At 43.9% G+C, this 52,175-nt stretch carries 37 protein-coding genes and 4 pseudogenes; 20 read left to right on the forward strand and 21 right to left on the reverse strand.

From position 1 onward, the window contains the following. Position 1 precedes the first annotated feature (1 nt). The 14 genes from lpxK to RWY97_RS08440 all read left to right on the forward strand — a co-directional run bounded on the left by lpxK (position 2) and on the right by RWY97_RS08440 (position 22,527). Positions 2-1,132 carry a tetraacyldisaccharide 4'-kinase gene (gene lpxK / locus RWY97_RS08375; protein WP_315566621.1) on the forward strand — a complete coding sequence of 377 codons (1,131 nt, stop codon included), beginning with the start codon at positions 2-4 and terminating at the stop codon, positions 1,130-1,132. After that, on the forward strand, positions 1,017-1,826 hold the full coding sequence (locus RWY97_RS08380; protein ID WP_314077855.1) for a purine-nucleoside phosphorylase: 810 nt from the start codon (positions 1,017-1,019) through the stop codon (positions 1,824-1,826). Before lpxK ends, RWY97_RS08380 begins: the two co-directional genes overlap by 116 nt. Positions 1,827-1,971: 145 nt before the next feature. Next, a complete protein-coding gene (gene thiL / locus RWY97_RS08385; protein WP_315566623.1) occupies positions 1,972-3,039 on the forward strand; it encodes a thiamine-phosphate kinase in 1,068 nt (355 codons plus the stop codon). A gap of 926 nt (positions 3,040-3,965) precedes the next feature. Then, on the forward strand, positions 3,966-6,716 hold the full coding sequence (locus tag RWY97_RS08390) for a S9 family peptidase (protein ID WP_315566625.1): 2,751 nt from the start codon (positions 3,966-3,968) through the stop codon (positions 6,714-6,716). Positions 6,717-7,475: 759 nt separating this feature from the next. Continuing rightward, positions 7,476-9,731 (forward strand): TonB-dependent receptor family protein, encoded by a 2,256-nt coding sequence (locus RWY97_RS08395; protein ID WP_315566626.1) that lies wholly within the window; start codon positions 7,476-7,478, stop codon positions 9,729-9,731. 55 nt (positions 9,732-9,786) lie between these two features. Beyond that, positions 9,787-13,161 carry a SusC/RagA family TonB-linked outer membrane protein gene (locus RWY97_RS08400; protein WP_315566628.1) on the forward strand — a complete coding sequence of 1,125 codons (3,375 nt, stop codon included), beginning with the start codon at positions 9,787-9,789 and terminating at the stop codon, positions 13,159-13,161. An 11-nt stretch (positions 13,162-13,172) separates the two neighbouring features. Next, entirely contained in the window at positions 13,173-14,702 is a 1,530-nt protein-coding gene (locus RWY97_RS08405) for a RagB/SusD family nutrient uptake outer membrane protein (protein WP_315566630.1), read from the forward strand. A gap of 33 nt (positions 14,703-14,735) precedes the next feature. Further along, positions 14,736-15,707: a putative zinc-binding metallopeptidase gene (locus RWY97_RS08410; protein ID WP_021583382.1), complete on the forward strand. Its 972-nt coding sequence runs from the start codon at positions 14,736-14,738 to the stop codon at positions 15,705-15,707. Between the two features lie 5 nt (positions 15,708-15,712). Further along, a complete protein-coding gene (locus RWY97_RS08415) occupies positions 15,713-16,744 on the forward strand; it encodes a DUF4302 domain-containing protein (RefSeq protein WP_021583340.1) in 1,032 nt (343 codons plus the stop codon). Between the two features lie 198 nt (positions 16,745-16,942). Further along, positions 16,943-17,569 (forward strand): hypothetical protein, encoded by a 627-nt coding sequence (locus RWY97_RS08420; protein WP_273176100.1) that lies wholly within the window; start codon positions 16,943-16,945, stop codon positions 17,567-17,569. 14 nt (positions 17,570-17,583) lie between these two features. Beyond that, positions 17,584-18,777: a DUF4856 domain-containing protein gene (locus RWY97_RS08425; protein ID WP_315566634.1), complete on the forward strand. Its 1,194-nt coding sequence runs from the start codon at positions 17,584-17,586 to the stop codon at positions 18,775-18,777. A gap of 15 nt (positions 18,778-18,792) precedes the next feature. Beyond that, the gene (locus RWY97_RS08430) at positions 18,793-19,947 is read left to right on the forward strand and encodes a fibronectin type III domain-containing protein (RefSeq protein WP_315566635.1); all 1,155 of its coding nucleotides are present in this window, start codon (positions 18,793-18,795) and stop codon (positions 19,945-19,947) included. Positions 19,948-19,954: 7 nt separating this feature from the next. After that, positions 19,955-20,869 (forward strand): hypothetical protein, encoded by a 915-nt coding sequence (locus RWY97_RS08435; RefSeq protein ID WP_314739378.1) that lies wholly within the window; start codon positions 19,955-19,957, stop codon positions 20,867-20,869. 68 nt (positions 20,870-20,937) lie between these two features. Then, complete coding sequence (locus RWY97_RS08440) at positions 20,938-22,527, forward strand: leucine-rich repeat domain-containing protein (protein WP_315566637.1); 1,590 nt, start codon at positions 20,938-20,940, stop codon at positions 22,525-22,527. A 1,065-nt stretch (positions 22,528-23,592) separates the two neighbouring features. On the opposite strand, the gene RWY97_RS08445 is transcribed toward RWY97_RS08440, so the two are convergent. Then, complete coding sequence (locus RWY97_RS08445) at positions 23,593-25,257, reverse strand: hypothetical protein (protein WP_315566638.1); 1,665 nt, start codon at positions 25,255-25,257, stop codon at positions 23,593-23,595. Between the two features lie 208 nt (positions 25,258-25,465). Then, positions 25,466-25,714, reverse strand: a complete 249-nt coding sequence (locus RWY97_RS08450; protein ID WP_315566640.1) for a hypothetical protein — start codon at positions 25,712-25,714, stop codon at positions 25,466-25,468. Positions 25,715-26,236: 522 nt separating this feature from the next. Here RWY97_RS08450 and RWY97_RS08455 point away from each other — a divergent pair. From RWY97_RS08455 to rplT, 4 genes and pseudogenes are all read left to right on the forward strand, one after another. Next, positions 26,237-26,655 (forward strand): annotated as a pseudogene (locus RWY97_RS08455) (DUF4138 domain-containing protein); the annotation flags it as partial. A 254-nt stretch (positions 26,656-26,909) separates the two neighbouring features. Next, positions 26,910-27,623: a translation initiation factor IF-3 gene (gene infC / locus RWY97_RS08460; RefSeq protein ID WP_315566642.1), complete on the forward strand. Its 714-nt coding sequence runs from the start codon at positions 26,910-26,912 to the stop codon at positions 27,621-27,623. Between the two features lie 77 nt (positions 27,624-27,700). Next, positions 27,701-27,898, forward strand: coding sequence for a 50S ribosomal protein L35 (rpmI, locus tag RWY97_RS08465; RefSeq protein WP_021583308.1), 198 nt, complete (start codon positions 27,701-27,703; stop codon positions 27,896-27,898). Between the two features lie 35 nt (positions 27,899-27,933). Further along, positions 27,934-28,278 (forward strand): 50S ribosomal protein L20, encoded by a 345-nt coding sequence (gene rplT / locus RWY97_RS08470; RefSeq protein ID WP_021583248.1) that lies wholly within the window; start codon positions 27,934-27,936, stop codon positions 28,276-28,278. Positions 28,279-28,410: 132 nt separating this feature from the next. Here rplT and RWY97_RS08475 read toward each other — a convergent pair whose 3' ends face one another. Both RWY97_RS08475 and RWY97_RS08480 read right to left on the reverse strand, forming a co-directional pair. Beyond that, on the reverse strand, positions 28,411-29,772 hold the full coding sequence (locus RWY97_RS08475; protein ID WP_315566645.1) for a DNA recombination protein RmuC: 1,362 nt from the start codon (positions 29,770-29,772) through the stop codon (positions 28,411-28,413). A 58-nt stretch (positions 29,773-29,830) separates the two neighbouring features. After that, positions 29,831-31,165, reverse strand: coding sequence for an MATE family efflux transporter (locus RWY97_RS08480; RefSeq protein ID WP_315566647.1), 1,335 nt, complete (start codon positions 31,163-31,165; stop codon positions 29,831-29,833). A 431-nt stretch (positions 31,166-31,596) separates the two neighbouring features. On the opposite strand from RWY97_RS08480, the gene RWY97_RS08485 reads away from it, so the two are divergent. Then, positions 31,597-32,016: a hypothetical protein gene (locus RWY97_RS08485; RefSeq protein ID WP_315566649.1), complete on the forward strand. Its 420-nt coding sequence runs from the start codon at positions 31,597-31,599 to the stop codon at positions 32,014-32,016. A gap of 131 nt (positions 32,017-32,147) precedes the next feature. Here the strand turns inward: RWY97_RS08485 and RWY97_RS08490 are convergent, their stop codons facing one another. From RWY97_RS08490 to RWY97_RS08550, 13 genes and pseudogenes are all read right to left on the reverse strand, one after another. Further along, positions 32,148-32,798 (reverse strand): DKNYY domain-containing protein, encoded by a 651-nt coding sequence (locus RWY97_RS08490; protein WP_315566650.1) that lies wholly within the window; start codon positions 32,796-32,798, stop codon positions 32,148-32,150. A 151-nt stretch (positions 32,799-32,949) separates the two neighbouring features. Beyond that, complete coding sequence (locus tag RWY97_RS08495; RefSeq protein WP_315566665.1) at positions 32,950-33,708, reverse strand: ankyrin repeat domain-containing protein; 759 nt, start codon at positions 33,706-33,708, stop codon at positions 32,950-32,952. A 173-nt stretch (positions 33,709-33,881) separates the two neighbouring features. Next, positions 33,882-34,592 (reverse strand): annotated as a pseudogene (locus tag RWY97_RS08500) (ankyrin repeat domain-containing protein). Positions 34,593-34,777: 185 nt separating this feature from the next. After that, positions 34,778-35,554 carry an ankyrin repeat domain-containing protein gene (locus RWY97_RS08505; protein WP_315566651.1) on the reverse strand — a complete coding sequence of 259 codons (777 nt, stop codon included), beginning with the start codon at positions 35,552-35,554 and terminating at the stop codon, positions 34,778-34,780. A 134-nt stretch (positions 35,555-35,688) separates the two neighbouring features. After that, the gene (locus RWY97_RS08510) at positions 35,689-36,447 is read right to left on the reverse strand and encodes an ankyrin repeat domain-containing protein (protein WP_315566652.1); all 759 of its coding nucleotides are present in this window, start codon (positions 36,445-36,447) and stop codon (positions 35,689-35,691) included. 12 nt (positions 36,448-36,459) lie between these two features. Continuing rightward, on the reverse strand, positions 36,460-37,821 hold the full coding sequence (locus RWY97_RS08515) for a Tle-like phospholipase domain-containing protein (protein ID WP_315566654.1): 1,362 nt from the start codon (positions 37,819-37,821) through the stop codon (positions 36,460-36,462). Beyond that, positions 37,818-38,600, reverse strand: coding sequence for a hypothetical protein (locus tag RWY97_RS08520; protein ID WP_315566656.1), 783 nt, complete (start codon positions 38,598-38,600; stop codon positions 37,818-37,820). Before RWY97_RS08520 ends, RWY97_RS08515 begins: the two co-directional genes overlap by 4 nt. 116 nt (positions 38,601-38,716) lie before the next feature. After that, on the reverse strand, positions 38,717-39,532 hold the full coding sequence (locus tag RWY97_RS08525) for a zinc ribbon domain-containing protein (RefSeq protein WP_315566657.1): 816 nt from the start codon (positions 39,530-39,532) through the stop codon (positions 38,717-38,719). A gap of 27 nt (positions 39,533-39,559) precedes the next feature. After that, positions 39,560-40,129 carry a hypothetical protein gene (locus RWY97_RS08530; protein WP_315566659.1) on the reverse strand — a complete coding sequence of 190 codons (570 nt, stop codon included), beginning with the start codon at positions 40,127-40,129 and terminating at the stop codon, positions 39,560-39,562. Next, positions 40,130-43,609 carry a hypothetical protein gene (locus tag RWY97_RS08535; protein WP_315566660.1) on the reverse strand — a complete coding sequence of 1,160 codons (3,480 nt, stop codon included), beginning with the start codon at positions 43,607-43,609 and terminating at the stop codon, positions 40,130-40,132. 10 nt (positions 43,610-43,619) lie between these two features. After that, on the reverse strand, positions 43,620-45,104 hold the full coding sequence (locus RWY97_RS08540; protein WP_273176183.1) for a hypothetical protein: 1,485 nt from the start codon (positions 45,102-45,104) through the stop codon (positions 43,620-43,622). 207 nt (positions 45,105-45,311) lie between these two features. After that, positions 45,312-45,755, reverse strand: coding sequence for a hypothetical protein (locus tag RWY97_RS08545; protein ID WP_314077793.1), 444 nt, complete (start codon positions 45,753-45,755; stop codon positions 45,312-45,314). Between the two features lie 30 nt (positions 45,756-45,785). Continuing rightward, positions 45,786-47,288: a hypothetical protein gene (locus RWY97_RS08550; RefSeq protein ID WP_315566661.1), complete on the reverse strand. Its 1,503-nt coding sequence runs from the start codon at positions 47,286-47,288 to the stop codon at positions 45,786-45,788. A gap of 639 nt (positions 47,289-47,927) precedes the next feature. On the opposite strand from RWY97_RS08550, the gene RWY97_RS08555 reads away from it, so the two are divergent. Then, on the forward strand, positions 47,928-48,443 hold the full coding sequence (locus RWY97_RS08555; protein ID WP_315566667.1) for a hypothetical protein: 516 nt from the start codon (positions 47,928-47,930) through the stop codon (positions 48,441-48,443). Positions 48,444-48,523: 80 nt separating this feature from the next. On the opposite strand, the pseudogene RWY97_RS08560 reads toward RWY97_RS08555, so the two are convergent. From RWY97_RS08560 to RWY97_RS08575, 4 genes and pseudogenes are all read right to left on the reverse strand, one after another. Further along, positions 48,524-49,016: pseudogene (locus RWY97_RS08560) on the reverse strand (CPBP family intramembrane glutamate endopeptidase); the annotation flags it as partial. 200 nt (positions 49,017-49,216) lie between these two features. Next, positions 49,217-50,749 carry a tetratricopeptide repeat protein gene (locus tag RWY97_RS08565; RefSeq protein WP_315566662.1) on the reverse strand — a complete coding sequence of 511 codons (1,533 nt, stop codon included), beginning with the start codon at positions 50,747-50,749 and terminating at the stop codon, positions 49,217-49,219. Then, positions 50,733-51,869 carry a protein kinase domain-containing protein gene (locus tag RWY97_RS08570; protein ID WP_315566663.1) on the reverse strand — a complete coding sequence of 379 codons (1,137 nt, stop codon included), beginning with the start codon at positions 51,867-51,869 and terminating at the stop codon, positions 50,733-50,735. The genes RWY97_RS08565 and RWY97_RS08570 overlap by 17 nt, the downstream gene beginning before the upstream one ends. Positions 51,870-51,921: 52 nt before the next feature. Beyond that, a pseudogene (locus RWY97_RS08575) lies at positions 51,922-52,175 on the reverse strand (cell filamentation protein Fic); the annotation flags it as partial.

Raw genomic sequence — 52,175 nt, forward strand, 5'->3', positions numbered from 1 at the left:
GTTGAGTTGGCTTTACGGACTCGGAGTACGAGTTCGCAACCGACTCTTCGACTGGGGCCTGCTTAAGTCGCAAGCGTTTAATCTCCCCGTGATATCTGTCGGCAACATTACGGTCGGTGGTTCGGGGAAAACTCCTCACGTAGAATATCTCGTGCGATTGCTGAAAGATCTCACCAAGATTGCAGTCTTATCGCGGGGCTACAAGCGGCAGACGCGGGGCTATCTGTTGGCCGATACTGACACGACAATGCGTCAAATCGGTGACGAGCCCTACCAGATGAAGAAAAATTTTCCCGATATTTATATTGCCGTTGACAAGAAACGTACCCACGGAATACAACGACTTACAACCGATTCTGCCACCAATGACGTGGATGTTATTCTGCTTGACGACGCCTTTCAACATCGATATGTCAAACCGGGAATCAATATTCTGCTCGTGGATTACCATCGGCTGATCATCTACGATAAACTTTTACCAGCCGGAAGACTACGAGAGCCGAAAGACGGAAAGTCAAGAGCAGACTTAGTCATTATCACCAAGTGTCCCAAAGACCTCAAACCGATGGAATATCGGGTACTTGTCAAAGCGATGGATTTGTTTCCTTATCAAGAATTATTCTTTACAACGCTTGATTACGAGCCGTTGACACCGGTCTTCGGAGGCACCAAACGCACGCTCGACAGCATTATACCACAAGAGAATGTGCTGTTACTCACCGGCATTGCATCGCCCAAGCAAATGATGCTCGACCTCAAACCGCATTGCAGCAACATCATCCCGATGACTTTCAAAGACCACCATCTTTTTACCGATAAAGATGTTCAGCGTATTAACAGCACATTTGCTGCAATGCCGCTACCCAAACTTATCATTACGACTGAAAAAGATGCAGCCCGCTTAGAAACGTTGGAAGGACTGAGCGAAGAGGTTCGCAAGAGTCTCTTTGCACTTCCTATACGCATCAAATTTATGTTAGAGCAAGAGGAAAACTTCAACAACAAGATTATAAGTTATGTACGAAAGAATTCAAGAAACAGCATCCTGGTTAAAAGAAAGGATGACGACAAGCCCCGAAACAGCCATCATTCTGGGAACAGGTTTAGGACAATTAGCTTCAGAGATAACTGACTCATACGCATTCCCATATCAAGATATACCCAATTTCCCTGTTTCCACTGTCGAGGGGCACGCCGGAAAGTTGATCTTCGGCAAATTAGGCGATAAGGATATAATGGCAATGGAAGGGCGATTCCACTATTACGAGGGATACGATATGAAGCAAGTCACATTTCCCGAGCGTGTAATGTATGAGCTTGGAATCAAAACGCTTTTTGTGTCTAACGCTTCAGGCGGTATGAATCCGAACTTTAAGATCGGCGATCTGATGATCATCGACGACCACATCAACTTCTTCCCTGAACACCCTTTACGCGGAAAGAACTTCCCGACAGGACCTCGCTTCCCTGATATGCACGAAACCTACGACAAGGCTCTCATTGCGCTGGCCGATCGAATTGCCGAAGAAAAAGGAATCAGAGTTATGCACGGCATCTATATGGGTGTACAAGGGCCGACATTTGAAACGCCTGCCGAGTACAAGATGTATCACCGAATGGGGGCCGACGCTGTTGGAATGAGCACCGTTCCCGAGGTCATTGTAGCTCATCATTGCGGTATCAAGACATTCGGGATCAGTATTATCACCGATTTAGGATTAGAAGATACGCCCGTAGAAGTAAGCCACGAAGAGGTGCAAGAAGCTGCAAACCGAGCCCAGCCACTGATGACTGAGATTATGAGAGAAATGATTCGGCGCAGTTAGAAAGTGAGTTTGTGAGTTAATAAGTTTTTAAGTTTCTTTAAGTTGTTCTCTCAATCACAAAGACTTGCAAACTTATAAACTTAAAAAGAACTCATAAACTTACGAACTAAAAGACTTACCAACGCATAAACTTATAAATTCATTAATGACAGATATATCCAAACTCGGCGAATTTGGCCTCATCCATCACCTCACCGATGACATCAAAATCAAAAATAACGCAACGCGATATGGTATCGGCGACGACTGTGCCGTGCTTCATTATCCCGATAAAGAGGTGCTCGTCACAAGCGATATGCTGATGGAAGGCGTGCATTTCGATCTCACTTACATTGATCTCCGGCATTTAGGCTATAAGTCGGCAATGGTCAACATCAGCGACATCTTTGCGATGAACGGCACGCCGAGACAACTTATTGTGAATCTAGCACTTAGCAAACGTTTTACGGTTGAGGACATGGAGGCTTTTTATTCAGGACTTCGTGCAGCGTGCAACAAATGGAATATCGACATCGTGGGCGGCGATACAACCTCTTCCTACACCGGACTCGCTATCAGCATCACCTGCATCGGCGAAGCAGAAGCAGATAAAATCGTTTATCGAAATGGCGCAAAAGATACCGATCTGATTTGTGTCAGCGGCGATTTAGGCGCTGCTTATATGGGACTTCAACTATTGGAGCGAGAAAAATCGGTGTATTATCAACAGGTAAGTGAGGCCCAGAAGAAGAACGATCAGCGAGCGCTCACCGCGTTGAAAGACTTCCAGCCCGACTTCGCCGGTAAAGAATACCTCCTTCAAAGACAGTTGCAGCCCGAGGCCCGAGGCGATATCATCGAGCGATTACAAACTGCCCATATTCAGCCCACGGCTATGATGGATATTTCCGATGGCCTAAGCAGCGAACTGCTACACATCTGCAAGCAGAGTCATTGCGGTTGTCGGATATACGAAAAGAATCTCCCTATCGACTATCAGACTGCTGTAATGGCTGAAGAATTGAATTTAAACGTTACAACCTGTGCCCTAAACGGCGGCGAAGATTATGAATTACTCTTCACGGTTCCTATTGGCGACCACGAGAGAATTGCGTCGATGAAAGACGTGAAACTCATCGGTCACATCACCCAAGAAGCTTTCGGTGCACAGCTCATCACACGAGATAATAATGAGTTTGCCCTCACAGCCCAAGGGTGGAATCCCTTGCAATAACACAGTCCCTTATCCCCTATCCTTATCACATCGCCCGAATGTCGACTGTCGCGTCTCATTCGGGTGATATTTTTATTACTCAAAGATAAATATCAATTTCACAAGACCGATAGTTTGCATAAAAAAGTGTATAAAATCTGGTAGAAAAAAGTGGCATAAAAATATCAAGAGCAATAAGATTCCTCTTCATCCCTACTATTCCGTAACATTTTACACCTTATATGTAGCAAATAAGAGGTATAGGACCACTGCCCAAGAAGTATATTAGTAGTGGGACAGAATTATAGGATTTGTCAGCATTAAATATGAGAGTACTACAAAGAAAATCGCACATCACTGTACATAATCTCCCAATTATGAATAAAATCAAGAAAGGCCGTATACTGTAGACTGTTATAACATCCGCTCACATTAGTTATAAACTCCTGCCCAAAATATTCAACGTAAATAGAAGGTTTATGTAAACAGGAAACTATCTGAACACCATTTGCAATATTCCATCAGATAAACCTTCTTAGGTGTTTGTCTTATAGAATGACCACTCTTATTCGTCATCGAAAGAATTTTCACACCTATGCCTTGTGAATTCTCTGCATACAAAATAAGACCAGACAACCTGCATAGTTTCAAGGGCTATCACTAATCGGTATATTTAACGTGTACCACACATTCCATATTTGACCACGAAAGGTGCAGGCCACCTTTTGGCAACAATCATTAACAATAGCCGTATCGCCGTTTTCCATTTTCCAATCGAAAGACAGGATAAGCCCTTCATAGGTGAATTTCGTGTAAAATCAAATAGATAGTAATGATATACACAACCGTCTATAACCAATTACAAACTGTAAAATATAAACGAGGATTTGGTTAGTCGCATCTTTTTAACTATATTTGCAAGCATTAAAATAAAGGAAGATATTGCAATGAGAAACTTTCTATTATCCGTTAGTTGCCTGTTGGCCGCGTGCCAAGTACAGGCCCAAAAGAAACCTTTGGACCATTCGGTTTACGACAGTTGGCAGAGCATCACATCACCGCAGATTTCCGACCGCGGCAATGTGCTGACTTATCTCATCAGTCCGCAACAAGGCGACACAACACTCGTTATTCGTCAAAATCGAAATGGGCGTGAGATACGCATTCCACGCGGTTGCAAGGCCCGTATCTCGGCCGATGAGCGCTTTGTGATCTGTACTATCAAGCCCCTGTTTAGCGTCATCAGACAAGCCCGAATCAAGAAAACGAAAACTGAAAAAATGCCCAAAGATTCATTGGCTATCATCAATCTGACGAACGGGAAAATCAAGAAATTCAGAGACATTGAATCGTTCGGATTTGCCAAGAGAGGCGGATCAGCCGTAGCTTTCTTGTCGACCGACACGACACTGATACAAAAAAAGTTCCGTAACAATAAAGATGTAGGTAAACCCTTGCTCATTTATCATTTACAAACGGGTGTCATCGATACTGTTCGATATGTAAAGTCATACACATTCAATCGGTCAGGCGATTGGTTGACCTATACTCTTCAATCTAAGAAAAAGAAAACATTAGTGGGTGTTTATGATGTGCCTGCACGTCTACAAACAGTTGTCTCAGACACTTGCGTTTATCACTCACTCCCCAAATACAACTTCTCAGGCAACGAAATGCTGTTCCTTGCCTCACAAGATACGGCCTCCAGCGGATCGAAAAAATGTTACTTGTGGCGGCTTAAGCGTGGAGAACAGAAAGCCAAGTTGTTAATGGCCCCCACAGACGTGCGCAATATGCCTTCGGGTTGGGGACTCAGCGAGAACAGTTCGCCCTATTTCAGCCGAGATGGGAAGCGTATTTTCGCAGGCATCTCACAGTATATTGCTCCCAATGACACTAACATCGTATCTTTTGAAAGTCCTTCTATTGATATCTGGAATTATGATGCCGCCGAACTTCCGCCGATGCAAAAAGCCAACAGGAGTTCTATTGCCAGACGCACTTGTCTCGGCATTTACGACGAGATAGCACATCAGTTGGTTCCGCTGACTCATTCGCTGCTCGACAAAGTATATCTTGTACAAGAGGGAAATGCGCCGATCGCCTATTCCAAAGACATCACACGCACGATTGTTTCGACTCAATGGGACATCCAGGCGCCCGAAGATATCAGTCTCATCGATCTCCGTAACGGAGTGCGAAAGTTAGTTGCATCGCCGGCGTGCAGCCAACTTACAGCCTCACCAGGTGGCAAGTTTCTTGCATGGTTCGACCTCAAAGCCCGCAATTGGATGCTTTACAGCGTCGCGACAGGACAGACACGTAATATAACCGAAAAATTAAGAGTGAACTTTTGGGATGAACAGGCAGATACACCGAGCTTTCCCGAACCATACGGGATGGCCGGATGGACGCGCAATGACAAAGAGCTGTTGATCTATGACCGCTATGATATTTGGCGAATATCTACTAACGACGGATCTGCAATCAATCTCACAGGCGCTGAAGGTCGAAAGACTTTGCGAACATTCCGCTATCTCAACACAAAAGATTCAGATGATGACCAGAGCATAGCACCGAACGAACGCTTATTATTGAGCGTTTTCGATACCAAAACCAAAATGCACGGTTTCGCTTCAACCTCTGTTACAAGTCGTACAGCCCCTGCTGTTGCTGTACTCGATGGTTATTCCTATTCCTATCCCATCAAAGCAAGAACAGCCGAGACTTATGTTTACACTCGCGGTAACTTCCAAAAACCGATGGATGTGTATCTTACCGATAACCGATGGCATACGCAAAAACAACTGAGCCATATCAATCCCCAACAGAAGAACTACAATTGGGGTACCGTAGAGCAGATTCATTGGACAGCGTATGACGGTACGCCGCAAGAAGGGATGTTGTATAAGCCCGAAGATTTCGATGCAAAGAAAAAATACCCCGTATTGATTTACTTCTACGAACGCAATTCGGATAATCTTTATAATTATATAACGCCGCAACCGAGTTGGTCGATCATTAACATCACTTTCTATGTGAGCCGTGGCTATCTCGTATTCGTTCCCGATATCACCTACAAGACCGGAATCCCCGGCGAGTGTGCCTTCAACAGTATTTGCAGCGGAGCTGAGGCTTTGGCAGCCAATAGCTGGGTAGACAAGGATAATATGGCGATACAAGGACAGAGTTGGGGCGGCTATCAGGTAGCCTATCTGGTCACCCGCACTCGTATGTTCAAAGCAGCCGGGGCAGGTGCGCCCGTGGCTAATATGACCAGTGCTTACGGTGGTATCAGATGGCAAACAGGAATGAGCCGGCAATTCCAATACGAGCAGACACAGAGTCGCATCGGTCGAAATTTATGGGATTCTCCCGAGACTTATATTGCTAACTCGCCCCTTTTCAAACTTCCGAATGTTACAACACCCGTTCTTATTATGCACAACGATGCCGACGGAGCTGTGCCCTGGTATCAAGGCATCGAAATGTTTATGGGTCTCCGACGTTTGGGCAAGCCCGCGTGGCTGTTAGAATATAATGACGAGGCTCACAATCTGCGGCAACGCCGCAACCGAAAAGATTTAAGTATCCGTCTGCAACAGTTCTTCGATTACTATCTGAAAGGTGCTCCCGAGCCGTCGTGGATGAAGAATCAGCTTTCGATTCTGCGTAAAGGACAAGAATTCGGATATTAATTCTTTACGCGAATTTAGGATAAACTTGTATTCTGCAAGTGAGGAAGGAGGTATAAAAGACAGACTCAGACGGTACCAGAGAAAAAGTGTTATATATGCAATGTCGTAGGACAGAATTAAAAATATGACGTCATATTCAAACAAATATGACGTCATATTTGCTCGGATATGACGTCATATTTTTTTCGAACACATAAAGATTGAACCAGAAACCTTATAATGAGTTCTCCCTACAAACGGTACTTTTTACCTTAACTTATGGGGTAAGATGAACAATATGTTGCATAAGGAAATGCTTATCCCGAACTCGCATAATTCTTTGCTTATAGAATTCTAAACATCCAACTACTTAAGGGATTAGAAAACGGCGAAAACAACGTGTCTAAATAGTTGGAAACACAAAAATCAGTAAAACAACATTTCCGGAGTCTCGAATTGTTCGAAAATGATAAAAACAACATAAAATCTGGATAAAATTATATGGAGCGAATTATATACACTAATTTGCCGGTAAAATTTTAATTATACCGAAGAACACATCAGTAATTTTACTAAATTCGACGCAAAATAAACGGTTTACTATAAATACCAAGAAATAGGTATTGTAGGATTAAATAACTTCCACTAACTTTGCAAAAAATTTCACAACCAATTAAGAATCGACTTATCTGCTTGGCGGCGAACAATATTAAAATGCCATAGTTGAGTCTCAGGATTCTCAACAATAAAAAGAAGCACCATAAGTCTGACAATTTTGTTATGCATTATACAAGAAGAATGCTGCCCCTGCTTCTGTCACTAACACCATTAGGCATATATGCCCAGACGCAACAAGGCACACAAACAGAGACTAAAAATGCTATGACCGATTCGGTGCACAGGATAACGGAGGTGGTAGTGCGTTCCAATCAGATGCTGGGTAGCAAGTTTGAGGCCCGTAACCGTACGGGATCGGCTTATTATATCTCTCCTGAGGAAATTGGGAAGTTCGGTTATACCGACATCAACCGTATGCTCAAGAGCGTGCCGGGAGTGAATGTGTACGAAGAAGACGGCTTCGGATTGCGCCCGAATATCAGTCTGCGCGGTACGAAAGCCGAGCGAAGCGAACGTATCTCACTGATGGAAGACGGCGTGTTGGCCGCTCCGGCGCCTTATGCTGCTCCGGCAGCCTATTATTTCCCCAATGCCGGGCGTATGTATGCCATCGAGGTGTTGAAGGGAAGCAGTCAGGTGCAATATGGCCCATTTACCACCGGTGGTGCTATTAATATGGTATCAACGCCCATCCCCTCGAAATTCAGTGCCAAGCTGAACACCTCTTACGGCAGCTACAACACGCTCAAATCGTATGCAAGCATAGGCAATCGCTTTAAATATACAGGCTTCTTGGTGGAATATCTGCGTTATCAATCAAACGGTTTCCGCAAAGATGAGCCGAACGAGCGCACGGGATTCAAACGCAACGACCTAATAGCCAAGTTTGCGGCACAGACCAACAAGGATGAAGGACTCAATCATTTGTTTGAACTGAAGTTCGGGTTTGCCAACGAAACATCTGACGAAACCTATCTGGGACTGTCGGAAAGCGATTTCGCCACACGGCCTTACTTTCGCTATGCCGGTGCGCAGAAAGACAATCTCAAAACTCGTCATACACAATGGGTGGCGACCTATCTGATAAAATCGGGTAACAAATTAAAGATAACCACAAACTTATATTACAACTATTTCTTCCGCAATTGGTATAAACTGAACGAAGTGAAGGCCGGTATCACCAAGGCCGAGCGTCGCTCTATCGACGCAGTGCTTGCCGATCCGGAAACCAATCGAGACTATTTCGACATCGTCACGGGCAAGAAAGACTACATCGGCGAGGCACTGATGCTGCGCGCCAACCATCGTGTGTACCGCTCGCGAGGTATACAGTCGAAGGGCGAATACCGTACGATGTTGGGCGGCGGCTATTTCACTGCGGAGCTGGGCGTGCGCTATCACGCCGACAGTGAAGACCGCTTTCAGCAAGACGATGCCTATTCGATACAGGGCGGGCGTATGAGTCTTTTCCTGGCAGGATTGCCAGGCAGCAATGCTAACCGCATTACCACAGCTCATGCTTGGTCAGGCTATTGGCTGGGAAAATGGTCGAAAGGCATTTTCACAGTCACAGCCGGTATGCGCTATGAAGATGTAGAATTGCTGAAGCGCGACTATACTAAGGTCGATCCTCGTCGAACAGGCAAGGTGCGCATCGAAACGCCCAACCACGCACGTGCTCTGCTGCCGGGATTGGGATTCAACGTAAAGGTGCTACCTATTCTTTCGGTTTTCGGCGGTATTCACAAGGGTTTCGCACCGCCCAGCGCCACGCTCAACCAAAAGGCTGAAAGCAGTGTGAATGTGGAAGCCGGACTGCGCCTGACGACACAAAAGATGAAATTCGAAGCTATCGCCTTTAACAATGACTATTCTAATATGCTGGGGAGCGACCTGGCCGCACAGGGCGGACAAGGCACGCTCGATCAGTTCAACGTAGGCAAAGCCACGGTAAACGGCTTGGAACTGATGTTTCATTATCTACCATTACCCAAGCACTTTGCTCTCCAACTACCCATTCAACTTTCCTACACATACACCAATACTGAGATGAAGAACGATTTCGAAAGTTCAGCTTGGGGCCATGTGGTCTATGGAGACGAAATACCTTATATATATAAACACGCTTTCAATGCCCAGATAGGCATTGAGCACAAATGGGTGGAAGCAAACTTCGGAGCACGCTATAACGGTAATATGCGCACCGCGCCAGGACATGGAAAGATTGCCGAACGTGAAAAGATTCCTGCCCATCTGATTTTGGATGCTTCGCTAAAAGGACACATCAACAAAAATATCACTATCACCCTGAATGCCATCAATTTAACCAATAAAAAATATTTGGTATCACGCCATCCTTCCGGACTGAGAGCCGGCCATCCTTTTGGCATCTACGGTGGCATACAATTGCATCTGTAACGCAAAGGCAGACTATATTCGATAAAGCAAGTAGAATCATCTATTATAAAAAAGAATGTATAGACTTACAAACATAAAGAAGATACTGACAACCATTTTGTTGCTGTTCGCAGTTCTCGCAGTGGCGGCGCAAACAGCCGAAACCGTTACGGGAACAGTAAGAAACGAGCAGGGCGAAACGCTCATCGGAGCATACGTGCAGGTGTTGGAAACTAAGGAAAAGGCCGTGACCGACGTAAACGGACACTTCACCATCAAGGCTATGCTGGGCCAGACATTACAGGCAAGTTACATCGGTATGCTCACGCAACGGGTGAAAGTGGGTAGCCGGCCATTGAATATCGTGCTGAAAGACGATAGTCGGCAAGTAGACGAAGTCGTGGTGACAGGCTATCAGAATATCCGTAACCGGGTATATACCGGTGCTGCCACATCGGTGAAGATGGACGACATCAAACTCGAAGGCATCGCCGACGTATCGCGAATGCTCGAAGGCCGCGTACCCGGTCTGTCGATACAGAACATATCGGGCACGTTCGGCTCGGCTCCCCGCATTAATATCCGAGGTGGCGCCTCTATCATCGGCAATGTGCAACCATTGTGGGTCATCGATGGTGCGGTATATGAAGACCTTGTACACCTCAGTCTCGACCAACTGGCATCAGGTGATGCCGTGACACTCATCAGCTCGGCTGTATCGGGACTTAACCCGGCCGACATACAGGACATACAGGTATTGAAAGACGCTTCGGCCACATCGGTATACGGTGCCCGAGCCTTAAACGGCGTGATCGTGATCACCACCAAGTCGGGCAGGAGAGAATCCCCCTTGCGGGTAACTTACTCCACAGAGAATACCGTACGTCTGAAACCTCGCTATAGCGACTTCGACCTACTTAATTCACAGGAAACAATGTCGCTCTATCAAGAGATGTACGATAAGGGATATTTCGGTATCACCAACTCGTTGTACGGAAGACGCAGTGGAATATATTACCAATTATATAGAGGTGTGAGCACCATCAATCCAGCAACAGGCACCTATTATCTGCCCAATACTCCCGAAGCAAGGATGGATTTCCTGCGCAAACGCGAATATGCTAACACCGACTGGTTTGATCTTCTCTTTACGATGAAGCCCATTACCAATCACATGATAACGCTCTCTGGAGGTGGAAAAAACACAGCTACCTATGCATCGATAGGCTTTTACAATGATGCAGGATGGACTATCGCCGATAAAGTGCGTCGATTTACGGCTAATGTGAAGAATACTTTCTATATCAACGATAAGTTCACGACTACGCTCACGGCACAGGGTAACATCCGTTCGCAGAAAGCACCGGGCACGATGCCGCAGCGCAAAAATAATACGCTTGGAGTATTTGAGCGCGATTTCGACATCAATCCTTTCTCGTATGCCCTCGGAACAAGCCGTACCCTGCGCCCCTACAATGAAGACGGAAGCCTGGAATACTACCGCAACAACTGGGCGCCATTTAATATCTTCAACGAATATGCCAATAACAAGATGAGCATAGACGTGCTGGATTTCAAGATACAAGCTGAAGCCACTTACAGGTTGAACAATGATATCGCGATCAAAACCCTGCTGTCTACACGCCAGGCATATACTAGTACGACTCACGAAGTACACGAAGGTTCGAACATCGTGCAGGCTTTCAGGGCCAATGAAAATCCGTTCGTTGCCCAGCAGAACATTTATCTGGTGCACGACAAAGACAATCCGCAGCTTCAACCCAAGGTGGGACTGACCCACGGAGGCATACTCAACAAGACGGAAGCCTCGCTGAAAAGCGTCTTAGCCCGCATCGCTCTTGATTTTGATAAGCGTATGGGGCAGCACGATTTAAAGGCTTTTGCTTTTACCGAGATACGTTCGGCCGTGCGCACGGTTAATCCCTTCCAAGGCTATGGCATTCAATATGATAGAGGAAATCAAGTCTACACCAATCCGTTGATATTCAATAAACTGATCAACGAGGGCAGCAATTATTTCAATCTGCACAAAAGAAACGACCGAGGCGTTACCTTCTCGTTTAATGGAACCTACGGTTATGCAGGCAAATATGTCTTCAATATGGTGTTCAATTGTGAAGGATCCAATACTTCGGGAAAAGGAGCGCGTGCACTGTGGTTACCTACCTGGAATGTGGGAGCCAAATGGAACATTGACCGGGAAGCCTTTATGAAAGACAATAAAACGATTTCACGATTGGCTTTGCGTGCCAGTTACGGTCTTACTGCCAAAATGAACGAAGAGGCCATCAATGCCAATTCCATTTATAAAAGCGGCATTGTGAATCGTCGTAACTTCAACGATCGGGAGAACAAACTTAACATTCTGCATCTGGAAAACAGAGACCTGACGTGGGAAAAAATGTATGAACTGAATATCGGTGTAGAGTTGGGACTGTTCAACAACCACATCAGCACGACATTAGACGTGTATCAGCGTAACACCTTTGATCTGATAGACCTGGTTCGTACCTCTGGTGTGGGTGGTCAATACTATAAATATGCCAATTTCGGCGATATGCGTACGCGAGGCATAGAACTGGGTGTACACACCAAAAACATTGTAACGGATGGCTTCAGTTGGAGCACCAGTCTCACGTTGAGTGCAATGAACCAGAAGATTACGCGCCTATTGAATACCCCCAATGCCTTTGATATGGTAGCAGGAAGAGGTCGTGGAAACATCGTTGGCTATCCGAGAGGTTCGCTCTTCTCGTTTAATTTCCAGGGACTGAACAACAACGGACTACCTACATTCGACTTCGGACTTTATCCATCCAACCAAGGAGAATACTCGAACATTGCCGGAGCCGACTTCCTCGACACTCAGTATGCCAAGTCATATCTGCTGTATCACGGGCCGATAGAGCCGCAAGTGATAGGCGGTTTGTCCAATACACTTAAATATAAGAATTGGGAACTGTCGTTCTTCATAACAATGCAGGCAGGCAATAAGATTCGTCTGAACCCTACATTCGACCCCGAATTCGGCGACTTGAACGTATTCTCTAAGTCTTATTACAATCGTTGGCTCAATCCGGGCGATGAATTTAAGACCGATGTTCCCGTACTCCCATCTCAGGAATTGATTGCAAAAGTAGGTAAAGAGAATATCGAGCGGGCCTATAACACGTATAATTACTCGCAGAAGATGGTAGCAGATGGAAGTTTTGTGCGGATGAAAAATATCTCTTTGGGGTATAACGTGCCTGACAAATTCTTGAAAAAGGTGAAGCTGCACACAATGAACCTGCGCCTGAACGTGACCAATCCGTTCCTTATCTATTCAGACAAGAAGCTCAAAGGACAAGATCCTGAGTATTACAAGTCGGGTGGTGTTTCGCTTCCTACGCCTAAACAGTATACTGTAACATTGAACATCGGTTTCTAATAAGAAGAAATATGAAAAGAAATATATCATTGTTGCTATTCGCAACAGCAGCCTGGCTATTTATCGGCTGTAACGATTTCCTTGATAAAAGTCCCGATTCGGAACTGGATGTCGATATCAACTCCGAGGAAAAGATTGCAGAACTGCTTACAGGAGCTTATCCCGAGGCAAGCTATATCCCCTTTCTGGAGCCTCGTACCGACAATGTAGAAGAGCGTGTCAATGGTGTGCATTCGCGGCTGAACGAGTCTATGTTCTTTTGGGAAGACTACGATCAGGAAGATCTCGATACGCCTTTGAACTATTGGAATACTTGTTACAAGGGCATTGCGCAGGCCAATAAGGCTTTAGAACTGTTGAGCCGCTATCCCAAGAGTGAGCGTGTAAAGGCCTTGTATGGAGAAGCATTCCTGCTGAGAGCCTACCTGCATTTTATGTTAGTCAATATCTGGTCGGAACCTTACGGAGGTAAATCGACCAATCCGGGAATTCCCTATATTACGAAACCCGAGAAGAATGCTCTGGTGGACTATCAACGAGGTACGGTGAATGAGGTCTATGCCAAAATCGAAAAGGATCTGAAGCTGGGTATTTCCTTAGTTTCAGACACCTATTACAAGCATCCCAAGTTTCATTTCAATAAGAAAGCAGCCTATGCTTTTGCTTCTCGTTTCTACCTGATGAAGGGAGAATGGAAAGAAGTCATTGCATATGCGGACTATGTTCTCGGCGGCGATCCCAAAACACAGCTTCGCCCGTGGCGACAATATGCCAATGAATTGGAGTTCAATCACCAGAGTCTCTATCGCAAATACGCTGCTGCGGGCGAGCCTGCTAACCTGCTGCTGACTACCACGGAGTCACGTCTGGCACGTACAACACCCAGCGAAAAGTATGGTTCTACATTCAATACGGTAGACAAGATCTTTGCTCAAAAGGGCATAGAAGGCGGTGGCGATTATGCAAAGATGAATTTCATCGGCACCTATATCTTCACTTCGTCAGCTGCTCCTGTCACTACCGGCCGCTACTTAGCTAAATTCGACGAGTTGTCCAATTCAGAGAGCACCGGCACAAAGCCTCGAGGACTTTATGTAACAAACGTACTCTTCACCGTAGACGAAGTTCTCTTAAACCGTATGGAAGCCTATGCTATGCTGAAAAATTACAGCCACGCCATCGACGATTTTCTGCAATATATGCAAGGAAAGTTCGGTTTTATGCCCTCAGTAGACCGCGCTGTGTATACATCAACAAATAGTAACAACTACAATATCTATACCCCTTTCTACGGGCTGACACTGAAACAGTTAGCTATGGTGAAACTCTTCCTCGATTTTCGACAGAAAGAGTTCTATCAGGAAGGCCTGCGTTGGTTTGATATACGGCGTTTCCATTTGGCCGTAAAACGTTCGTCGAAGAGTTCCTACTACTTCCCGCTGGAAAAAGAAGACCTTAGAAAAGTGTTGCAAATACCAACTGAAGCCATCCAAAGAGGTCTTACTGCCAATCCGCGCGAACGTCAGGAACCGCTCCGATAAATTCATCAACACCCAAACAGATAAAGTAAGATAATGAAAATAAAGATAAGAAAGACAGCTCTTCTCCTCTTCGCGGTACTCTGTCTCACAGGATGCAGCGAAGAAAAGCTGAACGACAGAAGCGTAATCGATGACAGCAAGCAGCAGATAGAGACCACACAGCTGGATAATTGGATACTCGACAACATCACTAAACCCTACGGCATTGAGGTGGTTTATCGCTGGGAAAAGAATGCCGGCTCTACGGGCACATTCATCCATCCACCCAAATTAAAGAATATACGTGCGATACTCGAGGCCGTGAGAGAATTAGGCTTAGAGACCTATCGACTGAAAGAAGTGGGAGGTACAGACTTCTTGCTCGGCCGTCTGCCCATCAAGCTATATCTTTATGGCGGTGGAAATCCCGATGAAAACGGGGTAGAGCGGCTCCATAATCCACAGCTCACGGCAGCAGAGATGTGTTTATATAATGTGAACGGTTTCAACCCAGGCGATGCCGACAAGATGTTCGTGCTTATGCGTAGTGTACACCATCAACTGGCCAAACGCCTTATGCAGCTCATCGCTTACGACCGCGATAAATTTTTCACCATTAGCGGGCACCGCTACACAGGTTCTACCGAGTCAATAGCTGCCCCGTTGGGCAATGCTCATACCGGGAAAGAGAAGTTCGGGCTGGATGCTTATGCCAATAAACGGGGCTTCTATACGATGCTCTCATTCCTTTCAGCTGAAGATGACTTTGCTGAAATCATCAGTGCTACGCTCACCAGTACACCCAAAGAAGTATACGACGCAACTGTCACGGCAAAGACGCCCGACACGGATGTCGACCCAGAAGTCAATGCACGTTATGCTAAAGAGGCTGAACAGGCTTATAAGGAGTTTACGGAAAAACAAGCTTTCGTAAATGAATATGTACAGAAAAACTGGCATATCAATCTCAAACAAATGCAAGTGATCAGCGTTCGTAGAATCAATGCCTATGTAAAACAACACTAAGAAAAATGAATAACAGATATATGAAATACTGTCTTATACTGACAGCCTTATTATTGGCAGCCTGCTCTTCCAACGACGATGTATTCGACAAATCTCCTTCACAGCGCAGCAGCGAGAGTATTGCCACCTTGAAAGACGAACTTGTGAATGCGCCTTATGGCTGGCGGGTACTCTATTTCCCAAAGACCGACTCGCTGTTGTTTTCTAATCCGTCGGAACTTATCTCCCAACACGGATTCAGAGGACGTTACGGCTATGGCGGCGACTGTTTCACGATGAAGTTTGCGGCTGACAATACCGTAGAGATGCGGGCCGATTTCACTGACCGAACGGCAGCCGAAGCCGAAAAGAGTGAATATCTTATTGGCCGAAACAGCTTCACCCAACTGAGTTTTTCCACATATAACTATATACACAGACTCGTGAACGACCGGTTTGCTGGAGCTTCCGATTTCCTCTATATGGGCAAGAATGAAGACGGCGACTTAGTGTTTCGCACTGCTACTTACCTGCAGCCAGCACGTGAATACATTGTGTTCACCAAGCTGAAAAGCGCAGAAGAGACAACAGGTTTCGTGCAGAAAGCTTACGACAACCGTACGTTCTTTGAACAGATGATCAATCCGCAGCTCCGCATACATAGGGGCGGACGTACCTATTTCCGTAGCGACATCTACATCAAGCGCAATGTAGAAACCAATCAGGCCCTACTCAAGGAAATCAAGGAAAAGAAATACTATCTTTTTCTTTTCACTCAAAAGAAGAATCCTATCCCGGGCTACCCTGCCAAAGAGATGACCGGCTTAGGATCCGGATATGCCGGGACAGAACACGGCATAACGTTTAGGGCCGGTCTGCGCTACGACCGCAAGACTATGTTTTTCGACTTTCAACGCGAGGGCAATCGATTTGTGGCTGAACTCGTGTCAGTCTACGATCCGTTACTGCGCACTACTCGCTTAGTGAGCAAGCACCTACATCCTGAAGGAGAATTCACAGGACTAAAAGCAGAAATATGGGACGAACCCACAGAATGATAAATAAACATGGGTTCGGGATAAGAAAGATGTATAGATAAGTAGACGAGTGAATGAAAGGCTATATCTGCAAAATATATCATCAATCCTTCGGACGAGCAGAAAACTGGAAAAAATCCGGCAACTTTCTTCTACCAAACCCACGTTTAAATTAAGAACATAAAGAAAATACGTCATAGAAACAAGAAATAACAGACAATGAAGACAAATTTGACAAAATATGCTTTGATAGGCTTGACCCTGCTTATGCTAGGTTGTTCGAGAAGCAGTGAAGATTATGCCGACGAAAACTACGAGAAGCTGTTCCCGTTTCACGGTATCGAAAAGCCAAAAGTCTCCTATGAAGATCAAATCGTGCAATTGGGTGACCCCGATGCACCTATTTCAGACTATGTATATCCGGGAGTAGATATTACCGAGAATGTAAGGAAATACAAGGTGACGCTTACCTGCTCATTCAACGAAGTGAATATCCTGGGTAAACTTGTGGGTGAAGACGATATCTCTTCCCGCTACACGGTTCGCTATATCACTCCCGACAAACAGTTACGCATCGTATCGAGCAACAAACGCGACGAGACGGCACACGTGTTTCTGACCAACGGGAAAGAGCAAACCATCACATTTACAGCCAAATCGGGCTATCCGATGTATCTCTGTGTCAACGGAGTGGGACCGCGCGGTTCGTCTATAAAAGCCACTATCTCTGCCATATCCGAAGACGGGTTCACCATTGTGAAGCCGCTGAGTGTGAACGAACATCAGAACGAAGAGGGGCTTGACAAAATCAAAGCTCCATTCTGCGGCTATATTATTCTTCCCTAATATAAATTAGAAATATGAAAAAGAATATTGCAATTTACATAATGTTGCTCCTGATCCCATTGACATTCCTTTCGTGTGATCAATGGGAGGGCGAGACTGTGGAGTCTGCTTACCGTGAACCGCAGATTCCTGACCCGACCTACCAGTTCAAACGCAATGGCAGCAGCAGTGTAGACTATTTGGAATGCAGCCTCCTGCGCGATCCGCTCGACTATATTTACAGCAGTTATCTCAAAATCGCTTCGATTATGTATCAGGCTAATATGGAAAAGGTACAGGACTATTTCAGCAATGGAGAGTTTGGATTGAAGCCCAGGGAAGAGATGGCTGCATCTCCTCTGCACAAGGCCGATAGGACACGTATACTGAAAGATGTGGAAGACATCTTCACAACAACGGGTGTGTTGAGTGGACTGTCGCAGCCGAGTCCTGGAACTTATCGCAATCGCAAGGCAAAACCCGGTCAAGGTGGATATGTGGGCACGAATATCGGCGATGTCAACATTGCTTTTGCTAATGAGAAAGGCGTGATAGTGGCAGAATTATTCAACGGTATCGTCTGGGGAGGGATCTACTTGGACAAGATTCTCAACGTACACCTCAATGACAGTCTCTACAATGATACCCGACTGCGCCGTGAACACGAAAGCACGACATTGCTCCCGGGCCGGAACTACACGGAACTCGAACACCATTGGGACCTGGCCTATGGCTATTACCAATATTGGCTGCCTTTTATCCAGACAAGCGGTCTGTCTGTGTTGCGTGAAAGCCGCATCAAGATATACAATGCTTTCGCGCTCGGTCGTCTGGCTCTTACTGAGTTTCGCTACGACGAAGTGCAGACGCAGTTGCAGCTCATTAGGGCCGAACTATCGAAAGTGGCTGCCGTACGGACTATGAGTCTGCTAATCGGCGAGATAACCCTTGCTAATTTAGATGAAGACATCAACAATGCTCTGGTGTTTCTTTCCAAAGGTTGTGGCGCCGTTTACGGCTTGCAATTTACTTTGCAGGCCTCAGGAGTCCCCCATCTTTCCTATGAGGAAGTGACACGCTATATTACACAGCTCACGACCGGCAACGGACTATGGGACAAACAGCGTCTGCTTGGTTCGGAATCTACCGAAGGTTCTCTTAGAAATGTGGCAGCAGCCATCGGCAAGCGCTATGGGCTAACACTCAACGATATCAAACGTTCCAACTAACAAACATCACACAGAATGACACATAGAATCTATTTCATTTTATTATTATTGTCGCTCCCGTTTACGGCAAAAGCACAATTGGGGAAAGAACTGATCCTCAACGGAGGATTCGAGGACTACGCCAAAGCAACGCCTCCACCGTCAGGAGGCGACGAAGAGGAAGAAAAAGGGCCTGACTATTTCGATCCCTATCAGAAACCCCGTTATTGGTATTTCAACTCGTCGTTGGCCTATTCCAGAACAAAGGATGCACACAGCGGTGTATTTGCCGTAAAAGTATATCCCAACGGCGGCTCGTTCTTCTCGCGTGACAAAGAATTTAATCCTTACCACATCGTAATCGATGCAGGCGGGGAATACAGTCTTACCTATTGGTATAAAGGTAAAGCCAAGAATCCCAACATCACGGTAACGGTAGACTGGTACAAGGGTACAACATCCATAAAGAAAGAGACGCGCGATAAAGAAAAAGTAAAGAAATTTACGGATCAGTGGCAAAAGAAGACATTCACATTCAAGGCTCCTGCTGGAGTAGACAGAGCAGGAGTGGGCCTCTATATCGAAAACGATTACGAATCGGCAGAAGCCGGCGGCTACATTCTCATCGACGACATCTCATTCGTGCAGATCAAAGAGGGGAAGCCATCAGTAACGCTCGAAGCGCCTTCTAATGTTGTGGCCAGACCACAGCAGCGCGAAATGGAGCTGTCATGGAATGCTATTGCCGAAAAAAATGTCAGCTATCAAATCATAATGAATGGCGAAAAACTGGCCACCACAAAGGAGACTTCTTACATCGCCGAACGACTTGAACCAGGCAAGTCCTATCAGTTCAGCATACGCTCTGTCAAGGGTTCGGAGGTCTCAGCACCTTCTGATCCGGTCACACAACAGACCCAACGGATGAATATGGGCATCAACGAGGAAGGACGCATTCCCTATCTATACACCGTGCGTGAGGTTGGAACCTGTCCGCGTACACTGCGGCTGTTCTATCACGACTTAGCCGATCCCGCCGCCAAAATCATATACCGGGTAGACGGCACACCCATCACGCCTGTCAACGGCAGCATTACCTTTACGAGCAAGGGGCAGCATATCCTGCAAATCGAAATCACAGAGACGCCCGAACGTAAATGGGATATAGAATACAAACTGAATGTGGATTAGAAAAACGATGAAACAAATACTTTTTTATATGCTGTTATTAGGTTGCAGCATCGCATTTGTTGCCTGCGACAACGACAACAAACAAGAAATGAAGGATATACGTTTGGGAGCCGATGATATCAACGAGGTGTCGCTCAACAAACTGTCCACCCGAACCATCATTCTCAGTGGAGGAACCGGAAAATATACGGCCAATGTGGCCGACTCGAAAATTGCAGGCGTCAACATCAGCAAAGACACCCTGCGTATCAACGGAATATGGGAGGGCCGCACTTATGCCACCATCATTTCAGGCGATTTCAAAAAGCGTGTAGAAATCAATGTGGTGGTTCCCGAACTCAGTATCAGCCAGTCGGAAATAAGACTTTACCCCCGTGATGAGAGTAAATTCGTGAGTTTAAACGGTGGGGGAGATATCGTCGACTTAAAGATAGAAGACCCCGATAAGGTAATGAATGCGAAATGGAATGCCAAGACCAGCATCTTGGAAATCCAAGCCTACTATGAAGGTGAAGCAAAGATACGGATCATCTCGCAGGACAAGAAAGAGAAAACCTTGAAAGTTGTAGTGCGCTGCGAAGGTACGGCCGGTCGAGTGGGTATCTACGGCACTACCTCGCACAGCCTTTACGAGCAGATGAACACGGTGATGGCCGTGCGACGCCCCGGTGTGGGAGTATGGCTCTGTAACGGTGCACGCCCCTATTTCTCCAAAAAAGTATTGAAGATAACGCCCGCTGTGGTCAATCCCGTAGCCGGAACCCACATCGACGTTTCGTTCTCGATGCTCTATCCCGCAGAGTTTGCCAACAGCGGATTGAAAGAAGGACCGCACAAACTATATGTAGAAGAAGTAAGAGAAAAAGACGTTGTGCTTCGTGGCCGAGGTTTTAAGTTTGTCATACCTTACGAAAAGAAATAATTCACGGCTCTATTCACTCCAGAAACAGAACCAAATTTTATGAATCATAAATAAAAACGAAAGAACTTATGAAGATCTTTACATGTAAGAAAACTCTGGCAGCAGTGGTTCTGTCCTGCTTATTCAGCACTGCCTATGCACAGAAATCATTGACAGTAACAACAGAAGCAGGCAAACTTTCCGAGAAGATTCCGGAAGCCGATAGGTACAATGTAACTGAACTGAAAATTTCTGGTTCCATCAACGGAACTGATATCCTGCTGCTTAGAAAGATGGCTGGAAAAGGCTTAGAAGCAAATGCAGAGACCAATGGCAAGCTCTCGTCGCTCGATATCTCCGAGGCAAAAATCGTGGCAGGTGGTGACAACTACTTCGCCATCAAGAGAGGATTGTCCTCCCAATACTATAAGCTCACAGAAGACGACGTTGTAGCTCCCTATATGTTCAATGGCTTGAAGAAGCTGACAAAACTGCAATTGCCTGCCGGAACGAAGAAGATAGAAAAGTATGCTATGTCGGGTTGCACGGATCTGACTGAATGTGCTATTCCTCAACAGGTAACCGCAATCAGAGAATATGCTTTCACACAGTGCCGCAAACTTGCTTCGCTCACGCTTCCTAACACCGTTGCCGAACTCGGTACGGCAGCTTTCAAAGAGTGCGACGGACTGCAAAGCGTAACCTTTACCGACGGTATCAGCATCACCAGCATAGCCAAAGACCTCTTCGCAAAGAATGTCAGCCTGACTACCATCACGTTTCCCGAATCGGTAAAGGAAATCGGCGAATCAGCCTTTGCCGGCTGCAAGTCGCTCGCTTCAGCAACTTTCCCTTCTCAACTCGAAAAAATAGGAGCACACGCTTTCGAAAACTGCACCTCGCTCGCCACTCTTTCCGAGTTTCCTGCAAGTCTCTCTTCTATTGAAGATAAAGCATTCTACAATGCAACTGTTACGGCTTTCAAAGTGTCTAAGGACAATGAATACTATTCATCCAAAGACGGTGTGCTTTACGATGCCGACGGAATTTCGCTCCAACTCTACCCCATAGGTAGTACTGCAATATCGTTTGAAGTGCCCGAAGGGATTGCCGACATCGGCGAAAATGCTTTCGCCTATGCCAAGAATCTGAAAACTATCAAACTCCCCGAGGGCGTCACCACCATCGGCGAATCGGCCTTTGCCTTCTCCGGTCTTACCCAGCTGACAATTCTCGGTTCAGGAATGTCGATCAAAAAATCTGCTTTCAGCAACTGTAGTGAGCTGGAGAGCGTCGACTTCAAGGGCGCTGTTTCCGGAATCGACGAATATGCTTTCCAAAACACAAAGAAGCTGTCTGCAGTCTACTTTGCAGGGACCGGCATACCTGAATTCAAAAAATATGTCTTCACTCCGAAAGCCGTAAAGCTCAAAATCTATGTTCAGAAAGAGTTGGTAGAGAAATACAAGGACGCTCTCAGTAAGAGTAACGCCATATTGGGCAGTAATTTCGAAGTGCTCGACAATACCACCACTGGTGTCGGAAGTCCATCTCTTGACAGAACAGCCACTGAGGAAGCTCGCTACACTATAAGCGGTCATCGGATTAGTACACCCACAAAGGGAATCAATATAATCAAGTTATCTAGTGGGAAAGTTATCAAACGCATTGAGAAATAAATCTCTACACGACATCTTACCATAAGTTACAGCCCCCCCTACAAGTCGAAACAAAGACTTTTAGGGGGCTTTTTTATCTCAGATTTCGTCTTTTTACTAAGATAAGCCGTGAAATCTTATATAGAATTACCCACTGATAAAGGTATAAATAAGATTGAATCGCTCTTTCCAATTAGAAGTGTAAAATCTCCGTGATGTCTGGATCTATGAAAAACCGCAGAGGTTTTCCTTACGGCTGAGAGTGCGAAGCTAAGCTCCCAAAGAGCCTCGGTGGATGACTTAAGCAATGCAAAAAAGAGGAGAACTTTCATTCCCCTCCATAAGATTAAATAATTTTGTATTGCATATGTACAAACAATTAACCTCAGAGCAAAGATACACAATAAGAATAAGTGTGTTACTGCAAAAGAAATGCTCACTTAGTTTCATCGGGAGACTATCGGTTGGATAAGTAGCGTATGACGGGAGAAAAGGTGAAATTCAAACGGAAAAGGTGTGTATGATGGTCGCCTGAGCTGATCTCGGGCCAGCTTAGCAAGGAGGAGCAAGCCCTATCTTTCAACAAGTCCTACACCAATAAATTTAGTAATGTGCCTTTGGGTTGCGCAAATATCAATAAGCACGAAAGTATATTTTGTGCCACACGAAAGTATATCTCGTGCTATACGAAAGTATATTTTGTACTCCACGAAAGTACATTTCGTTCCCTACAAAAGTATATTTCGTCGCTGTCTCTATCTGCTTTACTCGTCGGCTGGTTGATATTATGTTAATGAATTAAAATTAACTGATATATTACTACACGTTGGAAAATGAAAAATCTTAGTAAAAATAGAAACTATCGTCCCCCAATACTGCATAATAACTGAAGTATGGGGGACGAAAAGCTGTTTTACAAATGAAAAACCGAATAATGTTGCCTATTGTCCTTATCTTTTATATGATGTAGACAAACATATTACTTTTTCAACGGTATATTCAATTACCATATATTTTCATCTCCATTGTGTACCGATATATCAAAGAGCGAGGAAGATAATTCCAAATACAGATTTTTGGAATCTCTTATTTTTTATCCACGTATACCGCACGTATGGGCATGAATTCGCAGGGTGAATGACGTGAACGGAGTGTATGGGCATCGCATCGCTTGTCTGTTTTCCAATCGGTCTCGTTGCCGTATGGGTTCACATGGTGTCCGAAACTCCATGCATCTACGCAACCTTGAGTCAGTGTAGATGTCATGTACTTTGACACACATCTGTTCCAAGCCCAGCAGCCATTGCTGGTGCGGTAGAATGCGAGAGGAAGGAATGTGCCGTCGCAGAGGTCGTGCCATGAGAAACGTTTCGGGCATCGGACATCGTAACATGTGGTACGTACTTCGCCTTCCGGCGGACAAGTGAACATGAAGCCGTAGGCTGGTTTTTGGCAATGTTCGCCGAAAAAGCCGTATTCCCACGAGTAGGTAGTGAAAAGTGTGGTCATTTCCTCTGCCGTAGGTAGGCGGAGCTCACCACAAGTAGCCCAGTAAACGATGTCGCCGTAGCGTGCTTTGCGGAAGTCTTTTGTCTCGTGTTGCATTTCGGGGTCGGTAAACATTTTTCCGCTTATCTCTCTGTTACCACTTGGTGGGCAGTAATGACAGTTCGGATTCCATGCCGCTTCGCCAATAACTCCCCAACGGAAAGTGTCGCATATACGATGCCTCCTGTGTCTTGTGGCATTGCTGCTCCACGGTTTACGATAGAAACCGTAGGACGACTGGTCCCATAAACGGCACAGATCGCAGAGAATGAAGTTGGACTTAGCCCACTTCACACTTCCACACCCTATCGGCGGTTCGGGTGTGCCAGGGTTGCCCAACTCAATGACGAAGTTGTAGAACTTTCCGGCTACAAGCATCATCTTCTGTTCCACGTTATAAGTCTTGCCGTTTTCATCCTCGACGGTAAGCGTGTAGGTCTCCTCTTGCTTGGTGGGGAACATGGCAATATGTGTAACTGCGACAGCCGATGAGGGTTCTACATCGATAATATCAGTCTGCCCGGAATGATGCAGTTGCAGGTCGCCATTGGGGTTGTTTGTGTTCAGATTGAGAGTAGCCATCGATGGTGCACCTGTTATTTTCAGTTTTTTCGTCATCAGTGTTTGTCCGTTTCGCTTGAAAGTGAATTTACAGTTGCACAGAGATACTTGCGACTGAAGATTGGCATACACGGAGGCAATGTCGTTGCTGACTTTGTCTACTCCGCCAAGCCCGAACTTGAAAAAGAAACGGTTTGTGAAGTCTTCGAGTGTTCCCTCCTGCTTGCTGATATCGAGATACAAGTGTCCGAAGTGTCCCTGTTTCACGGTCTCATTATTGATGGCGGGATAGAACATGGCAATGCGGTCGCCCTTTTTTGCAATCATTTTTCCCTCAAAGTGAGTTGATGCGCCTGCTTCCGTAGCTTCAGCCGTAGAGGTATAGTAAGTGTTGAAGTTAAATATAGTAACTTTGTCCCCCTTTTCCCAGAAGAATCTTCCATCGGCGTCCAGTTTGGCTCTTGTCGTCGGAAGGTTTGACCCATACGCTTGCGAAGCGGAGATTGTAAAACCGCTTACCTGCGTCCTTGTTTCCGAAGTTGTCTCCGTCGTCTCGTTGTTGGTGCAAGCTGTAAACAGAGTTGCGATTATGAAAATACTGAAAGCGTTGTGAAATTTCAGTGCTTTGAATACTTTTTTCATTTTCTTTGTTATCGTATTTTTATTTGGTTATTTACTTTTCCCATCGAATTTAAACTTCAAAGTTCACATAGAGAGGGGCTGCTCGCCCCCCATCCTCTTGATATTTTCTGGTATGGATTATTATGATCTATACCAGACTCAATATTACACTTCTATATTGAACTTACCTTCAAGCGATTAAGCGAAGTTTCCTATATTTCACTTCTATTTATTCAATAATATCATAGTCATCTTCAACCTCATTGTCGAAAGAGAACTCTTTGGCACCCGTAGGTATTTTCTCTCCTGGCTTATCAGGTTTTAAATCTCCACCGGGAGTGGGGTTCGTAGGACTTCCTGCACATAGTTGCCCTTCATGCTCAACCTTGATAAGCTCACTGCTTGGTTTCACATACTTTCTTTTTTCTTCTTTCATAATTTCTAAATTGTTTAGCATAATTGTTGAATTGTTTGACATAAACTTTGATTTTTTAATGAATAATTATTGTTTACCATTTCTACTATTTATACGTATTATCAATCTTTATATATCGTATGAATTGCACAGAAAAGCACTGCTAATTTCTCCTTAAAATTCGATATACGCATATACACATAGTCTGCAAAGGAATTTCTACGGAATCCCCTTTGCAGGCTATGTGTTAGGGCACACTTTCGCGCGCGCGTAAGAGAAAGTTTTTTGAGGGAATAAGCGCTGGTGCGCCTCTGAGAGAGAGAGAGAGAGAGTAGCAAATTATTTGGAATAACCAAATAATTAGACAAGAAATTTACAGGAAAGATTGATTTTTCCTGTGCCGTACATATACTACCATTATATATGGGAATATACTGCATAATGTCGTTTCTCTCTAATATGTTCAAAATCTGTTTGTTAATAATCGTGGACAAAGGTAATGGAAATATTTGGAATAGGCAAGGAAAAAAGAAAAAATATGGTAAAATCTCTGTAAAAGTATTGCCTACCGGTGGACGATTACCAAACAAACGCAGTACCAAGCACATCCATATACAGCAGTTCAGTATGAAGTTTCTCCTTCGTAGCTTATATGCCCATAATAGCTTGCTATATTTCCACACTCATATAGGAAAGTGCACAAATATGCCATATTCGGTGGACTCCATTACTTTTAAGTTCGAAGACAAGAAAACGGCAAAGCGTACAGCCATTTTTCGCTACCGCTCAACAACTCGTCAGGAGCAAATGCTTCAGCCTCTACGTGCCTATCATCAGGTAATGCAGGTGCGAGGCATGAGCAGCAAGCATTCGGTATTTGTGATGGAGCTGTTCGCCCTCGCAGAAGACAACTGTTCGAAGTAACACCATATAAGCGTAACCGTGGACGCACGCTGACATTCTATGTCACTCTGCAAGACCTCAAGCTGGCAAAGAAAGATTGATAAACTCAAATGGTAATAAAAAGGTCTTATTTCTTTTCATCTGTGCAGTGATAATGGCTTTCAGCCTACTGGCGCACGCACAACGGCTTATTCTGGGATAACGTGGCCTTGAAGTCATTGAAACTGTTCCGCTTATCGAGGGAAAAATGGGATTGTGTTAAACTTCTAAATTACAGCAAATATTATCCGATCAAATGTTTTGGCGTTACAGTAAAAAGTGCTAACTTTGCAGCCGCTAATGATAATATAGTTGAATGAAGAATGACAAAATGAAGAATCAGTACCGCGTGAATGAACAAATTCGCGTGAGGGAAGTACGTGTTGTAAGTGATGACGGATCCGAAGTTATGCCCACCCGGAAAGCGATGGATATAGCTCGCCAACAAGGAGTGGATCTCGTGGAAATCTCACCAAATGCACAACCTCCAGTTTGTCGTCTCATCGACTATTCCAAATTCCTCTATCAACAGAAGAAGCGCCAAAAGGAGCTGAAACAGAAACAGGTCAAAGTAGAGGTCAAGGAGATTCGATTCGGTCCGCAAACGGATGAGCACGACTATCAGTTCAAACTTAAACACGCCAAGGAGTTTTTAGAGGATGGAAACAAGGTGAGAGCTTATGTCTTTTTTCGTGGACGTTCAATCCTGTTCAAAGAACAAGGTGAAGTTCTGCTTCTGCGTTTTGCCAATGATTTGGAAGAATATGGTAAAGTGGAGCAAATGCCGGCCCTCGAAGGCAAGAAGATGTTTCTCTATATCGCTCCGAAGAAAACCGGAGCAATTAAGAAAAGTCAGCAGAAATTGGATCGTGAAAAGCGTGAAGCAGAAGAGAAAGCACTTGGACAAAACGCTAAATCTGCAGCAATATCCTCTGATAATACAGAGAAAATAACCAACGGCGGACTCTTTGCCAATGCTAAAAACGGTGACGATGTACTGAAGAAGCTGAAAGACTCCGCTGACGAATAAATAACAATAAGGTGCGTAACGCCCGGTATATGCGTTGCCACCGTACAATAAATAACAATTTAAAACAAACAAAAAAAATGCCAAAAGTAAAGACAAATTCCGGCGCAAAGAAGAGATTCCGTTTCACCGGAACCGGTAAGATCAAGAGACATCACGCTTACCACAGTCACATTCTGACTAAGAAAACAAAGAAGCAGAAAAGAAATCTGGTACACCAAACCTTGGTGGATCGTTCTAATATGAAGCAGGTTCGCGACTTGCTCTGCCTCCGTTAATCCCATTAGTCAACATTTAAAGGAAGAAGAAAACTATGCCAAGATCAGTAAATCACGTTGCTTCAAGAGCAAAGAGAAAGAGAATTCTAAAACTTACCAAGGGTTATTTCGGAGCAAGAAAGAATGTTTGGACTGTTGCTAAGAATACCTGGGAGAAAGGTTTGACTTATGCTTACCGTGACCGTCGTAACAAAAAGCGTACTTTCCGTGCATTGTGGATTCAGCGTATCAATGCAGCTGCTCGGTTGGAAGGTATGAGCTATTCGGTTTTAATGGGTGCTTTGAGCAAAGCCGGTATCGAAATTAACCGCAAGGTACTTGCTGACCTTGCTGTTAACAATCCCGAAGCATTCAAGGCGATTGTTGCGAAAGTGAAGTAAATTTACCTTATCGTAAGAGTCGTAAGCCTCTTGCAATATAATTAAGCGAAATAAATAAAAGAGTCGCGAGAGATAAATCTCTCGCGACTCTTTTATTTATCTGTTTGAATTCACGTGTGAACACAATATGATCTATTCTATCGAAAGTTCCGTTTCGGTTTCGGGAATAGGCTGATTGGTACTTTCTTTTACACCGAGTTCTTTCAATTCATTGGCTTTCTGTACGATACTCTGCCTGCCAGTATAAGCCTTGTTATGTGCATCATCATAGTCCTTTCGAAGTAACTCGATATCTTTCCCCACTTTATCGAAACGTTTTACAAACTCGCCCACACGTTTCAGCATCTCTTCGGCCATATCAAACACACGCTTCTGGTTCTCAGTCTGCGCGTAATGCCGCCATGCAATCTGAATCATTTTAAGGATAGCGAGCAGATTTTGTTGACTGGTGATGAATACTTGTTTGTCAAAAGCCTCGCTCCAAAGCTTAGGTTCGTGAAGTAAAGCCAATTGCAATGCCCCCTCGTTGGGAACGAACATAATTACGAAGTCGATTGCCCGACGCGGCTTTTTGATATATCGGCTGTAATCTTTTCGCGCCAATCCCGAGACCTGTGTACGCAGACTCCGAACCAAGTCATCGGCAAACTTTCGCTTCAAAGTCTCGTCTTCGGTGTTGACATACCGGTAATAAGCGTCGATTGACATTTTGGAGTCGATCACGACATCTTCATTGTTGGGATAATGCAGCACCACATCGGGAATCATTCGCTTACCACTATCGTCATTTTCGATGCTATTGCCTTTTTCATCCGTAATCACTTGCTGCACATCATAGTCCACGCCACAGCGTAAACCTTGCAAATCGAGAATCTCTGTGAGCATCCGCTCACCCCAATTGCCCTGAGTCTTGTTGCCGCCACGTATGACATTAGTCAGTCTCGTAGCCGTTGCATCAATCTTCTGTGTTTGTTCGCTCATTTCTTTAAGCTGTTGTGAAAGCGAAGCCGTACTTTTAGCTGTCTCTGAATTGGTGTGTTGAATAGCCTGTTGCAGCTGTTCAATATTCTGTTTGAGCGGTGCCGTGAGACTTGACATCGACTCCGTATTGGACGACTTCAACTGATCCGATGCCTGATAGAGCACTTTCGTAGCCAAGTTGGAGAATTGTTCCTGTACCGTTTTCAACTGTTGTTCAAACTGTTCGCGACGCAGTTTCATCTCGCGCGCATTCTGTTGCTGTTCAGCTTCCAACTGCGTGTGCGTACGTTCAGCTTCCACTTTGAGTTGCATCAACTGCTCGTTGAGTTCGTTTCGTTCCTTTTCAGCTGCATCCAACAGTATTTGCAAAGTGTGCACCGAGGCCTGCTCTTGTGCCAACTGTTGACCAGCAAGCAACCATTGTGCTTCGACCGACTTTCGTTTCCCATTCAGAATGAGAGTAGTACTCAATACACCGATAACACCACCTATTATAATATATAAAACAATCATTGTACTTCCATTCGTTATTTTGCAAAGATACGTATTTCCAGCTATAATCAGGTTAGTCTTAACAAAATTCTTCCTGCCGTTGGAACCTGCCAAAATACCATAGTAACACCACTCCACGCATCAGCAGATAAGCAATGAAGGCGAGCCACAACGCGTGATTACCGAGTATGGGAAAAAATGAAAAAAAGATAAGGAAAAATATCACCGAAGCTATGATCGACGACGAAAACATCATTCGGGTGAATGTCAATCCGATGAAAATACCGTCTAAAATAAAAGCCAATGCCCCCGAGGCGGGAATCAAAACGGCCCACCAAAAGTAGCGAGCGGCTGCGGCAATAACATACTCTTCATCAGTAAGCAGCCCCAAGAAAGCATTACCTCCGATAGCATAAACTACAGTGAAGATGGCCGTCATAGCTATACCCCACCGCATCAGACGTCGACAGACATCCGTAAAAGCCGCCCAATTATGTGCACCGTAATACCGACCGCTGAGTGCTTCGCCTGCAAAAGCAAAACCATCCATCACATATGAAAACAACGTGAACATCGTCAACAGCAACGTATTGACAGAAAGCACGAGATTGCCTTGCCTTGCTCCTGCTGCCGTGAAAGACAAATTGACGGCTACAAGAAACAAAGTGCGCAGGAAAATATCTCGATTCACTGTAAAAAAATGCCGCATCACACCCTGCTCCCATAAAATCTTGTACAGAGAAAGACGTTTGATATACGCGGAAAGCCGTGCATAATGCTTTGCCCACAGCACCAAAGCGAAGAGCCATCCGCTCCATTGTGCGATGAGCGTGCCCAATGCCACACCTTCAATTTGCATCCCCGCACCATAAACAAGCACCAAACTTGCCACAATATTCACCACGTTTTGAATGATGGAAACAAGCATCGGAATACGCGTGTTCTGCATTCCGATAAACCAACCGGTCAATCCGTAGAGGCAGAGCATTGCCGGAGCCCCCCAGATACAGATATCAAAATAAGTGGAAGTAAGCACAGCAATTTCAGCCGACGGATGCATTACGGCCAATGCCACAGATCGCAACGGCACTTGAAAAACAAGGAATGAAAGCGCAATAAGTCCGCCTACAACCAGCGAACGAATTAGAATCTGCATTATCTCACGAAGATTCCGACGCCCCAAAGCCTGCGAAGTCATTCCGCTCGTACCCATTCGCAGAAAGCCGAATATCCAATAGATCACATTAAAGATCATCCCTCCTATGGCGATCGCACCAATATAAGCCGCACTTCCTAAATGGCCTACGATGGCCAAATCTACCAATCCTAACAACGGAACGGTAATATTGGAGACGATTGATGGTAAAGCAATGCACAGAATCTGTCTGTCGCGTATATTTCTGATCAGTTTCATCCCGACGAATTTACTCCACAAAGTTACGAATTAAATCCGAAGGATTTACCGAAAAACGCAAACCTTTCTCCTCTTGTCCTCTCATAGTTTCTTTCTTCGATTGAAGCTCTTCTGCAAAACGATTGTAAGGTTAAGACGAATTGTACATCCTTTTTGCCGAGTCTTTAGTTACTCTTAGCCCTTTCAGTTAGTGGAGTGAGACCGGTCAACGGCTCATTTCTCGATTGCGGGTTGATGCCCCGGTCGGATCCGATGGAAGAACTAAGGATGAGTTACGAATGTATAATGATTCAGTGTCTTCTAAACGAAATTCGATTTATTTTCGTAACTTTACCGCAATTTCCGTAAGCAAGGACAGAAAATATATAAATAAAACGGGAAAACAGAAGGAAAGGAACGATTTACAATATCCAAAACAGAACGATTAGCTTATGTCACACATCATCAATGCTGATCTCTTTAACGACCGCCGTGACTATATTATCGCAAAACTCAGGCAGAAGATAGAGGAGTTTAAAGCCTATGACGAGAAACGAAAGGCGTATTATCGGAATATTGTCAAGGAGAATGAATGGCTGAAAGAGGAATTGAGACTGTCGGCAGACACCGATAGAATCGTGAAATTGGAGCATACCATAATGTCATTGAAAGGTGCAAACAAGGCCCTTTTATTGAAATTGGAGGAAGCCGGCCTTACAGCTGAGTATACGAAAGAAGAAATCGCTGAATGGAGAGCCAGCGTTAAAGAAAAGAGAATGGAGAAGAAATGGAGGAAGGCATTGGAAGAGAACAAGCTTCTTCGGAATACCATCAGTGAACTTGTTTGCAAGCTCCACAATGCTAATAAGTAGTCATTCATTGATGAGCAGATAAAGTTGACGGGCTGGTAAGTTGACGGGTTAACAAGTTGCTGAGTCGTGTATGTCATTTCCCGTTAACTCGTCAACCAGTCAACTCATTAACTTACCGATTTGTCCCTCATTTAATCACTCACACGCTGTCCCCTGTAATACGTATGGAATGTATCTTCGGCATATCCGTCCCTTAAAATCTTGAAGCTATCGGGATTAGCGCCTTCTATCCGGCGGCCGAAATAATATACGCGGAATGTATCTTTAGCATAGCCTTGCCCCAAAGTCTGCAATGCATCGGAGTTGACTCCGGTCATTTGTTCGCCCATAAAAAAGGCGCGGAACGTATCACGGGCATAGCCGTCACCGAGATCCTGGAATGAATCGGCATCGGCACTCTTGATCTTACGCCCTCGGAAAAACACGGCATTGCTTGTTTTGAAATAGTCGGTGGTGACGTATGGCTCTTCAAAAGGCGGTTCGTCGCCCGGGAAAGGCTGATGGTCGGATGCTTTGAGACGGAAAAATACCGGGTCGACGTATGCCAGGATCTGACCGTTGAGATAGACATTGAAGCGGTCTTTGGCGTAACCGTGCCCCAAGATCGTGAACGTATGCACATCGGTATACCGCATCGGACGGTTGTGATAATAAGCCACTCCGCCCCGTACGGAATATTCAGGCGTATAATTCTGTGCGGAAAGGGCCGTCGCGAAGCTCCAAATGAGTACGATTGTTGCCGTCAGGTGACAGAAAAAGCGGGGAAAGGAATTTGTTCTCATATTCTCTTTTGTTGTTGATTGTAATGTGATTAATAATATTGCTAAAACTTCTTCATTGTTGTGAGATTTTGCAAATCATTGGTAATAATAGTTACCTTGTGAGACTTGTACCATCTCAATAGCTTTAAACGGAAGTGGTAAGTCGGGTTCATCAGTGTAATTTGCAAGATGTATTATACTCAACATCATTCCCTTGATTATTCGTCCGTCTCCGTAGTATCTTTTTTTTTGCTGGTCTATACGGAAACTTCACACCGATACTTTCAAGGCGAGCTTTGACACATTCGCCATCTTCTGTAAGTCCTGTGCCGTCTATGCGCTCTTGTATCCATACAGCAACGTTGGTTTCGTCCTCTCCTGTTTTCATCGGATCTGCACCCTTGTCCCATAACCACAAAACCATAGACCATTTGCCAGCAGTTGCTTCGGCTGTTATTACTGTCCTGAAACCTTTTTGTAACTTATTTACATCTGCACCATGCTCTAAAAGGTATTCTATTTTCCGTTTATCATCACTCAATGCAGCTTTAAAAATAGGTAAGAGCGCTTGGTCATCATTCACATTGGCACCATATTTGATTAATAATTTTAGAAATTTGATATTGTGCTTGCTGTAACACGCACTTTCAATTGGCAGGGCATTCTTTGTACGTTTACCATCAGGAGTCACTAATTTTGACAACAGATTAGGGTCTGCACCTTTTTCCAAGAGAAACTCTGTCATTTTGTAATTATCTGTAAACACAGCATAATATAGATATGTCATTCCATCTTTACCAGACGAATTTACATTCCAACCATGCGCCATCATATCCCGCAACTTATCCTTATCATTATTACTTATGGCTTCTATTATCGGATATTCCTCCTTACTGAAATATCCTGCATAGCGTACTTTGTTTTTGAACATATTACAAGAATTTAATGTGATTAATAATATTGCTAAAAACATCTTCATCGTTATGATATTTTACAAATCATTAATAATTATTGATTCTCCTTGTTCTGCTTCAATGGCTTTAAGCAGCAATGACAGAATCAGTAACCTACATAAAACTTATAGTATGTTCTTTTTGATATTTTTTATTCGTCCGATTCTATTCTGTTCTTTCGTACAGGTCTATATGGAAACTTCACACCGATACTTTCAAGGCGAGCTTTGACGCGTTCTGCATCATCAGTAAGGCCAGTGCCATCTATAGCGTCTTGCACCTATACGGCAACGTTGGTCTCGTCCTCTCCTGTTTTCATTGGGTCTGCACCCTTGCCCCATAACCATAAAACCATAGGCCATTTGCCAGCAGTTGCTTCGGCTGTTATTACTGTTCTGAATCCTTTTTGTAGTTTATTAATGTCTGCACCATGCTCTAAAAGGTATTCTATCTTCCGTTTATCATTATTCAGTGCTGCTGCAAAAATGGGTAAAGCTGCTCTATCTTCATTTACATTGGCATGATAGGCAATGAGTAACTTCATGAACTTTATATTATATTTATCATAGCAAGAACTTTTAAGTGGGAACATGGCTTCTGTAATTTTGGGATTGCTGTCCCACACATTTGATATTAAGTTGGGGTCGGCTCCTTTTTGTAAAAGGAACTCTGTCATTTTATAGTTGTTTGTTCTTACGGCGAATAACAAATATGTCATACCATGCTCGCCAGCAGAATTAACATTCCACCCTCGATCGATAAAATCTAACAATGCTCTTTTATCTTTGTTGTGGATTGCTTCTATTATAGGATATTCCCTCTTACTGAAATAACCTGCATACGGAACTTTATTGTTGAACATACTACAAGAATTTAACGTTATTAATAATATTGCTAAATATTTCTTCATCATTATGATATTTTACAAGTCATTGGTAATTATCGGTATGCCCTGTTTGGATCGTTCTGCCTCAATGGCTTTAAGCAGCAACGGCAGAATCAGTAGTTTACATAAAACTTGTAGCATATTCTTTATTTGCTATTCTTTTATTCGTCTGACTCTACTCTGTTCTTTCGTGCAGGTCTATACGGAAATTTCACGCCGATACTTTCGAGGCGGGCTATTACTTGCTTTATTTCCTTATTCTCATTATTTCCACTGTCAATAGCCACTTGAACCCAATATGCAACATTTTCTTGTCCAGCAGTCCGCCCACCTCCCCCTGTTTTCATAGGGTCAGCACCTTTATCCCATAACCACAATACTAGATCCCATTGATATACTGTTGCTGCTTCTGAGATTACAGTTTCTCTACTTTTATTGAATTTATTGATGTCTGCACCATGCTCCAAAAGAAATTCTATTTTCCGTCTGTCATTATTCAATGCTGCTGCAAATATGGGCAAAGTAGCTCTATCTTCATTTACATTAGCATGATAAGCAATAAGTAATTTCATAAACTTGATATTATACTTATCATAACAGGAGCTTTTAAGTGGAAACATGGCTTCTGTAATGTTAGGATTGCTATCCCAAACATTTGATATTAAATTGGGATCGGCTCCTTTCTCTAAAAGAAATTCCGTCATCTTATAGTTGTTCGTTCTTACGGCGAACAACAAATATGTCATACCATGTTCGCCGGTAGAATTAACGTTCCACCCTCGATTGATAAAGCCTATCAATGTTTCTTTGTCATGATTGTGTATCGCTTCTATGATAGGATACTCCTCCTTACTGAAATATCCAGCATATGGTGGTTTGCTATTAAACATACTACAAGAATTTAATGTGATTAATAATATTGCTAAAAACTTCTTCATCGTTATGATATTTTACAAGTCATTGGTAATTATTGGTATGCCCTGTTTGGCTTGTTCTGCTTCAATGGCTTTAAGCAGCAATGACAGAATTAGTAACCTACATAAAACTTGTAGTATGTTCTTTTTGATATTTTTTATTCGTCCGATTCTATTCTGTTCTTTCGTACAGGTCTATATGGGAACTTCACACCGATACTTTCAAGGCGAGCTTTGACACGTTCGGCATCATCGGTAAGTCCAGTCCCGTCTATAGCGTCTTGCACCCATACCGCAACATTGGTTTCGTCCTCCCCTGTCTTCATAGGATCTGCACCTTTATCCCATAGCCATAAAACCATAGGCCATTTACCTGCGGTTGCTTCTGCTGTTATTACTGTTCTGAAGCCATCTTGTAGTCTATTGATGTCTGCGCCATACTCTAAAAGGTATTCTATCTTTTGTTTATCATTATTTAATGCTGCTGCAAATATAGGTAAGGTGGCACGATCATCATTTACATTGGCACCATATTTTATCAGCAACTTGACGAATTTAATGCTATGTTTACTATAACATGCGGACGAGAGGGGGAGCATTCCCTCTGGACCATATCGGTCATTAGGATCCACAAGTGAAATAAGATTAGGGTCTGCACCATTTTCAAGGAGAAACTCTGTCATTTTATAGTTGTCGGTAAATACTGTATATTCTAAATAAGTCATACCTTCTTTTCCTCTGGAATTTATATTCCAACTTTGTTTCATCATATTTCGCAAAGTTTCTTTATCCTTGTTGTGTATCGCTTCTATAATCGGATATTCTTCTTTACTGAAATAACTGGCGTATGATGGTTTGCTATTAAACATACTACAAGAATTTAATGTGATTAATAATATTGCTAAAAACGTCTTCATTGGCGTGAGATTTTACAAGTCGTTGGTAATTACTGGTATGCCCTGTTTGGCTCGTTCTGCCTCAATGGCTTTAAGCAGCAACGGCAGATCGTGCCCAGTAGAAAAATCAAACTTATCAGAGGTATAGAGCTGTATCCGTTCACCGGCAGAGTTCGGCATTAGCGCGAGGTTGTTATTTCCCATATTCAGAAAATCCTGGTTAGAATAGTAGGTATGCACCTTTGACGTATCTGGATTTTCCACTCCATACATCTTATAGGTATTCGGATGCACACCTGCTGGATTGAATGCATAGGTTTCACAGCCCGTAGCTGCTCCACCCGCAGTTGCCAATCCTCCACCAAGTGAATGCCCTGTAATAGTAAGATTATCTTTTCCTACTTTATTTCTTAACTTTCTAGATAGATCTATTGCATTCTGATACTGCTTGCTTCCCATTCCTACTCCTTGTGCTACATTATCGTCTATCCAATCCTTACTCCAATCATGTACGATGTCGTTTTCAGGATGATCAGGATCACTATATGTCCCCCTAAAGGCAAGTATATATTTGCCATCTTGACCTTTATAAATATCTGCTTTGAATCCTATATCCGTGTTCTTTAGATCTTTAGATCTAAGACCAAGATATTTCAAATCTTCTTTGGAAAGTGGGGTATATCCTTCCAATTTCTCGCTCTTCAATTTGTTTTTCTGCTCCTCACTCAATCCTGCAAGTGATTCTTCCATATCATAGTCCTCAGCATCTTTGGGGACATTGGTACGGTTATAAGCAAAGAAACTCAGACACAGCATATCAGAAGCCATAGCATAGTTGGGCTTAATGATAGTGATGAGACCTCCGAGTTTGCAGGTGAGTGTTGCCCCTTGTAGCAGAGCACGATTGCCACAGATCTTAACTTTGGGGTGTACTTTCGACCATTGAGAGAAACTTGTAAGGAAAGCACACGGATTTATGACTTTCATCAACATATTAGTCAATACGCCACCGGCAATCCCTCCCAGTATGCCCATTATTCCTGTGCCGGCTATGCCACCTTTTACGATACCTTTGGCAGCACCTTTCACAGCACCCCATACACCTCCGTTCTCGTAACCTCTCATACCACCGATGATGCCTCCTGCCAAGGCTCCGACAGCACCTACTATCAAGCTAGCTCCTCCAAAATGCAATCCGACTAAAGCACCTATCATAGCACCTGCTGCCGTTAACTTCAAACACACGTAGCATTGGTCCATACGGTCTTTCTCCGTAGCAAGCAACTTGCTGCTCGCGCGCATCACAGTTGTTTGGTTTGTTACCTTAATGAGCGCCTGATGAGCACCACTGGTGCAGACGGTCATATCGCCGTCTTGTATATATTGTGAACTCATACACGTTCCTCCACAAGTTTAAATTCTATTTTGTTGGTGTAGATATAGTCGTCACTTGCCTGCTCTCTGACACTTGTTACCGCTCTATCGAAGAAAGGCTGATAATCTTCGGCACAGAAGTATTCTGTATCAACAGAATATTTATAATTGAACGGTGCACCATTGGTTAATGGATGTATTTGCGTGAGATAATCGTTTCTGAAACTTGCAACATCTTCAAGCACTCCTTCGCCACATTCCATAAGATGAATGGTTTTATCAGATAGAACTTCTTTCTTGGCTCGTGCGATGGCTACATTTACATAATGGTTTGCGTGGAGTATGGACAATGGATTAATACGGAACGACTTTCCACCGCCAAACCATGACCAAAGCGTATAGTAAAGCAACGAACTGCGCATTTCTCTGCTAAAATCACTTGTCGCATTGCCAACGACATCGAGCAGCTGTATGATAGACTGGTCGCTGCCAAAGGTAGAAATAATCTCATCGCGAAAGCTCTTGTACCGACTGTCTATTTCATTGCTGTTGTACAATTTCAGCATATCATTTGTATCAAAACCGAATTCTATCCGACTTACGGACTTGTTGATAATATTCAGAAGTTGGTATATTTCAGCATTTGCTTGCTGTTTCTGTTCTGGCTGTGTCAACACATCTATAACGACATTGCCATTCTCTGCCTTTGAGACCTTCCATTGCTGTGAAGTCTCATTGTGCATTCCATCAATGCCATTTATGTTGATATGGCTGATTTGTGTGATATTGTATATTCTCATTTTACATTCAATTTATTCCTCGGATGCTCAATGATTCTCGACCATTTCTTTCTCAGAATCCTACTTCCAGATGTTGAATTCACGTTATGGTATGGTCTGCCGGGTGATAAACGATTTCACTCGACGCGGTGCATAAACATTCCGTCGCCAGCGTCTATGAGTCGGCGGGTCTCGTCAAGTTTGTAAATAATGATACTGCCGTCGCCATAATCGCAGTTCAGACGGCTGGCCTCATAATAAAATAGGCCGTGAGCAGTTTCACCGTCGGATGTTTCCGAGATACGATCACCATTGATTTTAACGGTGATAGAACCGAAATCCGTCTCCACGCTCCACGTTCCTTGGATCCATTTCGGGGCTTTCTCTGGATGGATTTCGGTAAAAGGATCTTTGGAAGAAGAATCTGCAACGATGGTCGAAGCATCCGAATCTTCGGCTGAGGTGGTGCTTGTATAGATGTCTTCGGCAGTGTAAGACTTATCGCTTCGGCAACTTCTAATGGTGGAAAAGATGATGATAAGGAATACAACCAGAATAAAAATCACGCGCGTGAGGCATCCCTTTCTCTGCGGTTTAGCCTCATACGCAGGCGGTTCTCCCAAAAGTGTGCGTTCCATCTGCGGAGCCCTTGCCGACGGGAGTTCTCGAGTGACTTCGCAATTAACAGCTTTTCGCGTTGCGTTTAACGGTTTTTCGTCGGCTGATTTGCCGTTAATCGCAAGGTGATTAACGTTTAATTGTTCGGCATCTTGACTTTCCCCGTCTACAAAGGAGTTTTCAGAGACTTTGTCGCCGGCGTGCCGAACAGCGTCATCAGGAATGGTATAGGTGAACGGTGTGCCGCATCGGGGGCACACACAAGCCAACTCGCGGATGCCCGGAGCGGCATACATATCGTATTTGAATCTGCATTTTGGACACTTGATTTCCATTTTCCGGCACTACTTTGTGGTTAATCCTTACTCGAATCGCACATGCGCTTTATTCGTCACGCGCCAAACAGTTCCCTCTCTAATGGCTAAACCCTCTTCTTCGGTGATGATGCGGCGCGGCAAACCGGCTGTGTTACCCGTGACTTTACACACAGGTTTGACGAACTGCGACACCGAAATCATTGCCGTTGCGATAGCATCGTGACTGTCGATCATAATGAAACTGCCGCTGATGCCATTGCGAGTAGTAAGTTGGTAAATGCTTTTGCCTACCTGTTCGGTTGTGGAATATTCGGCGAAAGTGCCGTCAGCACTGGGTGCAGCCATATAAAGCTGCGTGACGACGGGCTGCTTCGGTTGCTCGACAGGTACTGCCGGGCGTGACGATTCGACCTCAACGACTTGCTTTTCAGGCGCAGAAGCCAGAGCCGCCAAGAGCTGTTTCTCGAGCTGCCCTACCTTAGTTTCGAGCGCAGCAACACGCTTTTCCATCTCTGCCAACTGTTTTTTGTGTACCGCAGACTGTTCATTCTGTTGCTCAGAAGTTGGTTCTTCGGATGCCGGTTGACCTAAAATCCGTGAAAAAACACTTGCCATCTATTCCTCTTTTAAATTCTCAATGAGATTGTCTCGAATGCTTCCGATGATCGGATAGAAGAAAACGGTATCCTCAATCGGGTCGCTTCCGTTCTTATCTTCTTGATTCTTGTTTATGAAATTCCAGCCATTGATGAGATGATGTTCCAGGTCTTTGTCGACCAACTCCTTGAATTTCTGCAACGCTTTGTTGTCGACCAGGAAACGATCTACTACACGAATGTCTTCGCAGAGCGTAATGAAGAAATGGTTGAACGCCTTTACGCGGGTTACAATTGCGCTTCTCACCTCGGCGTTGTCCATATCGTCGTAAGTAAGATGCTCTTTGTCTATCATCGAATAGTTGCATTTCAGCGGATTATCGAAGTCGTCCATCAGTCGGTTCAGCACCGCCACGTTGTCGCACCCCGTGTTGTCGCGCACCTGCATCAGGGCTCCCCGACAGGTGATTTGCTTGGGTTCGTTCTTCTCCATCACGACAGAGAAGCCGTCGGTATCGTACTTTTCGCCGTAGACTCGCTCGAAAACGGCCTGCGAAATGAGGTCTAAGTCGCGCTGTGAGCCCACAATGTCAAGTATTTTCGAGCCCGTTCCGCTGAACATTACACTGCGCGGCTTGCTCAATCTGCGGCCTTTCATCATCGTGGCCACATAGTAAATGAGCGTCACATAGAAGTAGAGGAAGATGATTTTGCGCGTTCCATCTTCATTCAGTCGCAGGTTGTAAGAGAACACATCGTTGCCTGCCACGACCTTGTTGGCAATGACCGAGAAGAGGAAAGCATTGATGTCTTCCGACTTTCGCTTAGCAGTGATGTCGTCGAGGATGCCATTCAGTTCGCCGTATTTATCATCATCGCCGTCAAAGAGTCGTTTGAAGTAGTCCACATATCGGCAAAGCATCGGGTTGGTATCGCCGTGCGGCACCTCCGAAAAGCCGTCGCCAAAGAGCACGTTGGCTGCAAAGCGAAACGAAGTGAGTATCGTCGGTTGCTGTGCATTGCTCTCGAAGACCACTACATCACTCGATCCGCCGCCGATATCGATACTTGCCACCGTCGAGGCAGAGCCTCGGAATGTGCTCGAACTCTTGTAAAAGTAATAGGGAGCGACGGATTCGGGCATCTGAATCAGATTGTTTTCCGTGGCCGGAACGCCAAAAACCTCATTGAAAGTCTTGGCCCACATCTCGCCCATTTTGCGTACATTGCCCACCTTCATACTCAAAGGATAAAACCAGACGAGGCGAGTCTTGGCAAGATCTCCCGTCTCCAACAGCACAGTTGTACGCATCAACAGAGCCAATTCGGTGAGATAGGCCCGCACGCGCTTGCTATTGGCTATCTCGGTAGACCATTTCAGGTTGGGAACAATGCGATTCCCGTAGCCCACACTTTCCTTTTCGTAGATGAACGGGATGTCGGCATCGCCCAAAGCAACGATATAATCGACATTCTCTGCATCCAAACGGTCGCACTCGGAGAGCACGGTGCGCTGTGGAAAGCCATAGTCTTCGCCGATGTTTTTAGGCAAAAACTCTTGCTTCATAATGACATCGTAGAGAATACTTTCACCATTGTAGAGCGTGGCCAGCAGCCGGTCACGTGCCGTAGAACTGACTTTCAGCGGCTCGGGCATATTGTCTGAGCGCATACATTCAACGTGCGTGTTAGTCGTTCCGAAGTCGACGGCAAACGTGAAAGCATCGTGTCCGGGCACATAATCGTGCCAACGGGGGCACACGGCGCCCTCGGCCACCCGATTGCCACGTTCGTCTTGCAGCGTGACATTGATATAATCGAAGTCGCTTGTAAGCTTATAGTAAGCCGATCCCACACGTTTCTCTGACTTCAAAGAACGGTTTCGCATCACGACATCATTGTCGGCAACGCGATTAAGAAAGCCATTCTTATAGAAATCGAGACTCAATTGATAGTTCTCCAACATCCCGAGAGCGCGATCTACGAGCTGAACATTGTATTGTTTCAAGCCTTCGGTGTGCACAAAGGGGAACACTGAGAGTGCAAACGGAACTGTAATAAAGAAGCCGCGATCGTTACGCACATCATAAGTGAGATCGACATTGTGGGCCGTAACATACGTTCGTTCGAGCGTAATGAAGCTGCCCTGCTTCTGAACAGGTATCCGCAGGATGGCCTGTACAGTCTCGCCGGCCCCGCTTCCGGTATGAATGAGTTCGAACTTGGGTCTTCCGCCGATAGTTCCCCATAGGTCTTCAACATTAAAATACTTGAAGAAGAGCGGTTTCAAGGGAAGAATGAAATCGCAATTGTCGGTCTCCCGACTGCCCACAGACAGGTTTCCGTCGAAAAAACAGTCGCGATCGACCGTGTAATCAAGCTTGATCAGCGACGGCTGAAAGAAGTCGTCGGCCGTTAACCAAGGATATTGATGGGTGGTGGCAGGCAGCACTCGCTTCTCGGGAGGCAGTTCATAGTCTTCCGGTTTGATGACAATCGAATCGTCCCAAGTATCTGTGATGTATCTGAAAGCATCCGTTTGAGGGGCATTCAAGTGGTTTTGTAAGATCAGCGGGAGCCGTTCTTGCACATCGCGAGAGGGCACAATAACGAAGTCACTGTCTGCAATCATTCGCCGAGTGTCTTCCGGTCGCGTTCTGTAAAACGGCACACCGAGTGCCTGCACGCCCTCGTCCATCGGCGAATAAGTCACACGCAGAAAATCTTTTGCACGTTCTACGTTGCCCATATCCACAGCATCAGGATTACCGATATTGGTCAGAATCTCGTTTTGCAACGCCGGATCGAGCAGTCGGAAATTGGTAATCAGATAGGCATTGACCTCCCCGCAATACTTCTTCAACTCGGGATAGGCCGTGAAGAGAGCGTAAACGTACTTCACGAACTTCTCGTTTCGCATATAGAGCGGCCGCCAAAGGTCAAACAAATTGACGTTTTGCTCAACGGGAATCTGATACATTCCCTCCTTGGCATTGGGTGAAGCCATAAACAATGTGACCGGCGACGTGCAACCGAGAACTTGATTTCCGTAGACAAGAAAATAAAGACGATCCATCTTGTCGAAGTTAAACGCCTCCTTGTCTTGTTCGAGAAACATAGCAACGGTATCTCCCAAAAGCCGGTGTTGAATGTCGTTTTGCAGCGATTGCAGGTCGGTTGCACGATTCCATTCCACGATTCGCACCTGATTGTTCAGTTCCTCGTAATTGAAAAACAGTTGTGCAACGTCCAAAGCATTGGCAACCAACTTCTCATCCATTGCTTCTCCTTGCAGATTTGCATGCATCGCGAGACGCTTAAAAGCGTTTTTCACCAAGTCCATTTGAGCAAACGGCGAGGGGATTGCCGTTCGGGGACGCTGCGATAGACCGCCATTGGGGTCGGAAATCATCTCGATTTCGTCGGCGCTATATTGGTTGTTCAATGGAATCCAGCCCTCGCCCGTAGTCTTGTTGTTATATGATAATATCTTAGACATAACCTTTTGCTTATATAATCGAATTGTATTTCTCGTCGATAATCTTATCCAATGTCTCGTCAAGAAGTTGCATCAGCTTGAGCGGAACTTTCTCGGTGCTGTATCGAGAATTCTTAGTTGCGTTTTGAGATGCTTTGTTCAAAGTAGCTAACAAGGTCTTATAATCGACCGTCGACTTAAAGAATCCGCTTTTGGGTGTGATGTCTGTCAGTGCATCCGACAGTTTAACGGCATCGAGATTGAACGGAACAAAACTACGTTGATTGCCTTTCAGTTCTTTCAACCATTGTAAATAAGCCACAAAAAAGTTGGCCGTCAGCGTATTGAAAAACGTTGTCGAGAGAAAGCCCTTGGTTATTTCGGGTTTGTCTTGGGTGTAACCGCGACCGATATCGGCTTTCAACTGGTGGGTGATATACATATAAGCGAGATGGAATTTCACCATTTGGCGGTTGACCAAAGTGCGGGTCGACAAACCGAAGTCTTTCAAACTGAGCGTTCGTTTGTCGTTAGCTAATCCATATTCTTTATATATCGGGTTCTGAGCATTTCCCCCGACGGTTTGCAATTGATCGTCGGGAAGCGACAGGAAATCGAGTATCGACAATGCACCTACATACTCCACGACGTGCGCATCATTGCGCTGACCGTTGCCGCCGGGGTCATTGAAGTAAGGATTACTGGGCACCTCGTCGCCTACATAATAACAAGCATTGAGTTTAGACATCGGCAAATCGATGCCGTTTTGCCGCAGACCAGTCAGATTATCGTGGTAATAGAACAGCGCAGACTTGGTCTTTGAGATGAAATCTGCACGTGAGATCGGACTGTTTTCATCCTGTTGCACATTGAAATAAGGTAACACCGTGAGTGCGCCAATGCGTGCATCGCGCAAGTCGCCGCGGTTGTTGATCATCGCATTATTACCTGCATTGCGGATGTTCTTCACGATAATGGGGTAGCCGGCAGCACCGGTTCCACCGAAAATACTGCTTACCACGAAGATACGATCATTCTTTTGAAACACGTTGGAGAACTGTCTGAACTCCTCGCTATCCTTGAATTGATTAAGCGCAACACTCCCGATGTTAGGACTTCCCACGAATCCGATGTCCATTTTGGTATCGAGTTGATAATCGGAGAACAGCATAGAGAACAACGCTTGATTACTTGTATCGAGGGTGTTATAGGCTATAAAGTCTTGGAATTTCTTCGATTCGATGGCTCCCATATTGAAAAGGAACGTATCGGTTAGATTCGATCCGTGAGGCAGAATATCGCTCAACGTCGAGATTTTTACCGAGAAAAAGCCCCGCTGTACATCTGCATTGTTACCGTAAAGGGCGTTACGGAGCTGCTTATACCAGCGCAACAGATTGTCTGTTCGCTTCAAGTCTTCATTGGCTTTATGCGGATCGACAATAATCGGAACAATTTCGAGCGGTACCGGCAACCCCGACTCGTTTACAGGATGGATGCCGGCCGCCAGCTGCATTACCAACGGACGCATCACGCGCGAACCTGTTCCGCCTACAAGAAAGAGAAATAGTCTCATCTGTTTGAATTGAGAATTGATAAATGGAAATTGAAATTCGTTAGATTAAGAATAGAGAATCAAGAAATGAGATTTAGGCTTGCCAACAAGTCATTTACGTCTTACAACCGAGGAATTACCACTTCTTAATTCCCAATGATCAATCTATCACTCCGGTATCGGCGTGTGTCGGCAATTCGCAGACCACCAACGCAGAGAGAAAGAAGCGATGACGAACAATACGATTTCTATTGCCAAATCGACGATGCAGAAGCTGAACAACTGACCGACAAAGTCTAATCCGGCACTCGAAAAAATATCGTCAGGATAAATATAATTAATAACCGACGTCAGAACGACAGCCGTGACAAGCATAAGCAGCCAGTGATACCAACGACTGAAACTTACAGAGTCGATTAGATAATAATATATTCCCGCAAAGCTCCACGCCACAAAAGCCGTAACAAGGGCCACGCTGAAATAGAGATTTTGGTTGTACATCTCGTTGGAGAACTCACGTTCATAATACAAAGCCTCGAAAACCGAGGCGGGAAAAACTAAGAACAACAGCGTAATGACCAGTCCGCTAATCAACAAAATAAAATTTTTCATTTCCTTTTTATACACGTCTTCGTTATACGATTACTTGCTTAATTTAAGTTCCAATTCAAAATAATAGGGCTCACCGGCGGCGTTCTTGTGATATGAATTATAAATACCCTGCAACAAATACTTCAATCCGAATGTAGTTGTTGCAAACGTCCCGCTGCCGATACGAGTGTCATCATCGCTTGAAGAAGCCGCTACCCAGCCCGGCAAACGATTCAGAAGCCTAATCGAAACATTCTGATTGTGCTTACAGTCTTTCATTTCCAAGATGAAGATATGCGTCGCCCTACCGATATATTTCTTCTCCGCCGGCGTGATATCCCGACCCGAGACAGGCCGTATCTCTTTAATCTTCACAACGTCATCAGATACCACCTGATAGTTGCGAACATCCGTCAGATAGTTGCGATCAATCAACATCTTGCTCAAATCTACGGCCAATGCCAAACGAATATCACCCGAATCGTGATCCGTCTCCACATTTTCTATCCGCGTAATCTGCGTGTCTTGTCCACGCTCCGGCTGGAAACGTCCCTGCAGATCAGGGTTATTCAAGAGCAGAGAATAATACGGACGATAGATGTTCGACGTCTCGAAAAGGTATTCGTTCTCATAACCCCGCATCTCGGAAAACTGTGAGAAAGAGGCATAATTATTGTCCACCGTCAGCCGCGCAATGTTTTTATTGCTTCCCACAAGAATGATATAGTAAGGACGATACCCATTATACGCCACGCCCCTGCTTGGAGAATCATAAGGATAATAAGCTCCGTTATAGCTGCCCCGCATCTTGACAATAAGCATCGACTTCTTCTTCACGGCATCTTTAAACACGGCATTGGTCATTCCCTGTGCTTCGGCAAACACCTTCTGCGGATTGATGCCGCTCATCGAACGCGTAGAATAAATCATATCCGTTACCAAAATGCTCAGCTCGTTATCGCCCGTCTTGTTGAGAATCGTATCAAATATCTTGCCGAAGTCTGTGTACCCCGGATCGCCAATACCCTTTGTCGCCTCAAAAATATTGCTGTCTTCAAGAAACTTCCCCGCGCCTTGCGGATAAGCACTCACCGTACTGTTGACAACAAAAATCCTGTTGTCGCCGCCTGGAAGATTGTTCAGCATCTGCACAATGGCAGCTTTGAACGAACCGTCTCCCTGCGGAGCATCATACGCAATCATACTCCCCGATCGCTCCAAATAGAAGTTAACCCGCAAAAACGCCTGTTCTCCCACACCGATAAACGTGATCGTGCGGGCTGGCCTACGATGCTCAAAGAAGTCGGAAACATACGTCTTCACAGCCTCTGCGTTCAGTCTGTCATCGTCGTAAAACTCTTTGAAATGGTTTTTCTGTGCATCCAAGAACGTCTCAATCGTCATCCAGTCGTTGTGATCGATGATTTGGTCGTCGTCGGCCAGCTCCAATAACAGATGATTCAGTTCTTGCTTATGCCTGTTTCCACATCCCGTCAGACCGACAATCAAGGTCAACACGAGTCCAAAGAAAACACTTTTGCTCAATTTTATCATATCAATTAGACGTTAAACAACACACTTTTGGTTGCGAATTCCCCATCATATAAGCAGGGTGCGTGCGCTTTTTAGAGCAGCAAAGTTACGAAAAAATGTTGAATTACAAATAGTTAACATTAATATTTAATATAAAGCAACATACTTTCGACGAAGCCTCATTCCGACAATAGACTCAAGCCCACAACACCAATAAACCCTTGCCGACAACACCAATTTTATATCTAAGCTTATAACATCGATAACTCCAAGCTTACGGTATCAATACATAAATAGATACGACAATCATTGCTATATAATATCTATCGAATTTTCATCACGATGAAACTGATTTTTCATCGTGATGAAACAAACGTACCATCGTGATGAGAAATTTGTCTCATCACGATGAAAACTTTATCGATACAGAATATCAAAGACTGACGTACCATAACTTCCATTCTATTTCCTTCCTTATTTCTTTCTGCATTGTATCTTTGACCTATCAATCATCAGAATAAATATCATCATTGCCACCGTTCTGTGCAGTGCAGAAAGCTGGTATGACATAGAAGAATTCGGCCGTTCCACAGGACGACGGGAGCCTCGAACGACTACGTATGTGAGTGAATGCTTGAGCGGCCAAAACGACGTTTGTCTGTGTCAGGAACAGGTCCGGGAGAAATCGAACGAGATCACGGCCATCACGCGGTTATTGAAAGTGCTCGACAAACTTTTGAATTGAGCGGGTGGGCACCGCATCAACATCAAGCCCCATCTGAAAACAGACCGCACCACCAAAGAGAAACGCTATTACATCACCTCTCTTACCTTAGACGCAGAATGTATTGTAGAGGACATTCGCACGCATTGGAGCGTCGAAAACAACCTACACTGACAGCTCGATATGACTTTTCAATAAAAAAATGCACAGCGCAAGTTCCGCAATACCGCCCGCAATTTCTCGTGGCTCTGATGCAGCCGAAGAACTCTCAACGCAAAAATATCTCAAAACCAAAAGAAAACTTGCTGCATAGGATTCTAACTACTTCGCGGAAATCATTAATACTAAATGGGGAGATGAATAGAGAATATGATGCGGCAGACCTGAGATATGTGTCGGCAATGATTTCTAATGGAAATAATCAAATGTGGATTAAAAGAGAAGGTGTGTGAATGATTGGTTGTATTCTTCTTGAATCATAATATAAGTATTTTTGGGTGATTGAATAGGAATCATACCAATGTCCGGTTGAAAAGAAGTGGCGGCCTTTTAGCACGATAATGATGGAGAAGACGAGCAACAGCTATGGTTTTGTATGCACTTGCTGTTGGGATGAGTGGAGAAGATCTCGTTGAAATACCCTGCTGTGATGTGGAAGATGACGGTAACGAGAATATTTCGATTGGTCTTGTAATAGAGCTAGTTCATGCCATAGCACAAAGAATACTTGCAGGCATCAGTAGGCAGGCTGTGAGGTAATACTGCCACTTACTGGATGATAGGTTCAAGAACCGACCAAGGAAATCCTTTCGCAGTGTCTAATTTCTAAGAACCAGCATAATGGTCAAAGTCATTTGAAAATAAAGTCCTGTCAATCCCAGCAACGGGGCTGTCCACGTGCTTTGTGAGTAGACCATATGATAGCTTACATAACTGGCCGCAAGCCAGAAAGCCCAAGGGATAAGGGTACTCAAAAGATAGGAAAGTGCCGTATGGCGATACTTGATGACGATGTTTTCTTTCATATTGCTTGAAATCTATAAATACACATAATCGCAGCAATCTATTTGGGACTGCTGCGATTACTATAAATTCTTATACTTTACTTCACTTCCTCAAAGATATCCTGCGCTGATTATCAACTGGTTACATTCTTATGATACAAAAATGTCTCCTCAATTTGAGTAGTATTGATTAGAAATCATCTTGAATGTTATCATTCTTTCTATATTCTATTGATTAATTGCATTATATCATTCTTCATTGCCTTGGTTTCACGAGAATCTCCTGTATCTAATTTTTCTAGAAGGTCGATTAAATTGTTATTTTTAATTTTTGTAGCAATTAATTCTTCCCTTATAAAATTCAAAAGTGCTTTGTTGGCCAAATGATTATCAGCAATATTATGTGCCAATTCAATTGCTTTTTTATAATTATTGCGCCCTTCTTCAATATTTCCTTTTTTGTATTCGTTAAGCCCTCTGGTGGCTATTAAGCAAATATTTAAATCGGGAGCGATTTTATTTGGAGATAATCTTTTATCTTCAAGTATATTGTCGGCTTTTTCAGTCTCCCCATTCATAGCATATACATAGGCTAAATTATTAATGAAATTCAATTCATCAGGATTAGCATTTAATCCTATTTTAAGAATTTCAATAGCACTTTTATAGTCTTTTACGTAGGTATAAGCCATTTCTGCGGCAAAATAAATAGGAAGCCTTGCAAATGGCATAGATTCAATCCAATTAATTGATGTGGTTAAGGCATCATGGTAATTCTCGCATAAGAAAGCATGTCTTGAATCTGCTTCAAACTTCTTTTGCATAGTACTATAGTCTGTAAATTTAAATTTCATGGTGCTATCCATTGATAGTAACCATTCAGCTTGAGACAAGCTATTATCATTAGGTTGAAGAAGTGACTTATTAAAATATAATTCACATTTCTTTTTTGAATGATACAATTCTTGTGTGCCTATAGCACTGCAAAGTTCTGATAAACTGAAAGAAGAATAGTTTCCAGAATTAATCATTGCGATTCCATTTTTAATGTATCTAGAACTTCTTCCTCTAGAAGCATTAACAGCTATTTCAGATGCTAAAATCCATGGATCTCTAATAATAGCAGGGTTGTTAACTAATATATAATGTGCTTTATCTATGTCTTTAATATGGAGAAAAAGTCTTGAAGCAGAGCGTGTGATATATCTTGCTGTAGGTGCTAAATGGAGTGCAATACACATCATTTTTTCAGCTTTACTCATTAAACCAAGAGTAGCATACGACAAAGCTAATTCACTATACCATATAGGATTTTCTGGAAAACGGTGAACTAATTTTCTTAAGAAACGTACTCTTTCTTTAATTAAATCTTCTTGATTGAGAATGCTTCTAAGTTTAGAAGTATTAGTAATGTTGTCGTTTATTGGTTCCTCTATCTCTTTAGAAAAAAAACTATGTGCAACATTTAGTAATGATTTTGGGGCAGAGTCTTCATTCTCTATTATAAATTTTGCAGCATTAATAACTTCGGAATTATTTTTTTGTCCATTCATTATACCTGCACTTATTAAATCGCCTGCATATGGTATAGTCCTGTTCTCTTTCCAAGCATCGATATAATCATTGATAGAAAAAAGAGGTATCTCAGTATTTGTGACTTTATACCCTCCTATCTCTCCTAATTCTGCAGTAGTTCTATAATCTCGCCAATTGGGAACTACATTTCGGTTTATGTTTTTAGTTAGTGAAGCCATTTTTCTTTAATTTAAATAATTCAATTTGAGTTTTTTTATAGAGCCTATCTAATTCTGTATATACCCTTATTAAATCATGATTTGGTGTCTGATTCTTTGAGCTTAAATTCTTTGGATGCCCCCTTTTCTCTACATCTGGGTTACAAAGATATTCTACAATTCTAGTTAACTCTTCTTTAATCTCATCTATGGGTATATCTTTCTCAAAATCTAGAAGTGCATAATGAAATGCATTTATTAGGTAAGGTTTGGCATCATCATATGTCATACCATCTCTAGCCATATCTAAGAAAGAGACTGAATTCGGTAAATGATTGGCCATTAAAGTATTAAATGAAACTCCACAAATATAAAATACTATTAACGAACCGAGCATATAGTTGTCAATTTGATATAATTGATTCTTTGACTTTGTTTCTACACTCCAATCTAAAATTCCTTCTGGCGATGCATATCCCATATCCCCATTAAATTTATAGGAGTATGGACAATTTATTAATGGAGACATACATAAAGATCTGCCGAGATCGCCTATTTTAGATTTATTATTAATTGATAGTATATTAGATGGTTTTACATCTTGATGTGAAACGAGATTTTGATGAAGTTGCTGTATTCCTACTGCAATATCGTGTAGTGATTTTAGTTTTACAGTGATAGATTGTAATTTCTCAGAAAAAACAAGACTATTAGAAAAAAGTAGAATTTTTCTAATATCTCCATCTGCCTTTTCATATATAATATATGAAACATCCCCAAAAGTGAAATCATTCAATGTAACATCACCATCATCAATGTAAGAAATTACACTCCTAATTCTATTATTATTACAATAAGAAGAAAGAGCCTTTTCGTAATTAAATTCACGTGTGCATCTTTCGATATATTGTGCTCTTGTTACATTAGGTGGCAAAGGTCCTTTATAACATTTGCTAAAATCAATAACTTTCATGAAAAAGTCCACACCGTTCTTTTCCACGATATAACAAATCGAAAAATTCCCTCCAGTTTCACCTATAGTTTTGTTGGGTTTGGATAATTGGGTTTTAACTTGCCAACCATTAATATTTCTTCCTTCTAAATTACAGACTGCAAATAAGGAAGTTATGTCTTGTTCCATAAAGATATATTAAAATATTTTTAAATACTAATAATATTGTCCGATTTATAGCCTAATCATTCTGCTCATAATAGTACGAATAATCAATACCTTTCATAAACATTTCTCGGTCATCAATCTTGGTGGTGAGTGCAGGCAGTACCAAAGCTTTGATGTGTGTACTATCAGAAACACTCTCACGCATTGCTGATAGATATTCGTTTTTATCTATCTGACTCCAATCCACACACCGTTTGAGAGAACGCTTCAGTATGAGGTCGAGCCAAATGCGAGTGCTGCGACCATTACCCTCCATAAAAGGATGGG

This window comes from Hoylesella pleuritidis, assembly GCF_963541955.1.
Taxonomy (GTDB): domain Bacteria; phylum Bacteroidota; class Bacteroidia; order Bacteroidales; family Bacteroidaceae; genus Prevotella; species Prevotella pleuritidis.

Coding starts and splice junctions, on each gene's coding strand:
- RWY97_RS08380 (WP_314077855.1), top strand. CDS start 1,017: ATGTACGAAAGAATTCAAGAAACAGCATCCTGGTTAAAAGAAAGGATG.
- thiL (WP_315566623.1), top strand. CDS start 1,972: ATGACAGATATATCCAAACTCGGCGAATTTGGCCTCATCCATCACCTC.
- RWY97_RS08390 (WP_315566625.1), top strand. CDS start 3,966: ATGAGAAACTTTCTATTATCCGTTAGTTGCCTGTTGGCCGCGTGCCAA.
- RWY97_RS08395 (WP_315566626.1), top strand. CDS start 7,476: ATGCATTATACAAGAAGAATGCTGCCCCTGCTTCTGTCACTAACACCA.
- RWY97_RS08400 (WP_315566628.1), top strand. CDS start 9,787: ATGTATAGACTTACAAACATAAAGAAGATACTGACAACCATTTTGTTG.
- RWY97_RS08405 (WP_315566630.1), top strand. CDS start 13,173: ATGAAAAGAAATATATCATTGTTGCTATTCGCAACAGCAGCCTGGCTA.
- RWY97_RS08410 (WP_021583382.1), top strand. CDS start 14,736: ATGAAAATAAAGATAAGAAAGACAGCTCTTCTCCTCTTCGCGGTACTC.
- RWY97_RS08415 (WP_021583340.1), top strand. CDS start 15,713: ATGAATAACAGATATATGAAATACTGTCTTATACTGACAGCCTTATTA.
- RWY97_RS08420 (WP_273176100.1), top strand. CDS start 16,943: ATGAAGACAAATTTGACAAAATATGCTTTGATAGGCTTGACCCTGCTT.
- RWY97_RS08425 (WP_315566634.1), top strand. CDS start 17,584: ATGAAAAAGAATATTGCAATTTACATAATGTTGCTCCTGATCCCATTG.
- RWY97_RS08430 (WP_315566635.1), top strand. CDS start 18,793: ATGACACATAGAATCTATTTCATTTTATTATTATTGTCGCTCCCGTTT.
- RWY97_RS08435 (WP_314739378.1), top strand. CDS start 19,955: ATGAAACAAATACTTTTTTATATGCTGTTATTAGGTTGCAGCATCGCA.
- RWY97_RS08440 (WP_315566637.1), top strand. CDS start 20,938: ATGAAGATCTTTACATGTAAGAAAACTCTGGCAGCAGTGGTTCTGTCC.
- RWY97_RS08445 (WP_315566638.1), bottom strand. CDS start 25,257: ATGAAAAAAGTATTCAAAGCACTGAAATTTCACAACGCTTTCAGTATT.
- RWY97_RS08450 (WP_315566640.1), bottom strand. CDS start 25,714: ATGTCAAACAATTCAACAATTATGCTAAACAATTTAGAAATTATGAAA.
- infC (WP_315566642.1), top strand. CDS start 26,910: ATGAAGAATGACAAAATGAAGAATCAGTACCGCGTGAATGAACAAATT.
- rpmI (WP_021583308.1), top strand. CDS start 27,701: ATGCCAAAAGTAAAGACAAATTCCGGCGCAAAGAAGAGATTCCGTTTC.
- rplT (WP_021583248.1), top strand. CDS start 27,934: ATGCCAAGATCAGTAAATCACGTTGCTTCAAGAGCAAAGAGAAAGAGA.
- RWY97_RS08475 (WP_315566645.1), bottom strand. CDS start 29,772: ATGATTGTTTTATATATTATAATAGGTGGTGTTATCGGTGTATTGAGT.
- RWY97_RS08480 (WP_315566647.1), bottom strand. CDS start 31,165: ATGAAACTGATCAGAAATATACGCGACAGACAGATTCTGTGCATTGCT.
- RWY97_RS08485 (WP_315566649.1), top strand. CDS start 31,597: ATGTCACACATCATCAATGCTGATCTCTTTAACGACCGCCGTGACTAT.
- RWY97_RS08490 (WP_315566650.1), bottom strand. CDS start 32,798: ATGAGAACAAATTCCTTTCCCCGCTTTTTCTGTCACCTGACGGCAACA.
- RWY97_RS08495 (WP_315566665.1), bottom strand. CDS start 33,708: ATGTTCAAAAACAAAGTACGCTATGCAGGATATTTCAGTAAGGAGGAA.
- RWY97_RS08505 (WP_315566651.1), bottom strand. CDS start 35,554: ATGAAGAAGTTTTTAGCAATATTATTAATCACATTAAATTCTTGTAGT.
- RWY97_RS08510 (WP_315566652.1), bottom strand. CDS start 36,447: ATGAAGACGTTTTTAGCAATATTATTAATCACATTAAATTCTTGTAGT.
- RWY97_RS08515 (WP_315566654.1), bottom strand. CDS start 37,821: ATGAGTTCACAATATATACAAGACGGCGATATGACCGTCTGCACCAGT.
- RWY97_RS08520 (WP_315566656.1), bottom strand. CDS start 38,600: ATGAGAATATACAATATCACACAAATCAGCCATATCAACATAAATGGC.
- RWY97_RS08525 (WP_315566657.1), bottom strand. CDS start 39,532: ATGGAAATCAAGTGTCCAAAATGCAGATTCAAATACGATATGTATGCC.
- RWY97_RS08530 (WP_315566659.1), bottom strand. CDS start 40,129: ATGGCAAGTGTTTTTTCACGGATTTTAGGTCAACCGGCATCCGAAGAA.
- RWY97_RS08535 (WP_315566660.1), bottom strand. CDS start 43,609: ATGTCTAAGATATTATCATATAACAACAAGACTACGGGCGAGGGCTGG.
- RWY97_RS08540 (WP_273176183.1), bottom strand. CDS start 45,104: ATGCAGCTGGCGGCCGGCATCCATCCTGTAAACGAGTCGGGGTTGCCG.
- RWY97_RS08545 (WP_314077793.1), bottom strand. CDS start 45,755: ATGAAAAATTTTATTTTGTTGATTAGCGGACTGGTCATTACGCTGTTG.
- RWY97_RS08550 (WP_315566661.1), bottom strand. CDS start 47,288: ATGATAAAATTGAGCAAAAGTGTTTTCTTTGGACTCGTGTTGACCTTG.
- RWY97_RS08565 (WP_315566662.1), bottom strand. CDS start 50,749: ATGGCTTCACTAACTAAAAACATAAACCGAAATGTAGTTCCCAATTGG.
- RWY97_RS08570 (WP_315566663.1), bottom strand. CDS start 51,869: ATGGAACAAGACATAACTTCCTTATTTGCAGTCTGTAATTTAGAAGGA.